Origin of the sequence: Micromonospora sp. NPDC047740, from assembly GCF_043204735.1 — a bacterium.
In the GTDB taxonomy this organism is placed as follows: Bacteria; Actinomycetota; Actinomycetes; order Mycobacteriales; family Micromonosporaceae; genus Micromonospora.
Window position 1 is genome coordinate 281,643 of record NZ_JBIDCT010000003.1, and the last position, 57,671, is coordinate 339,313.

General features: G+C 72.1%; 49 protein-coding genes, 1 tRNA gene and 1 pseudogene (2 of these 51 cut by a window edge). 38 read left to right on the forward strand and 13 right to left on the reverse strand.

From position 1 onward, the window contains the following. The 10 genes from ACGF4F_RS08350 to cysN all read left to right on the forward strand — a co-directional run. On the forward strand, window positions 1-783 hold the 3' portion of the coding sequence (locus tag ACGF4F_RS08350) for a helix-turn-helix domain-containing protein (RefSeq protein ID WP_357437473.1). It extends 69 nt beyond the left edge of the window; the window shows 783 of its 852 coding nt (coding positions 70-852); the start codon falls outside the window, past its left edge; it ends in the stop codon at window positions 781-783. Window positions 784-836: 53 nt separating this feature from the next. Then, window positions 837-1,706 (forward strand): helix-turn-helix domain-containing protein, encoded by an 870-nt coding sequence (locus ACGF4F_RS08355; RefSeq protein ID WP_357437475.1) that lies wholly within the window; start codon window positions 837-839, stop codon window positions 1,704-1,706. A 15-nt stretch (window positions 1,707-1,721) separates the two neighbouring features. Next, window positions 1,722-1,793, forward strand: a tRNA-Gln gene (locus tag ACGF4F_RS08360). Window positions 1,794-1,897: 104 nt separating this feature from the next. Further along, complete coding sequence (gene glmU, locus ACGF4F_RS08365) at window positions 1,898-3,424, forward strand: bifunctional UDP-N-acetylglucosamine diphosphorylase/glucosamine-1-phosphate N-acetyltransferase GlmU (protein WP_357437477.1); 1,527 nt, start codon at window positions 1,898-1,900, stop codon at window positions 3,422-3,424. Between the two features lie 53 nt (window positions 3,425-3,477). Then, entirely contained in the window at window positions 3,478-4,458 is a 981-nt protein-coding gene (locus ACGF4F_RS08370; protein ID WP_357437479.1) for a ribose-phosphate diphosphokinase, read from the forward strand. Between the two features lie 297 nt (window positions 4,459-4,755). Continuing rightward, entirely contained in the window at window positions 4,756-5,454 is a 699-nt protein-coding gene (locus ACGF4F_RS08375; RefSeq protein ID WP_357437481.1) for a 50S ribosomal protein L25/general stress protein Ctc, read from the forward strand. A 219-nt stretch (window positions 5,455-5,673) separates the two neighbouring features. Beyond that, on the forward strand, window positions 5,674-6,264 hold the full coding sequence (gene pth, locus ACGF4F_RS08380) for an aminoacyl-tRNA hydrolase (protein ID WP_393075889.1): 591 nt from the start codon (window positions 5,674-5,676) through the stop codon (window positions 6,262-6,264). Between the two features lie 92 nt (window positions 6,265-6,356). Beyond that, window positions 6,357-7,190, forward strand: coding sequence for a 3'(2'),5'-bisphosphate nucleotidase CysQ (locus ACGF4F_RS08385; protein ID WP_357437487.1), 834 nt, complete (start codon window positions 6,357-6,359; stop codon window positions 7,188-7,190). 75 nt (window positions 7,191-7,265) lie between these two features. Continuing rightward, on the forward strand, window positions 7,266-8,177 hold the full coding sequence (cysD, locus tag ACGF4F_RS08390; RefSeq protein ID WP_357437490.1) for a sulfate adenylyltransferase subunit CysD: 912 nt from the start codon (window positions 7,266-7,268) through the stop codon (window positions 8,175-8,177). Further along, window positions 8,177-9,487 carry a sulfate adenylyltransferase subunit CysN gene (cysN, locus tag ACGF4F_RS08395; RefSeq protein WP_357437493.1) on the forward strand — a complete coding sequence of 437 codons (1,311 nt, stop codon included), beginning with the start codon at window positions 8,177-8,179 and terminating at the stop codon, window positions 9,485-9,487. Before cysD ends, cysN begins: the two co-directional genes overlap by 1 nt. A 50-nt stretch (window positions 9,488-9,537) precedes the next feature. Here cysN and ACGF4F_RS08400 read toward each other — a convergent pair whose 3' ends face one another. From ACGF4F_RS08400 to galE, 3 genes are read right to left on the reverse strand one after another with little or no spacing between them, the layout of a single operon-like run. Beyond that, window positions 9,538-9,672, reverse strand: coding sequence for a hypothetical protein (locus ACGF4F_RS08400; protein ID WP_357437496.1), 135 nt, complete (start codon window positions 9,670-9,672; stop codon window positions 9,538-9,540). 19 nt (window positions 9,673-9,691) lie between these two features. Further along, window positions 9,692-10,885, reverse strand: a complete 1,194-nt coding sequence (gene galK, locus ACGF4F_RS08405) for a galactokinase (RefSeq protein WP_357437499.1) — start codon at window positions 10,883-10,885, stop codon at window positions 9,692-9,694. After that, window positions 10,882-11,811: a UDP-glucose 4-epimerase GalE gene (gene galE / locus ACGF4F_RS08410; protein ID WP_241825708.1), complete on the reverse strand. Its 930-nt coding sequence runs from the start codon at window positions 11,809-11,811 to the stop codon at window positions 10,882-10,884. Before galE ends, galK begins: the two co-directional genes overlap by 4 nt. A gap of 226 nt (window positions 11,812-12,037) precedes the next feature. Here galE and ACGF4F_RS08415 point away from each other — a divergent pair, with 226 nt between their 5' ends. The 6 genes from ACGF4F_RS08415 (at window position 12,038) to ACGF4F_RS08440 (ending at window position 16,657) form a co-directional block, all read left to right on the forward strand. After that, complete coding sequence (locus ACGF4F_RS08415; protein WP_357437502.1) at window positions 12,038-13,048, forward strand: hemolysin family protein; 1,011 nt, start codon at window positions 12,038-12,040, stop codon at window positions 13,046-13,048. Window positions 13,049-13,081: 33 nt separating this feature from the next. Continuing rightward, the gene (gene trpS / locus ACGF4F_RS08420; protein WP_357437504.1) at window positions 13,082-14,107 is read left to right on the forward strand and encodes a tryptophan--tRNA ligase; all 1,026 of its coding nucleotides are present in this window, start codon (window positions 13,082-13,084) and stop codon (window positions 14,105-14,107) included. A gap of 60 nt (window positions 14,108-14,167) precedes the next feature. Beyond that, the gene (locus ACGF4F_RS08425; RefSeq protein ID WP_357437507.1) at window positions 14,168-14,713 is read left to right on the forward strand and encodes a 2'-5' RNA ligase family protein; all 546 of its coding nucleotides are present in this window, start codon (window positions 14,168-14,170) and stop codon (window positions 14,711-14,713) included. 53 nt (window positions 14,714-14,766) lie between these two features. Beyond that, complete coding sequence (locus tag ACGF4F_RS08430; RefSeq protein ID WP_357437510.1) at window positions 14,767-15,702, forward strand: YhjD/YihY/BrkB family envelope integrity protein; 936 nt, start codon at window positions 14,767-14,769, stop codon at window positions 15,700-15,702. Between the two features lies 1 nt (window position 15,703). Next, window positions 15,704-16,072, forward strand: a complete 369-nt coding sequence (locus tag ACGF4F_RS08435; RefSeq protein ID WP_357437513.1) for a GntR family transcriptional regulator — start codon at window positions 15,704-15,706, stop codon at window positions 16,070-16,072. 141 nt (window positions 16,073-16,213) lie between these two features. After that, on the forward strand, window positions 16,214-16,657 hold the full coding sequence (locus ACGF4F_RS08440) for a hypothetical protein (protein WP_073839946.1): 444 nt from the start codon (window positions 16,214-16,216) through the stop codon (window positions 16,655-16,657). Window positions 16,658-16,828: 171 nt separating this feature from the next. On the opposite strand, the gene ACGF4F_RS08445 is transcribed toward ACGF4F_RS08440, so the two are convergent. Further along, window positions 16,829-18,463, reverse strand: a complete 1,635-nt coding sequence (locus ACGF4F_RS08445; RefSeq protein WP_357437516.1) for a glycoside hydrolase family 13 protein — start codon at window positions 18,461-18,463, stop codon at window positions 16,829-16,831. A gap of 347 nt (window positions 18,464-18,810) precedes the next feature. Then, complete coding sequence (locus ACGF4F_RS08450; protein WP_357437520.1) at window positions 18,811-19,896, reverse strand: LacI family DNA-binding transcriptional regulator; 1,086 nt, start codon at window positions 19,894-19,896, stop codon at window positions 18,811-18,813. 197 nt (window positions 19,897-20,093) lie between these two features. Here ACGF4F_RS08450 and ACGF4F_RS08455 point away from each other — a divergent pair, with 197 nt between their 5' ends. The 6 genes from ACGF4F_RS08455 (at window position 20,094) to ACGF4F_RS08480 (ending at window position 31,257) form a co-directional block, all read left to right on the forward strand. Next, window positions 20,094-21,344 carry an extracellular solute-binding protein gene (locus ACGF4F_RS08455; protein WP_393075898.1) on the forward strand — a complete coding sequence of 417 codons (1,251 nt, stop codon included), beginning with the start codon at window positions 20,094-20,096 and terminating at the stop codon, window positions 21,342-21,344. Continuing rightward, a complete protein-coding gene (locus tag ACGF4F_RS08460) occupies window positions 21,344-22,984 on the forward strand; it encodes an ABC transporter permease subunit (RefSeq protein ID WP_357437525.1) in 1,641 nt (546 codons plus the stop codon). The genes ACGF4F_RS08455 and ACGF4F_RS08460 overlap by 1 nt, the downstream gene beginning before the upstream one ends. Then, window positions 22,981-23,892 carry a sugar ABC transporter permease gene (locus ACGF4F_RS08465; protein ID WP_357437529.1) on the forward strand — a complete coding sequence of 304 codons (912 nt, stop codon included), beginning with the start codon at window positions 22,981-22,983 and terminating at the stop codon, window positions 23,890-23,892. The genes ACGF4F_RS08460 and ACGF4F_RS08465 overlap by 4 nt, the downstream gene beginning before the upstream one ends. A 141-nt stretch (window positions 23,893-24,033) precedes the next feature. After that, window positions 24,034-25,848, forward strand: coding sequence for a glycoside hydrolase family 13 protein (locus ACGF4F_RS08470; RefSeq protein WP_357437531.1), 1,815 nt, complete (start codon window positions 24,034-24,036; stop codon window positions 25,846-25,848). A 193-nt stretch (window positions 25,849-26,041) separates the two neighbouring features. Then, the gene (locus ACGF4F_RS08475) at window positions 26,042-30,673 is read left to right on the forward strand and encodes a hypothetical protein (RefSeq protein WP_393075903.1); all 4,632 of its coding nucleotides are present in this window, start codon (window positions 26,042-26,044) and stop codon (window positions 30,671-30,673) included. Continuing rightward, entirely contained in the window at window positions 30,670-31,257 is a 588-nt protein-coding gene (locus ACGF4F_RS08480) for a hypothetical protein (protein ID WP_357437538.1), read from the forward strand. Before ACGF4F_RS08475 ends, ACGF4F_RS08480 begins: the two co-directional genes overlap by 4 nt. A 37-nt stretch (window positions 31,258-31,294) precedes the next feature. On the opposite strand, the gene ACGF4F_RS08485 is transcribed toward ACGF4F_RS08480, so the two are convergent. Beyond that, a complete protein-coding gene (locus ACGF4F_RS08485; RefSeq protein WP_357437541.1) occupies window positions 31,295-31,927 on the reverse strand; it encodes a TetR/AcrR family transcriptional regulator in 633 nt (210 codons plus the stop codon). A 96-nt stretch (window positions 31,928-32,023) separates the two neighbouring features. Between ACGF4F_RS08485 and ACGF4F_RS08490 the strand changes: the two genes are divergently transcribed. From ACGF4F_RS08490 to ACGF4F_RS08530, 9 genes are all read left to right on the forward strand, one after another. Beyond that, window positions 32,024-33,031 carry a hypothetical protein gene (locus ACGF4F_RS08490; protein ID WP_357437543.1) on the forward strand — a complete coding sequence of 336 codons (1,008 nt, stop codon included), beginning with the start codon at window positions 32,024-32,026 and terminating at the stop codon, window positions 33,029-33,031. A 57-nt stretch (window positions 33,032-33,088) separates the two neighbouring features. Continuing rightward, window positions 33,089-33,430, forward strand: a complete 342-nt coding sequence (locus tag ACGF4F_RS08495) for a hypothetical protein (protein ID WP_073839938.1) — start codon at window positions 33,089-33,091, stop codon at window positions 33,428-33,430. Window positions 33,431-33,707: 277 nt separating this feature from the next. Continuing rightward, on the forward strand, window positions 33,708-34,778 hold the full coding sequence (locus ACGF4F_RS08500) for a BMP family ABC transporter substrate-binding protein (RefSeq protein ID WP_357437893.1): 1,071 nt from the start codon (window positions 33,708-33,710) through the stop codon (window positions 34,776-34,778). Between the two features lie 256 nt (window positions 34,779-35,034). After that, window positions 35,035-36,561, forward strand: coding sequence for an ABC transporter ATP-binding protein (locus ACGF4F_RS08505; protein WP_357437895.1), 1,527 nt, complete (start codon window positions 35,035-35,037; stop codon window positions 36,559-36,561). A gap of 76 nt (window positions 36,562-36,637) precedes the next feature. Then, on the forward strand, window positions 36,638-37,993 hold the full coding sequence (locus ACGF4F_RS08510; RefSeq protein WP_073839935.1) for an ABC transporter permease: 1,356 nt from the start codon (window positions 36,638-36,640) through the stop codon (window positions 37,991-37,993). A gap of 3 nt (window positions 37,994-37,996) precedes the next feature. Beyond that, entirely contained in the window at window positions 37,997-39,277 is a 1,281-nt protein-coding gene (locus ACGF4F_RS08515) for an ABC transporter permease (RefSeq protein WP_357437546.1), read from the forward strand. Window positions 39,278-39,289: 12 nt separating this feature from the next. Next, complete coding sequence (locus ACGF4F_RS08520; RefSeq protein WP_357437549.1) at window positions 39,290-39,997, forward strand: cytidine deaminase; 708 nt, start codon at window positions 39,290-39,292, stop codon at window positions 39,995-39,997. A 173-nt stretch (window positions 39,998-40,170) separates the two neighbouring features. Then, window positions 40,171-41,451, forward strand: coding sequence for a thymidine phosphorylase (locus tag ACGF4F_RS08525; protein WP_393075908.1), 1,281 nt, complete (start codon window positions 40,171-40,173; stop codon window positions 41,449-41,451). Window positions 41,452-41,564: 113 nt separating this feature from the next. Further along, window positions 41,565-42,245, forward strand: coding sequence for a DUF4272 domain-containing protein (locus ACGF4F_RS08530; RefSeq protein WP_357437555.1), 681 nt, complete (start codon window positions 41,565-41,567; stop codon window positions 42,243-42,245). Between the two features lie 7 nt (window positions 42,246-42,252). On the opposite strand, the gene ACGF4F_RS08535 is transcribed toward ACGF4F_RS08530, so the two are convergent. Continuing rightward, window positions 42,253-43,173 (reverse strand): putative RNA methyltransferase, encoded by a 921-nt coding sequence (locus tag ACGF4F_RS08535; protein WP_393075911.1) that lies wholly within the window; start codon window positions 43,171-43,173, stop codon window positions 42,253-42,255. Window position 43,174: 1 nt separating this feature from the next. Beyond that, complete coding sequence (locus ACGF4F_RS08540) at window positions 43,175-43,651, reverse strand: MarR family transcriptional regulator (RefSeq protein ID WP_357437560.1); 477 nt, start codon at window positions 43,649-43,651, stop codon at window positions 43,175-43,177. A 57-nt stretch (window positions 43,652-43,708) separates the two neighbouring features. On the opposite strand from ACGF4F_RS08540, the gene ACGF4F_RS08545 reads away from it, so the two are divergent. Together ACGF4F_RS08545 and ACGF4F_RS08550 are read left to right on the forward strand one after the other, a co-directional pair. Continuing rightward, window positions 43,709-44,122 (forward strand): PPOX class F420-dependent oxidoreductase, encoded by a 414-nt coding sequence (locus ACGF4F_RS08545; protein ID WP_357437562.1) that lies wholly within the window; start codon window positions 43,709-43,711, stop codon window positions 44,120-44,122. Between the two features lie 45 nt (window positions 44,123-44,167). After that, a complete protein-coding gene (locus ACGF4F_RS08550) occupies window positions 44,168-45,244 on the forward strand; it encodes an adenosine deaminase (protein WP_393075915.1) in 1,077 nt (358 codons plus the stop codon). Here ACGF4F_RS08550 and ACGF4F_RS08555 read toward each other — a convergent pair whose 3' ends face one another. Beyond that, window positions 45,245-45,661 carry a hypothetical protein gene (locus tag ACGF4F_RS08555; RefSeq protein WP_357437568.1) on the reverse strand — a complete coding sequence of 139 codons (417 nt, stop codon included), beginning with the start codon at window positions 45,659-45,661 and terminating at the stop codon, window positions 45,245-45,247. 385 nt (window positions 45,662-46,046) lie between these two features. Between ACGF4F_RS08555 and ACGF4F_RS08560 the strand changes: the two are divergent. From ACGF4F_RS08560 to ACGF4F_RS08575, 4 genes and pseudogenes are all read left to right on the forward strand, one after another. Continuing rightward, a pseudogene (locus ACGF4F_RS08560) lies at window positions 46,047-49,531 on the forward strand (nitrate- and nitrite sensing domain-containing protein). Then, window positions 49,528-49,932 carry a roadblock/LC7 domain-containing protein gene (locus ACGF4F_RS08565; RefSeq protein WP_013731521.1) on the forward strand — a complete coding sequence of 135 codons (405 nt, stop codon included), beginning with the start codon at window positions 49,528-49,530 and terminating at the stop codon, window positions 49,930-49,932. Before ACGF4F_RS08560 ends, ACGF4F_RS08565 begins: the two are co-directional and overlap by 4 nt. Window positions 49,933-50,032: 100 nt before the next feature. After that, a complete protein-coding gene (locus ACGF4F_RS08570; protein WP_357437898.1) occupies window positions 50,033-50,410 on the forward strand; it encodes a DUF742 domain-containing protein in 378 nt (125 codons plus the stop codon). A gap of 1 nt (window position 50,411) precedes the next feature. Continuing rightward, window positions 50,412-51,005, forward strand: coding sequence for an ATP/GTP-binding protein (locus ACGF4F_RS08575; RefSeq protein ID WP_357437570.1), 594 nt, complete (start codon window positions 50,412-50,414; stop codon window positions 51,003-51,005). A gap of 220 nt (window positions 51,006-51,225) precedes the next feature. On the opposite strand, the gene ACGF4F_RS08580 is transcribed toward ACGF4F_RS08575, so the two are convergent. Beyond that, entirely contained in the window at window positions 51,226-53,571 is a 2,346-nt protein-coding gene (locus ACGF4F_RS08580; protein ID WP_357437573.1) for a transposase, read from the reverse strand. A gap of 40 nt (window positions 53,572-53,611) precedes the next feature. After that, a complete protein-coding gene (locus ACGF4F_RS08585) occupies window positions 53,612-54,547 on the reverse strand; it encodes a DNA primase (protein ID WP_357437576.1) in 936 nt (311 codons plus the stop codon). 149 nt (window positions 54,548-54,696) lie between these two features. On the opposite strand from ACGF4F_RS08585, the gene ACGF4F_RS08590 reads away from it, so the two are divergent. Beyond that, the gene (locus ACGF4F_RS08590) at window positions 54,697-55,038 is read left to right on the forward strand and encodes a PadR family transcriptional regulator (protein ID WP_073839921.1); all 342 of its coding nucleotides are present in this window, start codon (window positions 54,697-54,699) and stop codon (window positions 55,036-55,038) included. 26 nt (window positions 55,039-55,064) lie between these two features. On the opposite strand, the gene ACGF4F_RS08595 is transcribed toward ACGF4F_RS08590, so the two are convergent. Continuing rightward, entirely contained in the window at window positions 55,065-55,736 is a 672-nt protein-coding gene (locus tag ACGF4F_RS08595; protein WP_357437579.1) for a permease prefix domain 1-containing protein, read from the reverse strand. Between the two features lie 59 nt (window positions 55,737-55,795). Further along, window positions 55,796-57,671, reverse strand: partial view of a thiol reductant ABC exporter subunit CydC gene (gene cydC / locus ACGF4F_RS08600; RefSeq protein WP_357437582.1) — the 3' portion only. 164 nt of this gene lie beyond the right edge of the window; 1,876 of the gene's 2,040 nt are visible here — the last part of the coding sequence; its start codon lies off the right edge, out of view; it ends in the stop codon at window positions 55,796-55,798.

Consider the following 57,671-nt stretch of genomic DNA (forward strand, 5'->3'; position numbering starts at 1 on the left):
TGCGCCCGCCTGGGTATCGGCCGCGACCGGGCGTCCGCGTTGCTGCGTGGCGTTTCGCCGCCTGAGTGGACCCGGCGCCCGAACGCCAAGGACGCGCTGCGGGCCGAGGCGGTGCGGCTGCGCGCCGACGGGCGATCGGTCAACGAGATCGCGCAGCAGCTCGGCGTGGCGAAATCGACCGCGTACCAGTGGGTGAAGCACCTGCCGTTGGATCCGGACGACGCGGCGGCGCAGCGGCGGCGGGCCCGGTCGAAGCTGATGACCGACGCCCGATGGTCGGCGCACCGCGAGGCGCGCGACGCCGCGCAGGCGGCCGAGCAGGCGCGCGGGGCGGCGGTGGTCCGCACACTTGATGAACGAGACCTTCTGCTCCTTGGGGCGGCGATCTACTGGTGTGAGGGCACCAAGTCGAAGCCCTGGCGGCGGGACGACCACCTCCAGTTCATCAACAGCGATCCCGGCATCGTCGCGCTCTTCCTGCGTTTTTTGGCAGCGTGCGGGATCGATCGGGGAGTGCCCACCTACCGGGTGAGCATCCATGAATCGGCCGACGCTGCGGCGGCGGTCCGATGGTGGATGGAGAGACTCGAGCTTCCCGCCGACCGCATCAAGCGTTCGACCATCAAACGACACCGGATCGCCACGTTACGGCGGAACACGGGTGACGACTACCACGGCTGTCTGGTGATCAATGTGCCGGGCAGTCGCGAGCTGTACTGGCGGATCGAAGGACTGGTTTCCGGAATCTTCGCCGCCACGCACAACGAGTCGACGAGCGATTGAGGATCCGCTGCCACGTGCCGGTTTCGTCGTACGGCTGTTCTAGCCTGCCGAACATGACCGAGTCACTGGCGGCAGAGGTCCGTCGTCTCCGTGCCGTGGAGCAGCTGTCGATCCGTCAGATCTGCTCACGTCTGGGCCTCGGTCGGGTCCGAGTGCAAGCGATGTTGCGGGATGTTCCGCCACCTGCATCTCTCCGACGTCGAAATGCCAAGGACGACCTACATGCGACGGCGCTGCGGCTGCGGGCCGACGGCCACACGGTCAACGAGATCGCGGAGCGGCTGACGGTCGCCAAGTCGACCGCCTACGAGTGGGTCAGACATCTTCCGCTCGACTCATCGTCCGAGGTTGCCGCCGAGCGGCAACAGGCCGCTGACGCGCGCCGAATGCTCAGCCGTGCGGGTCGGCGAGAGCGGCGCGAGGACGCGGAACGTGAAGCGCGCGGACTGGCGGCCAAGTGGGCCGGGGCGCCGGACCTGCGGGAAACACTCCTGATCGGCGCGGTGCTCTACTGGTGTGAGGGCACCAAAAGTAAGCCGGACAATCCTCGTTATGACCTCACCTTTACGAACAGTGACCCTTGTCTGGTCGAACTGTTCATCAGGTTCGTCGAGGCCATGGGCAGGTCCCGGGAGGACCTCCGGTATCGCGTGAGCATTCATGAGAACGCGGACTCCGAGGCTGCTGGCCGGTGGTGGGCTGCGACACTCGGGGTCGGACTCGACTGCTTCCAGCGTCCGACGTTGAAGCGGCACAATCCTACGACGGTGCGGACCAACGTCGGTGAGGACTACCGAGGTTGTCTGGTGGTGCGAGTGCCGAGGTCCCGAGAGCTGTATCTCTGGATAGCCGGCGTGGTGGAGGGCCTCGCGGCCGGTCCGCGGCCCGGTGTGGGCAACCTGGCACCGGACACCAGGCGCTAAGCTGTGAACGATCCTTCGGCCGTGGTGTAATTGGCAACACCCGGGTCTTTGGTACCCGTGTTTCAGGTTCGAACCCTGGCGGCCGAGCAGCTTTATGGTGCGGATGCCCCTTGTCGGGGTATTCGACAGCTTCGGACGCGGTCTGGTTAGCATGGCCGCGAGACTGTCGCCGTCCCGACGGGAGCCACGTCGTGTCCCAGCCCCGCCTCCGCACCGTTGTCGTGCTCGCCGCCGGTGAGGGCAAGCGGATGAAGTCGGCCCTGCCCAAGGTGCTGCACCCGCTGCTCGGTCGTACCCTCCTCGGACACGTGCTGGCGGCGGCCGAGCCGCTGCGCGCGGATCGCACGGTGGTGGTGGTCGGGCACGGTGCCGAGCAGGTCCGGGCGCACCTGGCCGAGATCGCCCCGGAGACCACCCCGGTGCTCCAGGAGCGGCAGCTCGGCACCGGCCACGCGGTACGCATCGCGCTGGACGCCGTCGCCGAGGCCACCGGCACGGTCGTGGTCATCAACGGCGACGTGCCGCTGCTGCGGCCGGAGACCGTGGCGGCCCTGGTCGAGGCGCACGAGAGCGCCGGCGCGGCGGCGACCGTGCTCGCCGCCGAGGTGCCCGACCCGACCGGCCTGGGCCGGATCGTGCGGGACGCCGAGGGGCGGCTGGCGCAGATCGTCGAGGAGCGCGACGCCACCGCGGAGCAGCGCGGGCTGCGGGAGATCAACGCCGGCATCTACGCGTTCGACGTGGCGCGGCTGCGGGAGGCGCTGGGCAAGCTCTCCACCGAAAACGACCAGGGCGAGGAGTACCTGACTGACGTCTTCGGGTTGCTGCGGGACGCCGGGGAGCCGGTGGCGGTGCACTGCGCCCCCGACCATGTGGAGACGCTGGGCTGCAACGACCGGGTCGAGCTGGCCGGGCTGCGCAGGCTGCTGCGGGACCGGGTGAACGAGGGCTGGATGCGCACCGGGGTGAGCATCCTCGACCCGCACACCACCTGGATCGACGTGACGGTGACCGTCGAGCGGGACGCGGTGATCGACCAGAACACCCAGCTCCAGGGTGCGACGGTGGTCGGGGCGGGCGCGCTGGTCGGCCCGGACACGACGCTGGTCGACACCACGGTCGGTGCGGGCGCGAGCGTGGTGCGCAGCCACGCGGTGGGTGCCGAGGTCGGCCCGCAGGCCAGCGTCGGGCCGTACGCGTACCTGCGGCCGCAGTCGCGGCTGGCCCGCAAGGCGAAGGTCGGCACGTTCGTGGAGACCAAGAAGGCCACGATCGGCGAGGGTTCCAAGGTGCCGCACCTGACGTACGTGGGGGACGCGACGATCGGCGAGCACAGCAACATCGGCGCGGCGTCGGTCTTCGTGAACTACGACGGGGTACGCAAGCACCACACTACGATCGGCAGTCACGCGCGTACCGGGGCGGACAACATGTTCGTCGCGCCGGTGCGGGTGGGTGACGGCGCGTACACGGCGGCGGGCTCGGTGATCGTCGCGGACGTGCCGCCGGGCGCGATGGCGGTGGCCCGGGGCCAGCAGCGCAACGTCGAGGGCTGGGTGCTGCGCAAGCGCGCCGGTACGGCGGCCGCGGAGGCGGCGCAGCGGGCCCGCGAGGATGCGTCGGGTTCGGCCTCGCCCGCAAGGGAAGGTGAGCCAATCCACGAGGGGCCGGAGACCGTGGGAGGACCGGTTAACGCGGGGGATACTGCAACCGAATAGTCCCCGGCTCCACCGCCGCCGGGAACCACCGACAAACGGGAGCAGACGGGCCCATGGGCAGCATCGTCGCCGAAAACCGCAAGAGCCTGATGCTCTTCTCCGGACGTGGCTTTCCGGAGCTGGCCAAGGAGATCGGTGAGGTGCTCGGCGTCGCGCCGACGCCCACCGACTCGTACGAGTTCGCCAACGGTGAGCTCTTCGTACGGTACAAGGACTCGGTGCGCGGTTCGGACGCCTTCGTGGTGCAGTCCGTGACGCACGGGGTCAACACCTGGGTCATGGAGACCCTGATCATGGTGGACGCGCTGAAGCGCGGTTCGGCGAAGCGGATCACGGTGGTACTGCCGTACTACCCGTACTCGCGTCAGGACAAGAAGCACCGGGGTCGGGAGCCGATCTCGGCGCGGCTGGTGGCCGACCTGCTGAAGACCGCGGGCGCGAACCGGATCCTGACGGTCGACCTGCACACCGCGCAGATCCAGGGCTTCTTCGACGGTCCGGTGGATCACCTGTTCGCGATGGACGTGCTGGCCGAGTACGTGGAGCACAAGTACGCGGGCCGCCCGATGACGGTGGTGGCGCCGGATTCGGGTCGGGTGCGGGTGGCCGAGCGGTGGACGGACCGGCTGGGTGGCTGCCCGCTGGCGTTCATCCACAAGACGCGGGATCCGCTGAAGCCGAACCAGGTGGTGGCGAACCGGGTGGTCGGTGAGGTCGAGGGTCGGGTCTGCCTGATCGTCGATGACATGATCGACACGGGTGGCACGATCACCAAGGCCGCCGACATCCTGAAGGCGTCCGGTGCGGCGGAGATCGTGGTCGCCTCGACCCACGCGTTGCTGTCGGACCCGGCGACGGAGCGGCTGAAGAACAGCCCGATCAGCGAGGTCGTGGTGACCAACACGCTGCCGCTGCCGCCGGAGAAGCAGCTCGACAAGATCACCGTACTGTCGATCGCGCCGCTGCTGGCCCGGGCGATCCGGGAGGTCTTCGACGACGGGTCGGTGACCACCCTGTTCGGTGGCCTGAGCTGACCTACCGCCGCCGCCCGGCGGTCGTCGCGGACGGTCGCCGGCGGTGTGGCGGTTGTCCTGCGGGCCCGTCTGAACGGTGATATGGGGACTGCCGGATTGCTGGGAAACGGCTCGGGTAGACTGGTGCGGTTGCCACGGCGAGGGTGCCCGGCGGGCCGCTGAAAAGCACCGTACGGAGGCGCCGTCATCGACGCGGTGCTCCGGGCAGTCGACTAGACGCATGAGCCCCAGCGAGCCCCTCGCCCCAGCACCGCAAGACGACAAGTCGCCGCAGCGAAAAGCATCAGGAGTTTCCCCGTGTCCGAGGTAAAGATCAGCGCCGAGCCCCGCACCGAGTTCGGCAAGGGTGGTGCCCGTCGTACCCGCCGGGCCGGCAAGGTGCCCGCCGTGCTGTACGGCCACGGCGAGAAGCCGAAGCACATCGCGCTTCCGGCGCGTGAGTTCGCCGCCGCGATCCGAAAGGGCGGTGCGAACCAGCTCTTCGCGATCGAGGTCAGCGACGGCACTCAGGTGCTGGCGCTGCCGAAGGCGATCCAGCGTGACCCGATCAAGGACACCTTCGAGCACGTCGACCTGCTGCTGGTCCGCCGTGGCGAGAAGGTCACCGTGGAGGTGCCGGTCGAGCTGACCGGTGAGGCCGCGCAGGACACCCTGATCGTGCACGACCACGACACCCTGTCGGTGACCGCCGACGCCACCCGGGTGCCGGACCACCTGGAGGCCTCGATCGAGGGCGCCCAGCCGGGCGTCCAGGTCACCGCCGCCGACGTCAAGCTGCCGGCCGGTGTCGAGCTGGCCGCGGACCCGGAGCTGCCGGTCGCCACGGTGACCGCCGCCCCGACCGCCGAGCAGCTCGAGGCCACCCTGCCCGAGGTCGAGGCGGCCGAGGAGGAGGCTGAGGCTGAGGTCGGCGAGGAGACCGCTGAGGCTCCCGAGGGCGCTCCGGCCGCCGAGGGCGCGGAGGCTCCGGCCGAGGAGCAGCGGACCGAGGCCTGATCGGTCTGCAGGCTGTGCGACAGGCGTCCCCGGTTTCGGGGGCGCCTGTCGCTGTATCGGAGCCGGCCGCCGGGTGGCGGCTTCGCGCGCGACGGCGCCGGGTCGTGGCGCGCTGGCAGACGCGCCGAGTTGGTGTTGTCGCTCGACGGCTCCGGGCGGTGGCGGGTCGGTGGACGCGCCGGGCTGGAGTCGTCGTGGTAGGAGCGGAAGGGACGTGGCGTGACGGACGAGGCGGGGCCGTGGCTGGTGGTCGGCCTGGGCAACCCCGGTCGGGAGTACGCGGGCAACCGGCACAACGTCGGCTTCATGGTGGCGGACCTGCTGGCCGGCCGGCTGGGCGCGAAGTTCGGCCGGCACAAGCGGGCGGTGGCGGAGGCCGCCGAGGGGCGCCTGGGGTTCGGCGGCCCGAAGCTGGTGCTGGTGAAGCCGCTGACGTACATGAATCTTTCCGGCGGGTCGGTGGTCGCGCTGGCGCAGTTCCACAAGATCCCGCCGGGGCGGGTGATCGCCGTGCACGACGAGCTGGACATCCCGTACGGGCAGCTGCGGGTGAAGTGCGGCGGCGGCGAGGGTGGCCACAACGGCCTGCGGTCGATGTCGAAGTCGCTGGGCACGAAGGACTACGTACGGGTGCGGTTCGGCATCGGCCGGCCGCCGGGGCGGCAGGACCCGGCAGACTACGTGTTGTCGGACTTCTCCTCGCTGGAACGCAAGGAGTTGGAGTTCCTGGTGGACCGGGCGGCGGACGTGGTGGAGTCGGTGGTCTCCCGCGGGGTGGAGCCGACGCAGAACCTCTATCACGGCGTCTGAGTGCCGGGCGGGGCGTGCCGGGTTCGGCTGGTCGGGGCCGGTAGTCTGCGCCTTTCTGACGTGGCGGATGCCTGCGACGGGAGCGGGAGAAGATGGCTAATCCTCCGATGATCGACGGTGCCTTCGCCCGGTGGTTGGCGGCGCGGGCCGGGCAGGCGCTGATGAACCTGCGCGCGGAGATGGGCTTCGCTGATCCCGGGGCGTTGAAGTCGGCCGGGGACAAGGTCTCGCACGACCTGATCCGTACCGAGCTGGCGAAGTGGCGCCCGGGCGACGCGGTGCTGTCGGAGGAGGACGAGGGTTCGCGGCTGGCCTGGACGGCGGAGGTGAGCTCCGAGGCGGTGTCCCGGCTGAACGCGGACCGGGTGTGGATCATCGACCCGCTGGACGGCACCCGCGAGTTCTCGGAGGACGGCCGGTCGGACTGGGCGGTGCACGTGGCGCTCTGGGCGCGGAACGCGCCGACGTCGCACGGCCTGGTGGCGGGCGCGGTGGGGCTGCCGGCGCAGCATCGGGTGCTGGCCACGGACTACCCGCCGGCGTACCCGCCGATGACGTTGGAGGCGGCCACGTCGGGCGGCGGGCGGACCATCCGGTTGGCGGCTAGTCGTAGTCGTCCGCCGGTTTTTCTGACCGATCTGGCAGAGGACGTCGGCGCTCATCTCGTTCCGATGGGCTCGGCGGGGGCGAAGATCGCCGCGGTGGTCACGGGGGAGGTCGACGCGTACATCCACGCCGGTGGTCAGTACGAGTGGGACTCTGCTGCTCCGGTGGCTGTGGCGACGGCCACCGGCCTGCACGCTTCCCGGATCGACGGTTCTGCGCTGAAATACAACGAGGCCGACCCGCGCCTGCCCGACCTGCTGGTTTGTCGCAAGGATCTCGCCAGCCGGTTGCTTGCAGCGCTGCAGAGGCATTCCGGGTAGCCTGAGTTCTTCACGAGTCCGACCGGAAAGGTCTGGAATCCCGATGTGCGGATCTGAGCGAATCGAGTTCGTGTCATGACGGCCCCGGCCGCGTACCGGGTCTCCCACCTGGACGCGCTGGAGGCGGAGAGCATCTTCGTGATGCGCGAGGTCGTCGCCGAGATGGAGCGGCCGGTGCTGCTCTTCTCCGGCGGCAAGGATTCGATCGTGATGCTCCGGTTGGCCCAGAAGGCGTTCGCCCCGGCCCACATCCCGTTCCCGGTGATGCACGTGGACACCGGGCACAACTTCCCCGAGGTCCTGGAATACCGGGACCAGCGGGTCGCCGAGCTCGGCCTGCAGCTCATCGTGGCCAGCGTGCCCGAGGCGCTGGCCAAGGGGCTGGTCCGTGAGTCGGCGGACGGGATGCGCAACCGGATCCAGACGCCGGTGCTGCTCGACGCGGTGGAGAAGCACCGCTTCGACGCGCTCTTCGGCGGTGCCCGCCGGGACGAGGAGAAGGCCCGGGCCAAGGAGCGCGTGTTCAGCTTCCGCGACGAATTCGGCCAGTGGGATCCGAAGAACCAGCGCCCGGAGTTGTGGGCGCTCTACAACGGTCGGCACCACCCGGGCGAGTCGATCCGGGTGTTCCCGCTGTCCAACTGGACCGAGCTGGACGTCTGGCACTACATCGCCCGGGAGCGGATCCCGCTGCCGTCGATCTACTACGCGCACGAGCGTGAGGTGATCGAGCGGGACGGCATGCTCTACGCGGTCAACGAGTTCTTCCGGGCACGCGCCGGTGAGGATTCGTTCAAGGCCCAGGTGCGCTACCGGACCGTGGGTGACGCCTCCTGCACCGCGGCGGTCCGCTCAGAGGCGGACACGGTGGAGAAGGTGATCGAGGAGGTGGCCGCCACCCGGATCACCGAGCGCGGTGCGACCCGCGGCGACGACCGGGTCAGCGAGGCCGCCATGGAGGACCGCAAGCGGGAGGGCTACTTCTGATGAGCGCGGAGACGCTGGCGCCGGACGCGACGGCCTCCGGGCCGGAGGTCCGGCAGATGGACCTGCTGCGGTTCGCCACCGCGGGCAGCGTCGACGACGGCAAGTCGACCCTGATCGGCCGCCTGCTGTACGACACGAAGTCGCTCTTCACCGACCAGCTCGCCGCGGTCGAGGCGGTCAGCGCGGCCCGGGGCGACGAATACACCAACCTGGCGCTGCTCACCGACGGCCTGCGGGCCGAGCGGGAGCAGGGCATCACCATCGACGTGGCGTACCGCTACTTCGCCACGCCGCGGCGGAAGTTCATCATCGCCGACACCCCGGGGCACATCCAGTACACCCGGAACATGGTCACCGGCGCCTCCACCGCCGACCTGGCGCTGATCCTGGTGGACGCGCGCAAGGGCCTGGTCGAGCAGTCCCGCCGGCACGCGTTCCTCTGCTCGCTGCTGCGGGTGCCGCACCTGGTTCTCTGCGTCAACAAGATGGACCTGGTCGACTGGTCGCAGGAGGTGTTCGAGCGGATCGCCGACGAGTTCACCGCGTTCGCCGCGAAGCTCGACGTGCCGGACCTGACAGTGGTGCCGATCTCCGCGCTGAAGGGCGACAACATCGTCGCCCGCTCGGAGAACATGCCCTGGTACGAGGGGTCGTCGCTGCTGCACCACCTGGAGCGGGTGCACATCGCCTCCGACCGCAACCTGGTCGATGTGCGCTTCCCGGTGCAGTACGTGATCCGGCCACAGTCCACCACCGTCACCGACTACCGCGGCTACGCGGGTCAGGTGGCCTCCGGGGTGCTCAAGCCCGGCGACGAGGTGATGGTGTTGCCGTCCGGCTTCACCAGCCGGATCGCTTCGGTGGAGACGGCCGACGGCCCGGTGAACGAGGCGTTCCCGCCGATGTCGGTGACGGTCCGGCTGACCGACGAGATCGACATCTCGCGCGGCGACATGATCTGCCGGCCGAACAACGCCCCGGCGGTCGCGCAGGACATCGAGGCGATGGTCTGCTGGATGGACGAGACCCGCCCGCTGCAGGTCGGCGGCAAGTACGCCATCAAGCACACCACCCGCTCGGCGCGGGCGATCGTGCGTGGGCTGCACTACCGGTTGGACATCAACTCGTTGCACCGCGACGAGGCGGCCGGCGAGCTGAAGCTCAACGAGATCGGCCGGGTGCGGCTGCGCACCACGGTGCCGCTGCTCGCCGACGAGTACCGCCGCAACCGCACCACCGGCGGCTTCGTCATCATCGACGAGACCACCAACCGGACCGTCGGCGCCGGCATGATCGTCGAAGCCACCTGACCCCACCCCACCCCCGCCCCCGCCCGGCCGGCCCCCATTCGCCAGGTTGATCAATTTGCGTCAAAGTCGATCTTCGCTTGAGGCGCAAACTTCTTGATCAACGCTGTGTCGGCGCGGCGGCGGAGCTGCCACCAGAGCCGGAACGCCAGCACCGCGCCCGCCGGGATCAGCAGCAGGGTGGCCACGCCGCCGGCCGGACTCTCCTCAATCGAGGCGGGTGGCGCCGCCGACCGGGAGGGCGGTCAGGGTGCCGGGGGCGGCGAAGCCGCGCTCGGCGTACGCGGCGGTGACGGCGTCGGCGACCGCCGGTGCGCGGTCGGCGTCGACCAGGGCGAGCACGCAGCCGCCGAAGCCGCCGCCGGTCATCCGGGCGCCGTACGCCCCGGCGGCGAGGGCCGCCTCGACCGCGGTGTCCACCTCCGGCACGGTGATCTCGAAATCGTCGCGCATCGAGGCGTGCGAGGCGGTCAGCAGGGGGCCGATGTCGCGTACCCGGCCGGCGCGCAGCAGCGCGACCGTGTCGAGCACCCGCTGGTCCTCGGTGACCACGTGCCGGACCCGGCGTCGGGTCTCCTCGTCGGGCAGCCTCGCCAGCGCCGCGTCGAGGTCGGCGACGGCCACGTCGCGCAGGGCCGGCACCCCGAGGATCCGCGCCGCCCGCTCGCACGACGCGCGGCGGGCGGCGTACTCGCCGTCGGCGTGCCGGTGCGGGGCCCGGCTGTCCACCACCAGCATGGCCAGCCCGGCCGCCGCCAGGTCGAAGGGGATCTGTTCGACGTCCTCGGTGCGACAGTCCAGGAAGAGGGTGTGCCCCGGGCGCCCGCGGATCACGGCGGACTGGTCCATGATCCCGGTGGGCGCCCCGACGTAGTCGTTCTCGGCCCGCTGGGCCAGCCGCGGCCACCGGTCGGCCGGCAGGTCCAGCCCGCCCAGCTCGACCAGGGCGGCCAGCACCGCCGCCTCGACGGCCGCCGACGAGGAGAGCCCGGAGCCGACCGGCACGTCGGAGGCGACGGCGAGCCGGGCCCCCGGCACCCGGTGCCCGGCGGCCCGCAGCGCCCAGACCACCCCGGCCACATAGGCGGCCCAGCCGGTGACCCGGCCGGGCTCGTCGGCCTCGGCCGGGCCGAACTCGACCGGCTCGTCGGCCAGCTCCGACCAGACCGTCCAGCGTTCGTCGTCCCGCGGGGCGGCGGCGACCACGGTACGCAGCGGCAGCGCGAACGGGAGCACGAAGCCCTCGTTGTAGTCGGTGTGCTCGCCGATCAGGTTGACCCGACCGGGTGCCGCCCAGCGGCCGGCCGGCTCCCCGTCGTACCGCTGCCGGAAGCCGGCGGTGGCGCGGGCGGCGACGTCGCCGGACGGCGCGGTGGCGGTGGTGGGGGCCGCGGTGGTCACCGCTGTCCCAGGACGTGCGCCTGGTAGAAGGCCCAGGCGTCGCCGACCATGTCGTGCAGGGTGGGCTTCTGCGGCACCCAGCCCAGTTCCTCGCGGGCCAGCGCGGAGGAGGCGACCAGCTCGGCCGGGTCACCCTCGCGGCGGGGGGCCACCTCGACCGGTACGGGTTGGCCGGTGACCTCACGGACCACCTCGATCACCTGGCGGTTGGTGAAGCCGTTGCCGTTGCCGAGGTTGTAGATCAGGTGCCGGCCGGGGACGGCGGCGGTCAGCGCCAGCAGGTGCGCCCGGGCCAGGTCCTCGACGTGGATGTAGTCCCGGATGCAGGTGCCGTCGACGGTGGGGTAGTCGTCGCCGAAGAGCTGGAGCTTCTCGCGCCGGCCGGCCGCCACGTCGAGGGCGAGCGGGATGAGGTGGGTCTCCGGGTCATGCCGTTCGCCGATGGCCTGCCCGTCGTGCAGGTACGCCCCGGCGACGTTGAAGTAGCGCAGCGAGACGGCGGCCAGGTTGTGCGCGATCGCCTCGGAGGTGAGCGCCATGTCGACGGCCAGCTTGGTCGCCCCGTACGTGTTGGTGGGGGCCTTCACGGCGGTCTCCGGGATGGGCACCTCGCTCGGGTTGCCGTAGACGGCGGCGGTGGAGGAGAAGACCAGCCGGGGCACCCGGGCGGCGCGGGCCGCGTCGATCAGGGCGAGCGAGCCGACGGTGTTGGTCGCCCAGTAGAGCTCCGGCTTGACCATCGACTCGCCGGCGGCGATCAGCGCGGCGAAGTGCAGCACGCCGTCGAAGCCGGCGTCCGGGGTGAGCACCCGGGCGACCTCGTGGACCGGCAGGTCGACGTGGGTGGCCTCGGGGGCGAGGGCTGCTCGGTGGCCGGTGCGCAGGTCGTCCAGGACGGTCACCTCGTGGCCGTGGTCCAGCAGCATCCGGGTCACCACGCTGCCGATGTAGCCGGCGCCGCCGGTGACGAGCAGTTTCACGTCGGGTCCTCCTGCCTGGCCGCGCCCCGTGGCGGCCGTCCGTGGTCACCCTAAGGCCGCCGGTTGGGCCGTGGCTGTGCATGGCTTCCTGCCATTCCACCATGACTCGCCATGATTGAACAGATCCGAACATTGCCCGCCGCCCGGTTGCCCGCTGTCTACCATCCTTGTCATGCGGGAGGCAGGCGGCCGCGGGCCCCGGCGACGACCTCCGGGGCGACCGCGACGCGAGCCCGGCCCCCTCGCGCGCACCGTGGCCCGGCTCGTGGTCCGCGCCGCCGACGGCGCCACCCGCCTGGTCACCGACCTGCTCGGGGCCAGTCCGACGGCCGGCCGCGAGCGGATCAGCGAGGCCGAACTGCGTGACCTGGTCGCCGCCAACACGGTGCTCGACCCGGACGAGCGGCGGATCATCGACGAGGTGCTGGTGGCCGGGGCGCGCCTGGTCCGCGAGGTGATGGTGCCGCGCACCGAGGTGGTGTTCCTGTCCGCCGGGCTCACCGTTGCCGAGGCGGAGCGGTTGGTCCGGGTCGCGACCCACACCCGCTACCCGGTGGTCGACGGCACCCACGACGACGTGGTCGGCTTCGTGCACCTGCGCGACGTGCTGCTCCGCCCCGAGCGCGAGCGCCACGGCACGGTCGGTGAGCTGATCCGCGAGGTGAAGCGGTTGCCGGGCAGCAAGCGGGTGCTGGCCGCGCTCACCGAGATGCGCCGGGAGGGGCACCACCTGGCCGTGGTGGTCGACGAGTACGGCGGCACCGCCGGCATCGTCACCTGCGAGGACCTGGTGGAGGAGCTGGTCGGGGAGATCCACGACGAGTACGACGGCCCACCCGACCCGGCTCACGCCGGCCTGCCCGCCGTGGTCGACGGCCGGCTCAACCTGGCCGACTTCGCCGAGCGCACCGGGGTGCCGCTGCCCGCCGGGCCGTACGAGACGGTCGGCGGGTTCGTGATGGCCGCCCTGGGCCGGCTGCCGGTGGCCGGGGACGAGGTGCCGGTGGCCCCGGGCGGGCCCGACCCGGACGACCCGCCGGGCGGCTGGCTGCTGCGGGTGCTCGCGCTGGACGGGCGGCGGGTGTCCCGGCTCGCGGTCGCCGCCGCGCGGCTGCCCGAGCAGCGGCGTGAGGTCCCGACCCCGGTCGCGCCCGCCGAGCGCCGACCCGCCGGCCCGTCATGACGTACGCCGGGCCTTGCTGACAGAATTGCCGGCATGCCCGACGTACCCGCCCGCCCCCGCGTCTTCTCCGGCATCCAGCCGACGGCCGACTCGTTCCACCTCGGCAACTATCTGGGTGCGGTGCGGCACTGGGTGGCCCTGCAGGACAGCCACGACGCCTTCTACTGCGTGGTCGACCTGCACGCGATCACCGCCGGGCACGACCCGAAGGTGCTCAAGCAGCGCTCCCGGATCGCCGCCGCGCAGCTCTTCGCCGTCGGGATCGACCCGGAGCGCAGCACCCTCTTCGTCCAGTCGCAGGTGCCCGAGCACCCGCAGCTGGCCTGGGTGCTCGGCTGCATCACCGGCTTCGGCGAGGCCAGCCGGATGACCCAGTTCAAGGACAAGTCGCAGAAGCAGGGCAACGAGCGGGCCAGCGTCGGCCTCTTCACGTATCCGATCCTCCAGGCCGCCGACATCCTGCTCTACCAGGCGCACGCGGTGCCGGTCGGCGAGGACCAGCGGCAGCACCTGGAACTCTCCCGCGACCTGGCGCAGCGGTTCAACACGCTGTTCGGCCCCACCTTCACGGTGCCCGCGCCGCACATCGTCAAGGACACCGCGAAGATCACCGACCTGCAGGACCCGACGGCCAAGATGTCGAAGTCTTCCTCCTCGCCGGCCGGCATCATCGACCTGCTGGAGGATCCGGCCCGCTCGGCCAAGAAGATCCGCTCCGCGGTCACCGACACCGGCCGCGAGATCGTCTTCGACGCCGAGGGCAAGCCGGGCATCGCCAACCTGCTCTCCATCTACTCGGCGCTCTCCGGTCGCAGCATCGACGATCTGGTCGCCGCCTACGACGGCAAGGGCTACGGCGACCTCAAGAAGGACCTGGCCGAGGTGGTCCGGGAGTTCGTCACTCCGATCCAGGAGCGCACCCGCGGCTACCTGGACGACCCGGCGCAGCTCGACAAGCTGCTCGCCCAGGGCGCCGAGAAGGCCCGGGCGGTCGCCGCCGCGACGCTGCGGACGGCGTACGAGCGGATCGGGTTCTTCCCCCCGGTCCGCTTCGAGTAGCGGCCCGGGCGCGACGGGAACGGGTGGACGCAGTCGGTGGCCGGAGGGGTGGCGCGGAGCGTGGATCGCAGGGACGGGGCGCCGGACGCCGACGACTCCATCCAGATCGGGATCGCGGTGGACATCCCCGAGCCGTGGGGTGGGATGCTCACCCGCCGCCGGGTCGAGGCCGGTGACCCGCAGGCCGTCCCGGCCCACGTCACCCTGCTCGGGCCGACCGAGATCCCGGTACGCGCGCTGCCCGCGGTCGAGGCGCACCTGGCCCGGGTGGCCACCACCCACCTGCCGTTCACCCTGCACCTGCGGGGCACCGGCACCTTCCGCCCGGTCACCCAGGTGGTCTTCGTGGCGGTGGCGGCCGGGATCAGCGAGTGCGAGCTGCTCGCCGCCGCCATCAACGCGGCCCCCGAGCTGCACCGGGAGGCCCGCTTCCCGTACCACCCGCACGTCACGGTGGCCCAGGACGTTTCGCCCGAGGTGCTCGACAAGGTGTACGAGGATCTGGCCGACTTCTCGGCGCTGTTCGAGGTGGAGGGGTTCACCCTCTTCTCGCACAGCGGGGCCACCCGGTGGCAGCCCCGCCGCGACTTCCGGTTGGGCGGTTGAGCTGAGCGCGTGGCCGGCCCGCGGTCGGGCGGGGAATCGGTGAGGATGACGTGGTGAACGTGCTCGGCCGGATCGAGGCCGCGGTGGGGCGCCGGATCGACGTGGCCCGGCACCGGTCGGCGGCCTTCGACCACCTGTGGCGGGCCGGGGCACTCTACGCCGAGGTGCTCGGCGGCCGGCTCGCGGCCGCGATCGCCTACTACGGCTTCTTCGCGGTCTTCGCGCTGGCCCTGGTCGGATACTGGGTCCTCGGCGCGATCATCGAGGACAACGACGAGGTCAGCAGGGCGGCGGCGGATTTCCTCCGGGAGAACCTGCCGTTCCTCAAGCCGGACCAGATCGAGCAAAGCAGCGGCACGGTCGGGGTGGTCGGCCTGGTCATCCTGGTCATCACCGGGATCGGCTGGGTGGAGGCGATCCGCTCCTCGCAGCGGCTGATGTACGGCTTCAACCAGCAGCCCGGCAATCTGGTGGTCCGCCGGCTGGTCGACCTGGGCGTGCTGGTGGTGGTCTTCCTGATGCTCGGCATCTCGGTCGCCGCCGTCGACGCGCTGGAGTCGCTGCTGCGCTTCCTGCTGCGCAGCACCGGGTCGGTCGGACTGACCACGGTGAGCGCCGTGCTCAGCGTCGTGATCAACGCGGTGCTGGCGGTGGCGCTGCTGGTGGCGGTGCCCCGGCTGCGGATGAGCCGTCGCCGGCTGCGGCCGGTGGTGCTGGTGGTCGCCGTCGGCATCACCCTGCTGAACACGGTCGGTCGCTACTACGTGATGCGCACCGAGCGGAATCCGGCGTACACGGTGGTGGCCACCGCGGTGGGGCTGCTGCTCTACCTCTACCTGCTCAACCAGTTGGTGCTCTTCGGCGCGGCGCTGGCCGCCACCAGCCGGTACGGCCGGGTGGTGGACCTGGCCGAGGGCGGCGCGGCCCGCGAGGTGGACGTGGAGGCCGACGAGGTGCCCGAGCCGGGTACGCCGGGAGGAGCGGGCTGAGATGCGGATCCGGATCGACCCGGGCTCGGCGGTGCCCCCGTACGAGCAGGTGCGCGGGCAGCTCGCCCAGATGATCGGTGACGGCCGGTTGCCGGTCGGCACCCGGCTGCCCGCGGTCAGGCAGCTCGCCGGCGACCTGGGCCTGGCGGTGAACACCGTCGCCCGGGCGTACCGGGAGCTGGAGGGGGCCGGGCTGGTGGAAACCCGGGGGCGGCACGGGACCGTGGTGGCACCGGGGCGCGACGACGCCGCCGACCGCCTGCACCGCGCCGCCACCGAGTACGCCGCCGAGGCGGTCCGACTGGGCGTCCCACCGGACCGCGCGCTCGCCCTGGTCCGCGCCGCCCTCGACGCCACCCGTCCGGCCTGACGTCGGCGGACCCCCGGGCAGGGCCGCCGCGGGCTCGACCGGGTCCGCTCGCTCCCGGGAAATGGGCCTCCCGACATGCGGAGACCACACTTTCCGTGAATCTGCGCGGATCTGCCGGGCGGGAGCGACCATGATGGGCCGGTGGGCGCACTCGTGACACTCGACCTGCCGGACGACTCGCCGATGCTCGGCCTGCCGTGGATCATCACCTTCGGCCCGCTCGGTGACGCCGACGAGTGGGAACCGGTGGTCTGCGGCCCGTACGAGCGGCCACACGCGCTGGCGCTGGCCGAGGCGGTGGTGGCCGAGGAGCAGCTGATGGCGGTGGTCGAACCGCTGCTGCCGGCGCTGACCGCCGAGGAGATCCGCGGCGAGATCGCGGCGTCCCAGCTCGCCGCCGAGGAAGAGACGGCCCAGGTCGACCAGGCGGACCTCTACGGCGACTTCGAGGACACCATCGACGAGGAGTTGGAGCTCGCCGCCGAGCAGGAGCCGGCGGCCGAGCCGGTGACCCCGCCCAGCCGGGACGAGGTGCGGGCCGGTTTCGCCCGGATCGCCGAGCTGCTCACCAGCAAGGGGGACTGACCTCGCTGGACCGGCGCTGAACGTGGCGTCCCAGATGGACACCGACGCCTCGGGGAGCGGACTCCCCGAGGCGCCGGCGCCACCTCACCCCCCACCACAAGGGGTCGGTAGCCCAGCCGCCCGTCGGCGCGGAGCACAACGGACGACCAGGTCAATGGCGGGTTACCCGGCTCAGCGCCGTTCGAACCACGCAGCCGCGTCCACCGGCAGGACGTGCCCGTCGCCCTGCTCGGTGAGGTCGGCGCTGGCGACGATCGGCCGGCCGTGGCCGGCGACCGTGACCTCGGCGCCGCTGATGTTGATCACACAGGTGAACTCGGCGTCCCCGGCGGTACGGCGAAACGCCAGCACCCCGGGCTCGGTCTCCAGCCAGGTGATGCCGTCGGTGCCGGCCAGCGCCGGGTGCTCGTGCCGGATCCGCAGGGCCGCCCGGTAGAGCTCCAGCGTCGAGCCGGGCACCCCGGTCTGGGCGGCCACCGACAGGGCCCGCCAGGTCGTCGGCGCCGGCAGCCAGCTCAGCTCGCTGCCGGCCGGCCCGAAGCCGTACGGGGCCAGCTCGCCGCTCCACGGGATCGGCACCCGGCAACCGTCCCGGCTCTCGCCGGTGCGCAGGAACGCCGGGTCCTGGCGCAGCTCGTCGGGGAGGTCCAGCACCTCGGGCAGGCCCAGTTCCTCGCCCTGGTAGACGTACGCGCAGCCGGGCAGGGAGAGCATCAGCAGGGCGGCGGCCCGAGCGCGGCGCAGGCCGACCTCGCCGTCGCCGTACCGGGTGACGTGCCGCTGCCGGTCGTGGTTGGAGAGGACCCAGGTGGTCGGCGCGCCGACGATGGTCGACTCGGCGAGCGCGGTGTCGATCACCTTGCGGAACGAGTCGGCCGACCAGGTGGCGTCGAGGAAGTCGAAGCTGAACGCCTGGTGCAGCTCGTCCGGGCCGATGTAGCGGGCGAGGCGCTGCGGGGTCTCCGCCCACGCCTCGGCCACCGCCATCCGGCCGCCCGGGTAGCTGTCCAGGATCGGCCGCCAGGCGCGGTAGATGTCGTGCACCTCGTCCTGGTCGAAGTACGGCAGCCGGCCCTTGCCCAGCAGCTCGGACTGGCGCTGGCCGGTGGTCATCGAGTTGAAGCCGACGTCCGGCAGCCCCTCGGCCTTGATCATCCCGTGCGCCACGTCGATCCGGAAGCCGTCCACACCCCGGTCGAGCCAGAACCGCAGGATGTCCTCGAACTCGGCGCGTACCTCGGGGTGGCGCCAGTTCAGGTCGGGCTGGGCCGGGTCGAACAGGTGCAGGTACCACTGGCCGTCGGCGACCCGGGTCCAGGCGGGACCGCCGAAGATGCTCTCCCAGTCGTTCGGCGGCAGCTCACCCGCCTTGCCCTGGCCCTCGGCGAACAGGTAGCGCTCGCGCTCGGTCGAACCGGGGCCGGCCGCGAGCGCCGCCTGGAACCACGGGTGCGCGCTGGACGTGTGGTTGGGTACCAGGTCCGCGATGATGCGCAGGCCCAGGGCGTGCGCGTCGGTGATCATCGCGTCGAAGTCGGTGAGGGTGCCGAAGAGCCGGTCCACGTCCCGGTAGTCGGCCACGTCGTAGCCGGCATCCACCTGCGGCGAGGTGTAGAACGGCGTCAGCCAGAGCGCGTCGACGCCGAGGTCGCGCAGGTACGGCAGGCGCTCCCGGATGCCCTGGAGGTCGCCCACGCCGTCGCCGTTGGCGTCTGCGAAGCTGCGGACGTAGACCTGATAGACGACCGCGGATCGCCACCAGTCGTCGTCGGAGGTCAGCGGCGTGGGGTTGGTGGCGGCGGTCATCGGTGACGATCCCCGTTCTCTGTCGCGGGAGGGCAACACCCCGCGCGGTGTGGGTGACGGCGCGGTGTCTGAGCAGGATGCCGCCCGAGCGCTGCAAGAGTCAAGCATTCCTTGCGCAAGAAATGACAGCAGGAGCGCGGATCGGACCCATCTCCCACCCCCACCCGTCCCACCAAACGGGACCCACCAACCCGCACGCCACCCGAGCCGTGGACCGCGACGGCAGGCCCGCGCGGGTCCGCCTGCCGTGATCCACTCCGGTTCGCCGAAGTGACGGTGTTCGCCGGCCGGGACCGCGCCCCCTCGCCGACCTGGTGGCGTCGAACCACCGCCGCTCGCTCGGCGGGTCAGGCCGGAACGGCGAGGGAGGAGGCCGCCGGACGCTGGCGCCCGGGTCCGCCGCCCGGGTCGGCGTCGGCCGGGCGGACCACGGCGGTGGAGCCGCGTACCACCAGCTCGGGGCGGAACAGGTATTCGGAGTGCGGGGCGGGATGCCCGTTGATCTCGTCGACCAGGGCCCGGACCGCGGCCACCGCCATGGCGGCGACCGGCTGGCGCATGGTCGTCAGTGGCGGGTCGGTGAAGGCCATCAGCGGGGAGTCGTCGTAACCGACCACGGAGACGTCGTCGGGGACGGCGAGCCCGCGCTGGCGGGCGGCCCGGATCGCGCCGAGCGCCATCAGGTCGGAGCCGCAGACGATGCCGGTCACCCCGCGCTCGATCAGCCGGCCGGCGGCGGCCTCCCCGCCCTCGACGCCGAAGAGGGAGAGTTCGGCCAGTTCCCCGACCTCCACCTCGGTCGCGCCGGCCAGCCGGGTCAGGGCCGTCCGGAAGCGGGCCACCCGGCGCTGCACCGGCACGAAGCGGTCCGGGCCGGTGATCAGGCCGATCCGCCGGTGGCCGAGCGCGACCAGGTGGGCGATGGCCAGCTCGGTGGCCTCCCCGTCGTCGCATGAGACGAAGGGTGCCGCGATGCCGGGCGCGTACCCGTTGATCATGACGATCGGCAGCGGTCGGGCGATCAGCGCGCGGTACCGATCGTGGTTGGCGGCGGTGTCGGCGTGCAGGCCGGAGACGAAGACGATCCCGGACACCTGCCGGTCCAGCAGCATCTCGACGTACTCGTCCTCGGTGACGCCGCCGGGGGTCTGGGTGCAGAGCACCGGGGTGAAGCCGCTCTGCGCCAGAGTGGACTCGATGATCTGGGCGAAGGCCGGGAAGATCGGGTTGTCCAGCTCCGGCACGACCAGGCCGACCAGGCCGGCGCTGCGCTTGCGCAGCCGGGCGGGGCGCTCGTACCCGAGCACGTCGAGGGCGGTGAGGACGGCCTGCCGGGTCTCCGGGGCCACTCCCGGGCGGTCGTTGAGCACCCGCGACACCGTGGCCTCGCTGACTTCGGCCTGTTGGGCGATGTCGGACAGTCGAGCGCGCATGGCGGCACTTTAGCTCACGGGAAAGTTCTTGCGTACACTCCTGCAATACCTTCCATTCTCTGCAACGCCTTGCTAACGTCCCCGCAACACGCGAGAGCAGCGGCGCGGCACCCAGCGCCGGTCAGCAAGAAATTTCAGAGGTTTCCACTGGCGGGCCGCCCTTCCCCCGGCGGGCCGCCATGACGACAGGAGTACCGATGCGCATCCGTACCGCGGGTGTGGTCGCTGTCCTCGGCCTGGCGCTCGCCGCCTCGGGCTGCGGTGGCAGCGACAGCGACAAGCCGGCCGCCAAGGAGTCCGCCAAGGCGGCGGGCGGCAAGCTGGTCATCTGGGCCGACGACAAGCGGACCGCGGCGCTCAAGCCGTTCGCCGAGGAGTTCGGCAAGGAGAATGGCGTCACCGTCGAGGTCAACGCCGTCTCCAAGGACCTGCAGACCAACTTCGTCACCGCCTCGCAGCAGGGCAGCGGCCCGGACGTCGTCGTCGGCGCGCACGACTGGATCGGCAACCTGGTCCAGAACGGTGCCATCGACCCGGTGCAGCTCGCGGCCGACCAGAAGGGCGGGTTCAGCGAGGTCGCCGTCAAGGCCGTCACCTTCAACGGCCAGCTCTACGGCGTGCCCTACGCGCAGGAGAACCTGGCGCTGATCCGTAACACCGAGCTGGCCCCCGAGGCCCCGAAGACGATCGAGGACCTGGTCGCCGCCGGCAAGAAGCTCAAGGCCGAGAAGAAGGTCAGCGAGATCCTCTGCCTTCAGGTCGGCCAGAACGGCGACGCGTACCACATCTACCCGCTGTACACCTCGGCCGGCGGCTACCTCTTCGGCACCGCGGCCAACGGCGACTACGACCCGAAGGACCTGGGCGTGGGCAAGCCGGAGTCGATCGCGGCCTTCCAGAAGATCGGGAAGCTCGGCGAGAAGGGCGAGGGCGTGCTGAAGCGCTCCATCGCCGACACCAACTCGATCGCCAACTTCACCGGCAAGAAGTGCGCCTACCTGGTCTCCGGTCCGTGGGCGACCGCCGACGTGAAGAAGGCCGGCGTCAAGTACGACATCTCCCCGGTCCCCGGCTTCGCCGGCGGCAAGGAGGCCCAGCCGTTCGTGGGCGTGCAGGCCTTCTACGTAGCCGCCAAGGGCAAGAACAAGGCCCTGGCCCAGGAGTTCGTGGCGAACTACGTCACCAAGTCCGATCTGGCCGTGGCCCTGTACCAGGCCGAGCCGCGCCCGCCGGCGCTGACCGCAGCGCTGGACCAGGTCAAGGGCACCGACCCGGACCTGGCCAAGTTCCAGGAGGCCGGTAAGAACGGCCAGGTGCTTCCGGCGATCCCGGCCATGGCCGCGATCTGGGACCCGTTCGCCAAGGCGGAGGCCGCCGTCATCGGCGGTGCCGACCCGGCCACCACGATCACCGCCGCCGGCAAGACCATCGCGGGTCAGATCAAGTAATGAGCACGTCGCTGTCCGGCCCGGGGTCTGCCAAGCAGGCCCCGGGCCGGGAGCCCGTTCGCCGCGGGCTCCCGCCCAAGTCCCGTACCACGCGGAACCACGCGCCGATCACCGCGACCGGCCTCCTCGTCAAGGTGATCCTGCTCGGCCTGGTGGCCGGGATCGCGATCTGGGCGGCGTTCCCGCTGATCGAGGCCGAGCACTGGATCGGGCTGGCGATCCTGGCGATCACCACCGCCGGTCTGTTCTACCTCTACCTCGGCCGCCGGCACGTCCCGGCCAAGTACCTGGTCCCCGGCACGCTCTTCCTGATCGCCTTCCAGGTCTTTCCGGTGCTCTACACCGCGAGCACCGCGTTCACGAACTTCGGCGACGGCCACCGCGGCAGCAAGGACGACGCGATCGTCGCCATCCAGAGCTCCTCCGTGCAGCAGGTCCCCGGCTCCACCGAATACTCCCTCTCCATCGCCACCACGGGCGATCCGGCCGCCGACCCGCTGGTCTTCCTGTTGACCGACCCGAAGACCAAGGAGGTCTCGGTCGGCGACGCGGGCGGGCTGCGCAAGCTCGACGCCGGCCAGGTCACCGTCAGCCCGACCGGCAAGGTCACCGCCGCCGACGGCTATACGGTGCTCAACTTCGGTCAGGCCAGCGTCCGGAGCAGGGAGATCACTGACCTGATCGTGCCGACCTCCGGCGGCGCCATCCGCTCCAACGGCCTGTCCCGCGCCTATGAGGGCAAGGCAATCCGGGCGTACGACACGGGCTGCGACTGCATCAAGGACGGCGAAACCGGTAAGACCTGGACCGCGGACGAGGCGACGGGCTCCTTCGTCGCTGCCGACGGCGAGCGCCTCGCCCAGGGCTGGAAGGTCAATGTCGGCCTGGCGAACTTCACCCGGGTGCTCACCGACGACAACATCTCCGGGCCGTTCCTCGGCACACTGATCTGGAACTTCGCCTTCGCGATCGCCTCCACCGGCGGGACGTTCGTCCTCGGCCTGCTCATCGCACTGGCGCTGCACTCGCCCCGGATGCGGGGCACCAACCTCTACCGGGTGCTGCTGATCCTGCCGTACGCCATGCCGTCGTTCGCGATGCTGATGGTCTGGCGGGACATGTTCAACACCGACTTCGGACTGCTCAACAACCTGTTCGGGCTGGGCGTCGACTGGTTCGGCGGAAGCTGGACCGCCCGCTTCGCGGTGATCCTCGTGCAGCTGTGGCTCGGCTACCCGTACATGTTCCTGGTCACCACGGGAGCGCTGCAGGCGATCCCGCGCGAGCTGACCGAGGCGACCTCGGTCGACGGCGCGTCCCCCTGGCAGTCGTTCCGCGCGGTCACCCTGCCGCTGCTGCTGGTCGCGCTCTCTCCGTTGCTGATCTCGTCGTTCGCGTACAACTTCAACAACTTCAACGCGATCTACCTGACCACAGAAGGGGCGCCGTTCCCGGCGGACAACCCGACGAACGGCGCGACCGACCTGCTGATCACGTACACGTACCGGCTCGCGTTCGGCGCGCAGGGCGCGGAGTTCGGGTTCGCGGCAGCGATCTCGCTGTTCATCTTCACCATCGTCGCGGTGGTGTCCGCGGTGAGCTTCCGGCGCACTCGCAAGCAGGAGGAGGTGTACTCGTGACCACGTCCACCGCCGTCCCGGCCACGCGGAACCCGGCCGGCACCGCCCGCCGGCGGGGCAACCGCTGGCTGACCCAGGTCGGCTGGCGGCACCTCGTCGGCGTGCTCGGGGTGCTGTTCAGCCTCTTTCCGATCGTGTTCGTGCTCTCCGCCGCGCTCAACCCGCTGGGCACGCTGTCGTCCACCGAGCTGGTGCCGACTGCGGGGGTGACGTTCGACAACTTCGGCGAGCTGTTCCAGCGCACCGCGTTCGCGCGCTGGTTCCTCAACTCGCTGCTGATCGCCGGGGTCGCGTCCTTCGCGTCGGTCTTCCTCTCGGCGCTGGCCGCGTACGCCTTCTCCCGGATGCGCTTCCGGGGCCGGCGGGTCGGGCTGCTCTCGCTGCTGCTGATTCAGATGTTCCCGCAGTTCCTGGCGATCGTGGCGATCTTCCTGATCTTCGGCACCATCACCGAGCTGTGGCCCGGGATCGGCTTCAACACCCCGTGGGGCCTGCTGCTGCTCTACATGGGTGGCGCGCTGGGCGTGAACACCTGGCTGACGAAGGGCTTCTTCGACACCCTTCCCCGGGAGTTGGACGAGTCGGCCACCATGGACGGCGCCAGCCACTCCCAGGTGTTCTTCCGGATCATGCTGCCGCTGGTGGCCCCGATCCTGGCAGTGACGGGCCTGCTGGCGTTCATCGGCACGATCAACGAGTTCCTGATGGCGAACGTGTTCCTCACCAGCACCAACTCGAAGACCCTCGCCGTCGGCATGTACGGCATGCTTCAGGGCAACGAGCGCAACGTCAACTTCGGGATCTTCGCGGCGGCGACCCTGCTCACCGCGATCCCCACGGTGCTGGTGTTCCAGTACCTCCAGCGCTACATCGTCTCCGGCCTCACCGCCGGAGCGGTCAAAGGCTGAGCCTCCTCGGCTCACGCTGCGGCAAGGGCGTCGGGTGGACGTACACCGGAGCGGTTCACGGGCTGACCGCCGCGGTTGGAGAGACCGGCCGCGGCGGGCGACCCTTCCCCTCCCCGTCCGGACGACGCGAAAGGTCTTGCCATGTCCCTCCAGCCGCACCACGACGGATCCGCCACCTACGTGCCGGAGCAGGAGCCCGCGCTCGGGCAGCGCGTCCCGGTATTCGTCCGGGTGCCGGCCGGCATCGACGTCCACCAGGTGCACGTGCGGACCACCGGCGACGGCGAGCCGCGGTTCGCCGAGGCCGTGGTCGACCGCACCGAGGGCGGTGACGTGTGGTGGCGGGCCGACGTCGAGGTCCGCAATCCGGTCAGCAACTACCGGTTCCTGCTCGACGGGCGGGCGGGCTACCGCTGGCTCAACGCCGCCGGCCTGGTCGACCACGACGTGCCGGACCACGGCGACTTCAAGCTGGTCAGCTACGCTCCGCCGCCGGCCTGGGCCCGGGACGCGGTGATCTACCAGATCTTCCCGGACCGGTTCGCCCGGTCCGCCGCCGCCGACGGCCGGACCCCACCGGAGTGGGCGATCCCCTGCGACTGGGACACCCCCGTCGTCGGGCGCGGGCCGGAGACGCCGCGCCAGTTCTACGGCGGTGACCTGGATGGCGTCACCGAGCACCTGGACCACCTGGACCGGCTCGGCGTCAACACCGTCTACCTCACCCCGATCTTCCCGGCCCGCTCCAACCACCGGTACGACGCGTCCAGCTTCGACACCGTCGACCCGCTGCTCGGCGGGGACGTCGCCCTCGCCCGGCTGGCCGACGCCGTGCGCGCCCGGGGCTGGCGGCTGCTCGGCGACATCACCAGCAACCACACCGGCGACGCCCACCACTGGTTCACCGCCGCCGCCTCCGACGTCACCGCGCCGGAGCGGGAGCTGTACTACTTCGACGAGGCCACCGGTGACTACGAGTCCTGGAACGGGGTCAAGTCGCTGCCGAAGCTCAACTGGGGCAGCGCCGAGCTGCGCCGCCGCTTCGCCACCGCCGAGGACTCGCTGCTGCGCCGCTGGCTGCGCCCGCCGTACGGGCTGGACGGCTGGCGGGTGGACGTGGCGAACATGACCGGCCGGCGAGGTGCCGACGCGTACACCCACGAGGTGGCGCGCCTGCTGCGCGAGGTGGTGGCCGAGACCCGGGCGGACGGGCTGCTGCTGGCCGAGCACGGCCACGACCACACCGGCGACCTGGACCGGGACGGCTGGCACGGCACGATGAACTACGTCGGCTTCACCGACCCGGTCTGGTCCTGGCTGCGCCACGGCGACGACCCGCTGCCGAACTTCCTCGGCACGCCGGGCGGGGTGCGGCGGCGGGACGCGGGCACCGTGCTCGCCACCATGAACAGCTACCGGTCGCTGATCTCCTGGCGGTCGTACGTGCACTCGTGGCAGCTGCTCGGCTCGCACGACTCGGCCCGGATCCGGACGGTGGTCGGTGACGCGGCCCGGCAGGAGGTGGCCGCCGGGCTGCTCGCCACCATGCCGGGCACCCCGGTGGTCTTCGCCGGCGACGAGCTGGGGCTGACCGGCACGAACGGGGAGGGGTCGCGTACCCCGATGCCGTGGCACCGGCCGGAGAGCTGGGACCGGCGCACGTTCGAGGCGTACCGGTCGTTGCTGGCGCTGCGCCGCGGCGAGCCGGCGCTGCGGCACGGCGGCCTGCGCTGGCTGCACGCGGACGCCGACACCCTGGTCTTCCTGCGCGAGGCGCCCACCGGCACGGTGCTGGTGCTGGCCCGCCGCGCGGCCGGCACCCCGGTGCGGCTGGCCGGCCTGCCGGCCGGGGAGAACGCGTACGGCGGCGCGCCCGCCCTGCGGCCCGCCACCGACGGCGTGGTGGCGCTGCCCGCCGACGGCCCCACCTTCCAGGTCTGGCGGCTGAACGGCTGACGGAATCCTCCATCACTCATGGTTGCCACGTCGTCGCTCATTGACACAATAGATCGACGGCTGCGAGTATCGACTTCTGTGATAGCTCTGGCTCGCGGGGGAGTCGAGATCTGTCGGCCGGACAGCGGGGCCGGCCCGTTCCCGGAACGGTCCGGCCCGACCATCCCCCGGGCCACAAGGGGATGGAGACCTTATGGCTGCACCCATCGCAGACCTGTCTCAACTCGCTATCGTCCTGGCCGTCCTCGCGTTGCTGATCGTCCGGGCGCGACGACGCGGCTCCCGATTCCGCCAGGCGTTGTTCGTCGTGGGGGCCGGCCTCTGGCTGGCCCTCGCAGCGGGGAGCATGTGGACAGTCAGCCAGGCCACCGCGGCACAGACGGTCGCCGTGGTCGACCCCGGGAATCCCTGCGCCAGCGGGCAGACCCCGAAGCGGTTCAACGTCTCGCTGATCAACATCCCGATCTTCCTGAACCGGTTCGGGGATGTGGTGCCAGAGGGGCGGATGTACGTACTGGACGGCGACATCTCCGCGGTCCGGTCGTCGTTCACGCAGGCCGCCAACCCCGCCAAGGCGGGGGAGACGGACCTGATCGAACCGCTGACCCTGCGGGTCAACCAGGGCGACTGTGTGGAGGTCCGGTTCACCAACCGGCTCAACGAGGCGGCACCCTCATACACCCGGAACAACTCGATCTTCACCTTGCCGGGCGAGGTGCTCAGCGCGCCCGGCACCGTGACGCCGAACCCCCGGGAGTTCGCGCCGGCCGCCACCACGCCGGACAACGACTTCGACCCGAGCGCCGCGCCGAACGCCTCGATGCACTTCGACGGGCTCGACTACGACGTCACCGGCTCCGATGGCACGGTCGTCGGCAACAACCCGGACTCCACGGCGGCGCCCGGGCAGACCGTGATGTACCGGCTCTTCGCACAGACCGAGGGGGAGTTCCAGTTCAAGGACGGGGCGGACTTCTCGTCCCAGCAGACCCGACCGGTGGACGCCAACGGCAAGGTGCGGTTCATCGGCTCGCACTCGTTCGGGGCGTTCGGCGCGATCGTCGTCGAACCGCCCGGCGCCACCTGGGTGGACGCCCGCACCGGGGAGCCGCTCGCATCCGGTACCCGGGCCGTGATCAAGCAGCCGGACGCACCGGATTTCCGCGAGCACGTCGTTTTCATGCACGACGAGGTGGAGGCCGAGCCCGGCATCCTAACCCGGTTCTGCCGTACCGAGTCTGGTGGCGAGCAGGGCGGCAACGAGTGCGTCGCGCCGAGCGCGGCGCAACTGGAGAAGCTGACCAAGGGCACCCTACCCGGCCTCGGCGGCGGCGACGCGGACGCTCTGGTGCAGGGCGAGATTCCGGTGAAGCTGGAGTGGTTCGCGTTCAACTACCGGGCCGAGCCGGGCTTCAACCGTGAGGAGGTCGGCTGCCCCGCTGCCACCCGGGCCGGCCAGGGCTACGACGCCGCGCACTGCATCGGCGAGGAGACGGCCCTGTCCTCCTGGGCGTACGGAGACCCGGGCGGCGGCGACCTGGTCTTCAGCAACTACCGGGGCGAGCCGATGCAGATCCGGCTGCTGCACCCGGCCGAGTTCGAGACCCACACCTTCCACTGGCATGTCAACCGGTGGCCGTTCGACCCGAAGGACGAGGGCGGGCTCGCGGCGGTCAGCAACCCGCACCACCGTACGGAGAAGACGAACATCCTCGACGTGCAGGCCGTGTCACCCGGGTCCCACTACAGCCTGATCGCCCAGGGTGGGGCGGGCTCCGCGCACCTGGACAAGAAGGCGACCTTCGGCGACATCATCTTCCACTGCCACCTCTACGGCCACTTCGCCACGGGCATGTGGGCGCTGAACCGCACGCTGGACAAGCGGGAGGACGGCAGCCGGCACAACCCGGACGGCACGCCGATCCCGGCGCTCTACCCGCTGCCGGACTTCGACTACCAGACCGAGACCTCCGGCGTGAACCCGCCGCCGAGCCCGACGGCCAGCACCCCCGGCTTCCCGCTGTTCGTTCCCGGGAAGTTCGGCTTCAAGGCGCCCAAGCCGCCGCTCGGCGTGCCGGAGCGCTCCACGACCGGGGTCTTCCCGCCGACCGACCTGGAAAAGGCGGCGGCCGACCCGGGCGCGCAGAAGGCCGGCGGGTTCTTCCAGGATCCGTGCCCGACGGGTCGACCCACCAAGACGTTCGACGTCTCCGCCATCCAGATTAACCAGCAGTACAACCCGGAGCTGAACTGGCGAAATCCGCAGAGCCGGGTGTACGTCCTGGAGTCCCAACGGGCGGCAATCGAAGGCGGCCAGAAACCGGAGCCGTTCGCCCCACTGCTCAACGTCGGTGACTGCGTGGTCTACAAGCTGACCAACCGACTACCCGTGCAGTTCGGCGGAAACGTCTTCGACCGGGCCCAGGAGACCAACGAGGTCGGCCTGCATCAGCACATGGTGCAGTTCGACGTGCTCTCCTCCGACGGCGCGGCGAACGGCTGGAACTACGACCAGGGCGCCGACTTCGGCCAGACGATCACCTACCGGGACTTCGTCCACGAGGACACCGCCACCAACAGCTTCCACGACCACTTCTTCGCCAACGTCCACCAGGACAACGGCCTGTTCGGCGGCGCGACCATCCACCCCGCCGGGTGCACGTTCCAGGACGCGCGGACCGCGGCGCCGGTGCAGGTCGGCACGTTCGTCAACGTGGTGTGCGAATCCACCATCGACTACCGGGGCAAGCAGACCGACGGCGAGGACTACCGCAACGTGTCCCTCTTCATCGAGGACCGCGTGCCGATGTTCCAACCGCCGAACCCGAACACCAGCAACGACGATCAGTTCGTCACGCCCGACGGGGTGCCGATCTTCCCGGCAAAGTTCCCGTCCAGCATCGACGACCAGGGTGTAATGGGCGTCAATTACCGGCTCGAACCGTTCGAGGGCAGACGCGGGGCCGACCCATCCGAACTGTTCGACTCCGGGACACACGGCCTGCCGTACACCCCGTACTTCATGGCGTACGACAACGACCGGGTCAAGATCAGACTTTTCCAGCTGTCGCAGGAGGAGTCGCACGGCTTCAACCTGGACGGCTTCTCGTGGAAGTTCGAGCCGAACGACCCGGAATCCGAGGTCGTCCAGGGCCAGCACATCGGCATGCTGGAGTACATCGACCTGCGGGTCCGGCCGGATATCGCCCACGGTGGCGGGGAGTACCAGGGGATGAGCCGGTACTACCAGTACCACTACGGCGGGGCGGACGACTGGTTCCTCGGCGCCTGGGGAATCTTCGAGGTCAGGTCCTGCAACGACATGGGCGCCGAGGCCCCGGATTACCTGACCTACCTGCCGGACAATCCCTGGCCCGGCCTCGGGCGGTGCGAGTTCCCGGAGGGAAACGATCCCGCCGACCCGGGAAACCCCTGTCTGCTGACGGACGACAACGGCAACCCGCTGCCGGACCCGCCGAAGAAGCAGTTCAGCATCGTCGCCATCAACAAGGACATCCCGTACAACACCAGCGGGGACCACGACCCCAACGGCCTGATGTACGCCCTCGAGCAGGACTGGGCCAACGGCACGGTGAAGAACGAACCACTGGTGATCCGGGCCAACGCGGGCGACTGCGTCGAGGTGACCCTGAAGAACCGGCTCGACCCGGCGAAGATGAAGCCGCACTGCCACGAGGCCATCGAGCCGGGCCAACTCGGCTTCAAGCCGGGAGAGCTGAGCTACCCGGCCTGTATCGACCAGCCGCCGAAGAACGAGGCCAATGTGCCGGGCTTCCAGCCGTTCCCGGTCAGCGCGCGGGTCTCCATGCGCCCGACGCTGGTCACCCACACGGCGAAATCACTGGGGGCGAACGTGATCGGCCGCGTCTCGACGTGGGGCACCACCGCTCGGGACGGCACCGTCGCCCCGGGCGGCCAGATCCTCTACCGGTGGTACATCCCGCCGACGGTGACCGGGCTGGCGCTGCTCCAGGACCGCGCCGACGTGCAGAACCACCTGCATCACGGCCTGTACGGCGCGCTCGCCATCGAGCCGGCGGGCTCGTCGTACCTCGACCCGGCCACCGGGGCGCCGCTGACCAGCGGCACCCAGGCGGTCATCACCCACCCGACCCAGCCGGACTTTCGGGAAAACATCGTCCTGCTCAACAGCGACCTGGCGCTGTTCAAGGCAGACGGCACCCCGGTGCCGGACAACTTCGACCTGACCCGGAACCCCGGCCGGGTCGCCGACGACCCCGAGGACCAGGGAGAGTTCTCGGTCAACTACCGCAACGAGCCGTGGGCCCCGCGGTACGCCAACAACCAGAACATCACCAACATCTTCAGCTCCACCGTCCACGGCGACCCGGCCACCCCGCTGTTCCACGCGTACGCGGGGGACAAGACGGTCTTCCGCGTGGCCCAGGCGGTGGGCGATCCGCGGTCGACCAGCTTCGCGCTGCACGGCCACACGTGGCGGCGCACGCCGGGCGACCCGCAGTCCCAGATCGCGGCGACGCAGGGGCAGTTCAACCCCGGGGTGGTCTACAACGTCCACCTCGACCCGGCGGTGACCGGCGGGGCCGGCGGCCGGCGGGCGGTGCCGGGTGACTACCTCTACCGCTCCAACAACCTGGCCCGCCACCTGACCGGCGGCCAGTGGGGGATCTTCCGGGTGCACGGCACGGTCCAGTCCGGGCTGATCCAACTGCCCGACCATCCGGTCGGCGCCGTCGGGCGGGCCGGGGCCGGAAGGGCCGACCAGGTGTGGTCGTTGCCGGGCCGCGGCAGCGGCAGGTCCGGGCGGAGGCGGGACGGGTGAAAGGCCCCCGGCTCCGGCTCCCGGACGAGATGCTCGGGCGACCGGCCCGCCGACGCGGAGCGGCCCGGCCAGGTCGGCGGGATAGTCCCTCGTCCTACCGGCAGGGCCTGCTGCTGGGGTTCTGCCTGGGGACCACGTTCGCGCTGGTGCTCGGGGTGACCGCGTTCGTGGTCACCCGGCCGGACCCCTCGGCCACCGGCCGGGCGGGCGGCGGGCGGCCGGTGGGCGGCCCCGCGCCGTCCGCCGCGACCGCCCAGCCCCGGGCGAACGTCGGCGTGAGCGCCCGCAACCTCGGCGATCTCCAGGTGCACATTGAGGCGACGGTGAGCGCGCCGGGGTCGTACAACCCGATCACGAAGGGGCAGGTGATGGCGTACCTCGACATGATCGCCATGCCGAGGTCCCACCGGAAGGGGCCGATCATCATGGCGGAGGTGGGCGGCCGACCGGGCGTCTACCAGGCGGTGGGGCAGGTCCCGATGGCCGGGGAGTACGACGTCCAGGTCGAGGTGCGGCAGCCGATGCCGGCCGAGGCGCACGCTCGGGTCGCGGTGGGCACGGTGGCGACGGCCGCGCCGGGCTGACCTGGGCAGACGGGTGAGAGGGGAGCCCCTTCCGGCGCTATGCGTCGCGACGGGGCTCTCCCCTCTCCCCATGCAGGGCGCTTTCTCCGAGCAGGGCCCGGAACCCGGCCAGGAACGCCGCCCGGTCCGGGGAGCCGGTCAGGATGCGCTGCATGAAGTAGCCGGGGACCAGGCCGAACAGGGCCGCCCCGGCCGCCTCCGGGTCGGCGTCCGCCGGCAGTTCGCCGGTCTCGCGCGCCCGCCGGGCGATCGCCACGAAGTGGTTCCGGAAACCGCGGTACGTCGCCCGGACGAAGTCGGCCAGCGCCGGGTCCCGCTGCGCCTCGCTCCAGACCTGGATGGCCAGCCGCAGCACACCGTCCGGGCCGGTCTGCGAGTCGACGTAGGTGAGGGCCCGGGCCAGCGCCTCGGTCAGCGGCAGCGGCGGCTCGTGGCGGGCCAGCTCGGCGAAGACCTGGTCCGCCCCGCCGATCACGGACTGGGCGATCGCGGTGACCAGGTCGTACTTGCTGGGGAAGTAGCGGTAGACCGCCCCGACCGACAGCCCGGCCTCACGGATCACGTCCTGCATCGAGGTGTTGTGGAAGCCGTCGCGCAGGAAGCACCTTCGGGCCGCGTCGAGGATCTGCTGGCGGCGGGCCGCGAGGTGTTCGTCCGATACGCGTGGCACGACCGACAGTGTAAAGCGAACGTTCGTTCTTGACCGGAGGTCGACCGAGGCGCATCCTCAACCTAAGAGAATGAACGTTCGTTTTAGGAGGCGGAGATGTCCGCTCACCCGTCCCGGGTCCGCTCGCCCTGGCTGTTCGCCGTCCTGCTGGCTGCCCTCGCGGTGGCGGCCCAGGCGCTGCTCGTACCACTCTTCGCCGCTCCGGCGGCGCATCTCGCCCCCCGTGACCTGCCGGTCGCCGTCGCCGGGCCGGCGCCCGCGACCAGCGCACTCGCCGCCCAGCTGGCCACCGCCCGGCCCGGCGCGTTCGAGGTGACCACCCTGCCGGACGCGGCAGCGGCCGACCGGGCGCTCCGCGACCGCGAGGTGTACGCCGCCTTCGTCGCCGGTCCGGACGGGATCGCGCTGCACACCGCCCCCGCGGCGAGCCCGACGGTGGCCGCGCTGCTCACCGAGGCCGCCGCGCAGCTCTCCGGCGGCCGGCCGGTGCCGGTGGAGCAGGTCGTCCCGGCCGACCCGGACGACCCGCGCGGCGCCGGGTTCGCCGCCGGGTTCCTGCCGTTCGCGTTGACCAGCATGCTGGCCGGCGCACTGCTGATCTTCCTGGTGACCCGCCGGGGCGCCCGGCTGCTGGGGCTGGTGTCCTACGCCGTCCTCGCCGGCCTGGCCGGGGCGGCGGTGCTGCACGGCTGGCTCGGCATTCTGGCCGGGGACCTGTGGCGCGAGGCGGGCGCGATCGGGCTGTTCGCGCTGGCCGCGGCCGGCACCGTGGCCGGACTCGGGGCGACGCTGGGCGGTCCCGGCATCGGGCTCGGCGCGCTGCTGGTCTTCCTGGTCGGGAACCCGCTCTCCGCGGTCAGCGCGGCGCCGGAGCTGCTACCCCAGCCGTGGGGAGCCGTCGGGCAGTACCTGCCGGTCGGAGCCGGCGGCACGCTGCTGCGGGCGGCGGCGTTCTTCGACGGCGCGGGCGGCACCCGGCCCCTTGCCGTGCTGGCCGGGTACGCGGTGGTCGGTATCGGTCTGGTCCTGGTCAGTCGCCGACGGGCCGGAGCCGACGGGCGCAGCGCGGCGCCGGGAGTGCGGCCGACCAAGGTCACGGTATGACGGCAGCTGCCGGGGCCGACTACTACAAGCCGTCGTTGCTGGGGCAGGATGGTCGGCGTGGAAGCTCTTCGGCTGGTACTTCTCTACGTCCATCTGATCGGGTTCGCGATGCTGCTCGGCGGCTCGATCGCCCAGTACGTCAGCGGCCGGCTGCGGATCAACGCGGCCATGCTCTGGGGCTCGGTGATCCAGGTGCTGACCGGAATCGGTCTGTCCGCACCGCTGCGTGACGGGCACGAGCCGGCGCCCGCCAAACTTGTTACCAAGTTGGTGCTCGCGCTGCTGATCTTCGTCATGGTCTTCTTCTCCCGCAAACGGGAGTCGGTCAACCGTGGCCACTTCCTCGCCATCATCGGGTTGACGCTGGTCAACGCGGCAGTGGCGGTCTTCTGGCGGTAGCCCGTCAACAGTGCGAACGCCACCGGAAAACGGACGTTCGTGACGCCTCTCCGGAGGCCCGTCGGCACGGGAAGTGATCTGCCCCACCCAACGGTTACACCGGGGTAACGGACGCCCAACAGTCGTGCACGATTGTCGGCCGGTGGGTGGGCGCGGGCGTACGCTCCCGTCCGTAACGTGGGACGCCGGCGGGCACACCGCAGGCCGGCGAAAGGGCTGCCACCGCGCACAACGCGGTGTGCAATGGGAAGGAGACGTCTTGCGCTCTGTGCGTGGGATGCGGATCGTCGCCTCCGCCTTCGTGGCGGGTGGCCTCGTGCTGGGCGCCGCCGCGTGTGGTGAGGCCCCCAAGGACAACAACGGCGCCGGTAGCGGTGCCAAGAAGTACAGCGCCTGCATGGTGACGGACGTCGGTGGCATCGACGACAAGTCGTTCAACACCTCCGCCTGGGCGGGTCTCCAGGAGGCCAAGAAGGCCAACGACAACATCGACATCAAGTACGTCGCGTCGAAGGCCGAGGCGGACTACGAGGTCAACCTGACCGGGTTCGTCAACCAGAAGTGCGACTTCATCCTGGCCGTCGGTGGCCTGATGGCGGACGCCACCAAGAAGGCCGCGACCGCGAACCCGAACCAGCAGTTCGGCATCGTCGACTCGAACCCGGGTGTGGCCAACGTCTACCCGATGCAGTTCGACACCGCGCAGGCCGCCTTCCAGGCCGGCTACCTCGCGGCCGGCATGAGCAAGACCGGCAAGGTCGGCACCTACGGCGGTCTGCCGATCCCGCCGGTGACCATCTTCATGGACGGCTTCGCCGACGGCGTCGCGTACTTCAACAAGACCAAGAGCAAGACCGTCCAGGTGCTCGGTTGGGACAAGGCGACCCAGAAGGGCTCCTTCACCAACGACTTCACCAAGCAGGACGAGGGCAAGAAGGTCTCCGACGCGCTGGTCGCCCAGGGCGCGGACATCATCATGCCGGTCGCCGGCGGCGCCGGCCTCGGCACCACCGCCGCGGCCCAGGCCTCCGGTGGCAAGTACTCGGTCATCTGGGTCGACACCGACGGCTGCAAGAGCACCCCGAACTGCCCGGCGCTGGTGACCACGGTCGTCAAGAACATCCAGGACGCCGTCAAGGACGCCGTGCTCAAGGCCGCCGGTGGCGAGAAGCTCCAGGCCACGCCGGGCTTCGTCGGCACCCTGGCCAACAACGGCGTGTCGATCGCCCCGTTCCACGACTTCGACAGCAAGGTCCCGGCGGACCTGAAGGCCGAGGTCGACAAGATCAAGGCGGACATCGCCGCCGGCACCATCACGGTCACCTCGAAGGCCCAGCCGACCAAGTGACCCGTTCGCCGGCCGCCGCGGATCATCGGCCGCGGAGGCCGGCGGGCACCACGCATGACGATCCGGCCGCCTCGGCGCACGTGGGGACATCTCCCGCGCCCGCCGGGGCGGCCGGTCCGCACCATCTCCGGCCCGGTCAGGCGGCCGGCGCGGCAGCGGCTACGCTGCACCATCGCTCGCACTCCAGGAGGTTGCGCTGAGACTCGAACTGCGCGGCATCACCAAACGGTTCGGTGATCTGGTCGCCAACGACCACATCGACCTGACGGTGGAGCCTGGAGAGATCCACGCCCTGCTCGGCGAGAACGGCGCCGGCAAGTCGACCCTGATGAACGTGCTCTACGGGCTCTACCAGCCCGACGAGGGCGAGATCCTGGTCGACGGCCAGCCGCTGAAGCTGAAGGGCCCGTCGGACGCCATCGCCGCCGGCATCGGCATGGTGCACCAGCACTTCATGCTGGTGCCGGTCTTCACCGTGGCGGAGAACGTCATGCTCGGCGCCGAGCAGGTCAAGGGCGGCTTCACCGGCTTCCTGGACCGGCGGCGGGCCCGGCGCGAGGTCGCCGAGGTCTCCGAGCGGTACAACCTGCGGGTCGACCCGGACGCGGTGATCGAGGACCTGCCGGTCGGCATCCAGCAGCGGGTGGAGATCGTCAAGGCCCTCACCCGCGAGGTCGACCTGCTGATCCTCGACGAGCCGACCGCGGTGCTCACCCCGCAGGAGACCGAGGAACTGCTCGCGGTCATGCGGTCGCTCAAGGCCGCCGGCAAGTCGATCGTCTTCATCACCCACAAGCTGGGCGAGGTCAAGGCGATCGCGGACCGGATCACGGTGATCCGCCGCGGGAAGACCGTGGGCACGGCCTCGCCGAGCGCCAGCCGGGACGAGTTGGCCGCGCTGATGGTGGGCCGCAGCGTCCGGCTGACCGTCGACAAGAAGCCGGCCACCCCGGGCAAGCCGATCCTCGAGGTCGCCGGCCTGGTGGTGGACGACGACCGGCAGGTACGCGCGGTCGACGGCGTGGACCTGACCGTGCACGCCGGTGAGGTGCTCGGCATCGCGGGCGTGCAGGGCAACGGCCAGACCGAGCTGATCGAGGCCGTCATGGGCCTGCGGCCGGTGCTCGCCGGCACGGTGACCCTGGACGGCGAGGCCGTGCACGGCTGGCCGACCAAGAAGGTGCTCCGCGCCGGCGTCGGGTACGTGCCGGAGGACCGCAGCGTCGACGGACTGGTCAAGGAGTTCTCCGTCGCGGAGAACCTGGTGCTGGACATCTACGACCGGCCGCCCTTCGGCAAGGGCCTGTCGCTCAAGCCGGACGCCATCGCGCAGTCGGCCAAGGAGCGGATCGAGCAGTTCGACGTCCGTACCTCCTCGGCGGACGCGCCGGTGGGCACGCTCTCCGGCGGCAACCAGCAGAAGGTGATCGTGGCCCGGGAGCTGTCCCGGCCGCTGAAGCTCTTCATCGCCGCGCAGCCGACCCGGGGCGTGGACGTCGGCTCGATCGAGTTCATCCACAGCCGGGTGATCCGCGAGCGGGACATCGGCACCGCCGTCATGGTGGTCTCCAGCGAGCTGGACGAGGTGATCGGGCTGGCCGACCGGATCGCGGTGATGTATCGCGGCCGGATCATCGGCGTCGTCAGCCCGGACACCCCGCGCGAGGAGATCGGCCTGCTGATGGCGGGCATCACCCCGGACACCGCCGCCACGACCGACGGCACCCCCGGCGAGCCCGGCGCCCCGGCCCCCGAGGGCCCTGGTAATGAGGACGAGGCATGAGCGAGCGCCAGCGAGCGAATCATCAGTACAGCGCGGTGGTGCCTCATGCCGGCGCCGAGCGCAGCGAGGTGGCGGCATGAGCAACCCGAACCCGGTGTCGGGCTCCCCGGACAAGGAGCCGGCGACCGAGGCGCAGGAGGCGCGGAGCGAGGCGCGGGCGAACCCGACCGCGCCGGCGGGCGACTCCGAGCGTGCGGTGGCCGCCACCGCCACCAAGGAGCCCCCGGCCGAGCCCCGCCCCTCGCTGGGCCGGCTGTTCCTGGACAACCTCTGGGCGGCGAACACGGTCACCGTGACGGTGCTCGCGGTGCTGCTGGCGATGCTGGTCGGCGCGGTGCTGATCATCGTCTCCGACCCGGCGGTGCTGGCCACCTACGGCTACATCACCGCCCGGCCCTCGGACGCGATCAACTCCAGCTGGACCGTGGTCAGCGAGGCGTACGCGAACCTGTTCAAGGGCGCGATCTTCGACCCGGAGGCGTCCGGCTTCACCGCCGCGCTGAGCCCGATCTCGGAGACGCTCACCTACACCGCGCCCCTGGTCTTCACCGGCCTGTCGGTGGCGCTCGCCTTCCGGGGCGGCCTGTTCAACATCGGCGCCCAGGGGCAGGCGACCATCGGCGTCATCCTGGCCGCGGCGGCCGGCTTCGCGCTGCCGCTGCCGCCGGGGGTGCACCTGCTCGTCGCGCTGATCGCCGGTGCGGCCGGCGGTGCGATCTGGGGCTTCATCCCGGGCATCCTCAAGGCGCGGACCGGGGCCCACGAGGTGATCAACACGATCATGCTCAACTACGTCGCGGTCTACTTCCTGTCCTGGATCATCATCCAGAACGGGGTGCAGAACCCGCGGCGGGCCGACGCGATCAGCAAGCCGGTCGAGGCCTCCGCCCAGCTGCCCCGGCTGCTCGGCGACAACCTGCGGGTGCACGCGGGCATCCTGCTCGCGGTGCTGGCCACCTGGTTCGTGGCCTGGCTGCTGAACCGCTCGACGCTCGGCTTCGAGCTGCGCGCGGTCGGCGCCAACCCGGACGCCGCCCGCACCGCAGGCATCAGCGTCACCAAGACGTTCGTCCTGGTCATGGTGATCGCCGGCGTGCTGGCCGGGCTCGGCGGCTCGAACATGGTGCTCGGTTCTACCGCGGACGCGCTCACCCCGCAGGTGGTCGCCCAGATCGGCTTCGACGGCATCCTGGTCGCGCTGCTGGGCCGGGTGAAGCCGTGGGGTGTGCTGATGGCCGCGCTGCTCTTCGGCGCGCTCCAGGCCGGCGGCAACCGGATGCAGTCGTACTCCGGGATCTCGCTGGAGCTGGTCACCGTGCTCCAGGCGCTCATCGTCATCTTCATCGCCGCGCCGGCCCTGGTGAAGGCGATCTTCCAGCTCCGGGCGGCCCGCGCGGCCCGGCTGCAGACGAGCCTCGCGAAGGGCTGGTGAGGCATGTCCACCATGGCTGTCCCCGAGGTCGCCGTCACCGCGGTCGACGAGGGTTTCTGGACGCGTACCCGCAAGACCGGTGCGGTGGTGCTGGTGCTGGGTCTGCTCGCGGCGGTGCTCTTCGGCGCGCTCGCCACCGATCAGCAGGCCCGGTTCACGCTCAGCGAGACCGAGGGCGGCGCGGCGCTGGAGATCAACGGTACGGTCGGCGCGATCCTGTTCGGGCTGATCGCCGCCGCGGCCGGCGCCGCGCTGCTGGCCGGAGTGCCGAAGCGCTGGTTCACCCTGCTGCTCGGCGTCGGGCTGGTCGGTTTCGTGCTCAGCTTTCTCTGCTGGCAGGTCTCTGCGGCGCCCGCGGGGAGCAACTTCATGCCGCTGGTCAACGTCGTCCGCAACACCTTCGTCCTGGCGCTGCCGCTGATCTTCGGCGCGCTGGCCGGCGTGCTCTGCGAGCGGTCCGGCGTGGTCAACGTGGCGATCGAGGGCCAGCTGCTGATGGGGGCCTTCTCCGGCGCGCTCTTCGGCAGCATCTCCGGCAGCGTCTGGGTCGGTCTGGTGGCCGCCGCGATCGGCGGCGCGTTCATCTCCCTGCTGCTCGCCGTGTTCGCCATCCGCTACCTGGTCGACCAGGTGGTCATGGGCATCGTGCTCAACCTGCTCGCGGTCGGCATCACCGGCTTCCTCTACGAGCGGCTGATGCAGACCGACGCGACCAAGTACAACAGCGCCCCCCGGTTCGGCACCTGGGAGATCCCGCTGCTCAGGGACATCCCGCTGATCGGTCCGGCGCTGTTCCGGAGCAACATCTTCCTCTACCTCGGGCTGCTGCTGGTGTTGGTCATCCACTTCGCGCTGTTCCGTACCCGGTGGGGGCTGCGGACCCGGTCAGTGGGCGAGCACCCCACCGCCGCCGATACCCTGGGCGTGAAGGTGCTGCGGCTGCGCTACCGCAACGTGATCATGGCGGGGCTGGTGGCCGGCGTGGGTGGCGCCTCGTACACCCTGGCGCTCTTCTCGTTCACCAAGAACATGATCGGTGGTAAGGGCTTCATCGCCCTGGCCGCGCTGATCTTCGGCCGGTGGAGCCCGACCGGCGCGCTGCTCGCGGCGCTCTTCTTCGGCTTCGCCGACCAGCTCGCCACCTACCTCGGCGCGATCGGCAGCAGCATCCCCAGCCAGTTCCTGGCGATGCTGCCGTACCTGGCGACGATCCTGGCCGTGGCCGGCCTGGTCGGCAGGGTCCGGGCGCCGGCGGCGGACGGCAAGCCGTACATCAAGGGCTGACGGAGGTAGCACGTGGAGATCGACTGGGAGCGGCTGCGGGCCGCCGCCACCGAGGTGATGCGGCACGCGTACGTGCCGTACTCGAAGTTCCCGGTCGGAGCGGCGGCCCTGGTCGACGACGGCCGGGTGGTGGTCGGCTGCAACGTGGAGAACGCCGCCTACGGCGTGGTTCTCTGCGCCGAGTGCGGCGTGGTCTCCTCGCTGCACGCCACCGGCGGCGGCCGGATCGTCGCCCTCTCCTGCGTCGACGCCACCGGCGAGCCGCTGATGCCGTGCGGCCGGTGCCGGCAGCTGCTCTGGGAGAACGGCGGCCCGGAGTGCCTGATCGAGGCGAAGGGCGGCCCGCTGCGGATGACCGAGCTGCTGCCGCACGCGTTCGGCGTCGAGGACCTGGAGGCGGTGACCGGCGAGACGCCGGTGCCGGTGGTGCCGGAGCGGCTGGCCGCCTGGCGGGGGCGGGGCACGGTCTTCGTGCACCCGGACCTCTCCGCCGGGCAGCAGGTCTGGACGGCGTACTGGGAGCGGTCGGCCGGGGACACCGAGGGCGCCGAGACCGGCGTGCTGGAGGAGGGCCCGACCTGGGACGAGCCGGCGGAGGCGATCACCTGGGGGCTGGCGCGGACGCCGCGCGTGGTGGTGGTGGACGCGTCGGGCACGATCTTCTGGGCCGGTGAGGGTGAGCCTCCTCTGGAGATCCCGGTCCGCTGGGAGTCGAGCTAGGGGGGATCGGGCCGACGGTGCCCGGCTCCGGGTTGGCTGAGCTTGTGGGATTGGGCCGACCGTGCCCGGCTCCGGGCGGTCAGGCTTGATCCCTCCGCCGGTCACGGTCGGCCCAATCCCTCGGCTGGTCGCGGTGCGCCGAATGCTTCCGCAACGACTGATTGGAACTTCTGGTGAGTGCTTTTACGGCGGTTGATGTCATCCGGACCAAGCGGGACGGGGGTGTGCTGAGCGACGGGCAGATCGACTGGGTCGTCGACGCGTACACCAAGGGGCTGGTCGCCGACGAGCAGATGTCGGCGCTGGCCATGGCGATCCTGCTGCGCGGCATGACCGGGCCGGAGATCGCGCGGTGGACCGCCGCGATGATCGCCAGCGGCGAGCGGCTGGACCTCTCCACCGTGGCCCGGCCGACCGTGGACAAGCACTCCACCGGCGGCGTCGGCGACAAGATCACCCTGCCGCTGACCCCGCTCGTCGCCGCCTGCGGGGCGGCGGTGCCGCAGCTGAGCGGCCGGGGTCTCGGCCACACCGGCGGCACGCTCGACAAGCTGGAGTCGATCCCCGGCTGGCGGGCCGCGCTGAGCAACGACGAGTTCATCGCCCAGCTCCGCGACGTCGGCGCGGTGATCTGCGCGGCCGGCGACGGGCTGGCCCCGGCCGACCGCAAGCTGTACGCGCTGCGCGACGTCACCGGCACCGTGGAGGCGATCCCTTTGATCGCCAGCTCGATCATGAGCAAGAAGATCGCCGAGGGGACCGGTGCGCTGGTGCTCGACGTGAAGGTCGGCTCGGGCGCGTTCATGAAGAACGTGGACGACGCCCGCGAACTGGCCCGGACCATGGTGCAGCTGGGCAAGGCGCACGGCGTGCGAACCGTGGCCCTGCTCACCGACATGTCCACCCCGCTCGGTCTGGCCGTGGGCAACGCGGTCGAGGTGACCGAGTCGATCGAGGTGCTCGCCGGCGGCGGCCCGGCCGACGTGGTCGAGCTGACCCTGGCGCTGGCCCGGGAGATGCTCGACGCGGCCGGCCTGCCGGACGCCGACCCGGCGGCGGCGCTGCGCGACGGCCGGGCGATGGACGCCTGGCGGACGATGATCCGGGCACAGGGCGGCGACCCGGACGCCCCGATGCCCACGGCCAACGAGGTCGAGGTGGTCCGCGCCGCCGAGGACGGCTACGTCGCCGAGGTGGACGCGTACGCGATCGGCGTGGCCGCCTGGCGGCTCGGGGCCGGCCGGGCCCGCAAGGAGGACCCGGTGAGCATCCCGGCCGGCGTGGTGCTGCACAGGCGCCCCGGCGACCGGGTACGCGTCGGCGAGCCCCTCTACGAGCTGCGCGCCGAGCACGCGGAGCGGATTCCGGCCGCGCTCGCCGAGGCGCAGCAGGCGGTCCGCGTCGCGCCGGCCGCGCCGGCCGTGGCGCCGCTGGTGATCGACCGGATCGGCTGAGGGTCCGGCCCGGCTCCGGCCGTGGTGCTGAGCCCGCCGAGCCGCTATCCTCCCTGGCCAAGGGGGGATAGCGACCGGCGATGAGCCGATGCGAGCAGACAGGGACCTGAGCCGTGCGCGTACCCGCCCCTGACCCGCGGGCCGTCCGTGAGGCGAGCCTCGATGAGCTGTCCCGGCTGGGCCTGCCGTTGCCGCCGCCGCAGTTCCCGCTGGTGTGGGAACCGGGCGACGAGATCGAGCTGCGCCCCACCGCCGAGGTCGAGGCTCGGATCGCGATCCTGCACGTGATCCTGGCCCGGTGCTTCGGGATGCCGGCGCAGGCCGCCATGAGCTGGCTGCTGGAGTCGCACCTGGTTGACCTGGTGACTCCGCCGGAGTGGCAGTTCGTGATGGGTGGCAAGGGCGACCACCGCTCGTTCGTGCTGCACCACGACGCGCTCTTCTCGCTGGCCTGGGTGCTCGGACTGGCCAAGGAGTTGGACCCCACGGTGCCGGTGGACGAGCGGTTGGTGGAGCGGATGCCCAATATCGTCGCCGGGGAGACCTTTCCGCAGTGGCGGGCCCGGATCCTGGCCGCCCCGCAGCACCCGGCCGACGCCGCCGCCCTGCTCGACCTGCACTACTGCCTGGACTGGGCGTATCTGGAGACGGAGCAGGCCGGGCGGGCGCTGCCCGGGCTGGTCGACGCGAACGCCATCGGGCAGCGCCGGTGGGCGCTGGAGTGGGCGGTGGTGCTGCGCGGGCCGTACCACGACGAGCCGCCGGGCTGGGAAGAGGTCGACCTCTCCACCTAGGAGACGGTCAGCGCGGCCGGTATCCGCCGAGGCGGACCGCGAGGGTGACCGGCACCGGCTCGGGCAGCGCGGCGATGCGCTCGGCGAGCCGGGACGGGTCGGTGTGCCAGGCGCTGGGGCCCATCCCGACCAGGGTGGCCACCTCGGGCCGGGTGAGCGCCAGTCGGGCCCGGTGCAGGGTCGCCGACTCCTCGACGAAGTGGCTGCCGAGGCTGCCCGCCACCCGGTCGGCCTTGACCGGGTCGACCCGGAGCAGGTCCAGCGCGGCCACCAGTTCGGCCAGGTGGTCCTCGGCGGGGGTGACCACCAGCAGCGCGCCGGCCGGGTCCAGCACCCGGTGGAACTCCGGGCCGTTGCGCGGCGCGAAGACGTTGAGCAGCACAGCGGCTGAGGCGTCGGCGAGCGGGAGCCGCTGCCAGGTGTCGGCGAGCGCCGCGGCGGCGCGCGGATGGGCGCGGGCCGCGCGGCGCAGCGCCGGCTTGGCGACGTCCAGGGCCAGGCCGACGGCGTCGGGCAGCGCCGCCAGCACCGCCGCGAGGTACCAGCCGGTCCCCGCGCCGGCGTCCACCACGAGCGGGCTCGGCGCCTCCGCCGCGCTGGTGCCGTCCGCGCGGCGGTCACCCCGCGTCGTCGCCGCGTCCGTGGTGCCGCGGACCCGGTCGACCACCTCGGCGGCGGCTGCGGCGAGCGCGGCGGCGACGGTGTCGTAGTGGCCGGCGGCGAGGAAGTCGGCCCGGGCGGCGACCATGTCGGCGCTGTCCCCGGAGTGCGGCGTGCGCCCGGCGAGCAGGTTGACGTACCCCTGGCGGGCGAGGTCGAAGCTGTGCCGGCGCGGGCAGCGCAGCGCCCGGGTGGTGCCGGCGGTGGTCTCCGCGAGCGGTTCGGCGCAGACCGGGCAGCGCAACCGATCGAGGATGCGATGGTCCACGTCAGGCCTCCGGGACGGCCGGACGCCCGGCGAGGCGGTCGACCACCCGCTGGGTGAGCGCGCCCAGCGCGGTGACCTCCTCCGGGGTGAGCAGGTCGATCAGGTGCCGGCGGACGGCGGCGACGTGGCCCGGCGCGGCGGCCGCGATGGCGGCCCGGCCGGCCGGGGTCAGCGCGACGATCGATCCGCGACCGTCGGAGGGGCACTCCTCGCGGGTGACCAGGCCGCGCTGCTGCATCCGGGACAGGTGGTGGGAGAGCCGGCTGCGGGACCAGAGCATGCGGTCGGCGAGCTCGCTGAGCCGTAGCCGCTGCTCGGGCGCCTCGGAGAGGTCGGAGAGGACGTCGTAGTCCGGCTCGGAGAGGCCCGCGTCCTGCATCAGCTCGCGGGCCAGCGCCAGGTCGAGCAGCCGGCGCATCCGGCGGTAGCCGCGCCAGGCGCGGTCCTCCCGCTCGTCCAGCCAGCGTGGTTCGTCCATACGGCGATCCTACCCGACTGGTTGACATGTCACCGAAGTCGTCCTACGGTCGATGACATGTCAACCAAACTCTGGGAGCTGTTCGGCGAGCGGGGGCGCGGGGTGCTGGTGACCCTGCGCCGGGACGGCCGGCCCCAGCTGTCGAACGTGGACTACCTGGCCGAGCCGGGGCTGATCCGCTGCTCCACCACCGCCGACCGGGCGAAGGTACGCAACCTGCGGCGCGATCCGAGGGCCAGCTTCCACGTCACCACCCCCGACGGTGGGGCGTACGCGGTCACGGAGGGAACCGTGACCGTCACCCCGCCGGCCGAGGCGACCGACGACGCCACGGTCGACGAGCTGGTGGAGGTCTACCGGCGGATCCGGGGCGAGCACCCGGACTGGGCGGACTACCGGGCCGCGATGGTCGCCGACGGCCGCCTCGTCCTCCGCCTCGCCGTCGAGCGGGTGTACGGCTGGCGGCCCTGAGCCGGCCCCGTCCCGCGCCGCGCGGTCGGTGACTAGGGTCTGTGCATGGTCGCAATCCGGTACGAGGACATCATCAAGGTCCCGAAGGCGCTGCTGCACGATCACCTGGACGGCGGTCTGCGGCCGGCGACGGTCGTCGAGCTGGCCGCCGAGGTCGGCCACGAGCTGCCCACCACCGACCCGGAGGCGCTGGGCCGCTGGTTCGTCGAGTCGGCCAACTCGGGCTCGCTGGAGCGATACCTGGAGACCTTCGCGCACACCGTGGGCGTCATGCAGACCGCGCCCGCACTGCGCCGGGTGGCCCGCGAGTGCGCGCTGGACCTGGCCTCCGACGGGGTGGTCTACGCGGAGGTCCGGTTCGCCCCCGAGCAGCACCTGGAGCGGAACCTGACCCTGGACGAGGTGGTCGAGGCCGTGGTGGCCGGCTTCGTCGAGGGCAGCGCCCTGGCCGCCGAGGCGGGCACCCCGATCCGGATCGGCACGCTGCTCACCGCGATGCGGCACGCCGCCCGCTCCCAGGAGATCGCCGAGCTGGCCGTCCGGCACCGGGACACCGGGGTGGTCGGCTTCGACATCGCCGGCGCGGAGGCGGGCTTCCCGCCCACCCGGCACCTGGACGCCTTCGAGTACCTCCAGCGGGAGAACTTCCACTTCACCATCCACGCCGGCGAGGCGTTCGGGCTGCCGTCGATCTGGCAGGCGATCCAGTGGTGCGGCGCCGACCGGCTCGGGCACGGCGTCCGGATCGTCGACGACATCACCCCCGGGTCGCCGCCGGTGCTGGGCCGGCTGGCCGCGTACGTCCGGGACAAGCGGATCCCGCTGGAGCTCTGCCCGTCGTCGAACGTGCAGACCGGGGCGGCGCCGTCGATCGCCGAGCACCCGATCGGGCTGCTGCGCGACCTGCGCTTCCGGGTGACCGTCAACACCGACAACCGGTTGATGAGCGGCACCTCGATGTCCCGGGAGATGGCGCTGCTGGTGGAGGCCTTCGGCTACGGCTGGAAGGAACTCCAGTGGTTCACCATCAACGCGATGAAGAGTGCCTTCATCCCGTTCGACGAGCGGCTGACGATCATCGACGAGGTGATCAAGCCGGCGTACGCCAAGCTGATCGGCTGATCACGGATGCTGGTGCGGGTGGCCGGCGAGCAGCGCGGCCACCCGGCGCAGCACCTCGCCGGCCCGGGCCGCCTCGGCGCCCAGCCCGGTCTGCCGGCGCAGCACCGCGGGCTCCGCGCGGAGCAGCGCAACCCCGCGCCGGATCAGCACCCGGGGCGCCTTGCGCTGCTCGGAGAGGTCGCGGGCGAGTCGGCGGACGAAGGTCGCCCCCCGCGGCCGGCGCAGCGCGTACGCCCCGGCGAGCAGGCCGCGACGCCGGCACTCGTCGACGATCTCGGCGGCGAAGATCCCTTCGGCCACGAAAAGTGGCGATCCGGCGAGATCAAATGGCCGGGTGGCCACCTTACGGTCTGCGCCGATCGCATAAACCGGCACTTCGGCCTTGCCGTCCCGGGCCAGTCGGGCAATCGTGTCCACCGCTGCATCCGCGTCCCAGGACAGGGGCGACTCCCAGTCGGCCTGCCCGTTCCGGCGCGGCAACGTAGGGTCATCGCCGTCCTTGTAAAAGTCGTCAAGGCAGAGCACAGGAAGTCCGGTTCGCTCGGCTATGTACGACTTTCCGGAGCCGGAGGGTCCAGCGAGGAGGACGACGCGGTGAGGGTGTTCCATTACTTTCAGTGACTCCGGCCAGACAGATTGCTGCCAAATTGCATCAACATCTCATCACACCAACGGCGACGGACAACCTGGGCTTTCCGTTTGCCGGGCGGCGTGATGGAATCTCGGAGGTCCGACCCGCCGGGTCGGTCGCTCGGCGTTGCCCAACGGCGACGTCCGGACGCGGTAATGCGAGGGCGGTGACGTGAGCAAACGGCCAACGACGGCGGGCTCCTTCCTGTCGCGGCTGCGCCGGCCGGCCAGCCGGCTCCGCGACATGCCGATCTGGTCCAAGCTCGGTCTGATCATGATCGTGCCGACCATCGCCACGGTCGTGGTCGGCACCAGTGGTCTGGTCGACCACCTGGGGACGCTCAACGATGCCAACCGGGCAGGCAACCTGGCCAATCTGATCGGCTACTCGGGTGATCTGGTCGACACGCTGCAGGACGAGCGGGTCAACGCGGTGCTGTGGCTCGGCTCGAGCCAGGTCCAGACCAGGGCCCAGTACGAGGAGGCCTACAACCGGGCCAACCAGCGGGTCGACCAGGTGAAGACGCCCTACCGGCAGGAGCGGAACGCGATCGACGGCCTGCCGGCGAACTTCGATCGCCTGCTCGGCAAGATCGACAAGAGCCTCTCCGACCTGCCGGGGACCCGGAGCCAGGTGCTCAACGGCAAGATGAGCATCAGCGACGCGCAGCAGGCGTACGAGGGACTGATCAACGACCTCATCTCGATCCGGGACTCGGCCACCCAGCTCGCCGGTGACAACGACCTGAGCGACCGGATGCGGGCCGGTGCCGCCGTCGCCCGGGAGAAGGAGTGGCTGTCCCAGCGCCGCCTGGTCGTCCACCAGGCCCTGCTGGGCAGGGCCCTCACCCCGGCGCTACGCGACAAATTCATCGCCACCGGGACCGGCGGGATCCAGGCGCAGGAGAACTTCAAGGCGATCGCCAACCAGGCCGACTCCGCGTTCTACGAGCAGACCGTCTCCGGCCCCGACCTGCGCGAGTCGCTGAACTACCAGCGTCAGATCAGCAGCGCCGCGAAACTGTCCGATGTCCAGGTCAACACGGACCAGTGGGACAAGGCCATGGTGGCCAACGCCAAGCTGCTCCGTACCGTGGAGAAGCGGCTCGACGGCAACGTGGTCCGGCAGGCCGGCAGCCTCCGCTCGGCCACCCAGACCCAGGTGTTCCTGGAGACCGGCCTGCTGCTCAGCATGCTGCTGCTGGCCATCCTCTTCGCGTACCTGGTCGCCCGCTCGATGGCCCGCTCGCTGCGCGAGCTGCGGCAGGGCGCCCTCTCGGTGGCCCAGTACGGCCTGCCGCAGGCGGTGGCCCGGCTGCGGGACCCGCAGGTCACCGGACAGCTCACCCCGGTGCAGCTGGCCAACCAGATCGCCGAGCCGCTGCCGGTCCGCAGCAAGGACGAGTTCGGCCAGGTGACCGAGGCGTTCAACGCCGTCCACCTGGAGGCCGTCCGGACCGCCGCCGAGCAGGCCGCCCTCCGGGCGTCCGTCGCGACGATGTTCGTCAACCTGGCCCGCCGGTCGCAGATCCTGGTCGACCGGCTGATCGGCCACCTCGACCGGCTGGAGCGCGGCGAGGAGGACCCGGACCGGCTGGCCGAGCTGTTCCAGCTCGACCACCTCGCCACCCGGATGCGCCGCAACGACGAGAACCTGCTGGTTCTCGCCGGTGCCGACTCCACCCGCGTGCAGCGCGAGCCCGCCGCCCTCATCGACGTGCTCCGCGCCGCCCAGTCCGAGGTCGAGCACTACACCCGGATCGAGTTCGGCGTGATCGACCGGGACATCGAGGTCGCCGCGCACGCGGTCAACGACCTGGTGCACCTGGTCGCCGAGCTCTTCGACAACGCCACCGCGTTCTCCCCGCCGGACTCCCACGTCATGGTGGAGGCCCGCCGGGTGGGCGACCGCGCGACGCTCTACGTGGAGGACCGGGGCATCGGCATCAGCGCCGAGCAGCTGCGCGAGCTGAACGAGCGGCTCGCCACTCCGCCGCAGGTGGACGTCGCGGTCTCCCGGATGATGGGCCTGGTCGTGGTTGCGCGGCTCGCTGCCCGGCACGGCGTCAAGGTCGAGCTGCGGCCCGGCGGCGACCGGGGCATGGTGGCCGACGTCGCGCTGCCGACCTCGGTCCTGGTGCCGCGCGCCCTCTCCGGCCGGGGCCACCCGACGCCCGCCCTCCCGGCCGGCGCGGCCGGCCCACCGCAGGGCGGTGGCCTGGCCGCCGCATTCGGCGCCGTGGCCGCGCTCAACAACGGCCCGCAGACCCCGCCGGCCCCGCGCCCGGGCTCGTCCGGCAACCAGGTGACATTTGGTGGGCGGGCCTTCGACGCGGCGCCGCGCAACGGCGCCGGCACCCCGGCCAGCCCGGGTGGCGCGCGCTCGATGCCGGCCTGGTCCGACCTGACCGGGGCCAGCGGCGCCGCCGGTGGTGACGGCTACACCCCCCGCACGTCGAACGGCCAGCCGGTCGACCCGCTGCCGCAGCGGCGCAGCCCGGCCGACGGCGACCCGGCCAGCACCGGCCAGCAGCCGCCCATCCCGCGGCAGCTGCCGAGCAGCCCGGAGGCGTGGCCGTACAACCCGCCGCCGGTCTCCGGCCCGCCGTTCCCGCCGGTCTCCGCGCCGCCGGTATCCGGCGTACCCGTTTCGGCCTCGCCGGTCTCGGGCCACCCCGTCTCGGCCGCGCCGGTCTCGGCGCAGCCGGTGTCGGCCTCGCCCGCCCCCGGCCAGCCGGTCTCCGTGCCGCCGGTGAGCCACCTGCCGCGTCCGGCCCCGCCGACCCCCGCGCCCAGCTTCGGCGCCCCGCCGGCCTGGCCGCCGGTTCCCGCGCCGGACCCGGCCGCCGCACCGCCGGTGCCGGAGCGCCTGGCTGCCGGCCTGGACATGACCACCGAGTTGCCCCGGGTCGCCCGGCCGGAGACGCCGCCGGCGCTCAGCCGGCCCGCGTCGGCCCCCGCGCCGCGGCCGACCACGCCGCAGCCGACGGCCAACCGCCAGCGGTACGCGGACGAGACGATGGAGCTGCCGATCTTCCGGGAGCTGGAGTCGGCCTGGTTCCGCACCCGCAAGCCGGGGCCGGAGGAGACCGCCGCAGCGCAAGGCCCGGCGGCGAACGGTGCGGCCACCCAGCAGTTCGCCAAGGTCGACGCCGCCGGTCAGGCCGTCCAGCAGACAACACCCGGGACGACAGGTAACACACCGATGGCACACACTCCGACGGCTGGCGGAGCACCGCGCGACAACGGATCGGCGAACGAAGGCGTCCGTCCCGATTACGCCGAAGCACTGCCGAGCCGGCGGCCGCAACAGCCATCTCCCGGCTGGCAGACCGTGGCCGACGACGGCTGGCGGGCCGCCTCGGCGGCCACCGAGGTCCCGGTCGCCGAGACCACCCAGAAGGGCCTCCCCAAGCGGGTGCCGATGGCGCAGCTCGTCCCGGGCGGTATCGAGAAGCCGTCCGCCTCGGTGCAGCGCCGGACGCCGGAAGGCGTCCGGGGTCTGCTGTCGGCCTACCACCGGGGCGTGCAGCGGGGGCGTAACCACCCGACCGACAGCAACTCGGCCGGCTCGGAGGCCACTCCGGGCGGTCAGCAGTCCTCGCAGTCTGGCTCAGGCCCGTGGCCGGGAGCGGACAGAAGGAGCAACAACGATGACTAGTACGCAGGATCTCGGATGGCTGCTCGCCAACTTCGCCGACCGGGTGCCCGGTGTGGCGCACGCGGTCGCGGTCTCCGCCGACGGCCTGCTTCTCGCTTCGTCCCGTGACCTTCCGCGGGACCGCGCGGACCAGCTCGCGGCGATCGCGTCCGGCCTGGTCAGCCTGACCCAGGGCGCGGCGCGCTGCTTCGAGGGTGGGGCGGTGCTGCAGACCGTCGTCGAGATGGACAACGGCTTCCTGTTCCTGATGTCCATCTCGGACGGCTCGTCGTTCGCGGTACTCGCCGCGCGCAGCTGCGACGTGGGGCAGGTCGGCTACGAGATGGCCCTGCTCGTCGACCGGGTGGGCGACGCCCTGACCCCGCAGCCGCGTACGGCTGTCGGGATGATGGGCTGACCGACGCGCTGACCGGTGGGTCAGAAGCGGGAACGACTACGACAACGACGAGTTCCACCGGGGCGAGCCGGTGCTGGGTACGAAGGAGGTGAGCGGCGACATGGCCGATCGTGACGAGCCGACCGGAGCGCTGGTCCGTCCATACGCCGTGACCCGCGGTCGTACCCGTCCCCGGCTCGAGATCGCCCTGGAGGCGCTCGTCGAGACGACGGTGCGCGGCCGGGCCGTTGCCAATGGCAATGGCGGCCAGGGTCGTGAGCACCAGTACATCGCCGCGCTGTGTGACGGACGCGTGCAGTCGCTCGCCGAGATCGCGGCGCGGATGCAGCTTCCGCTCGGCGTGGCCCGGGTGCTCATCGCCGACATGGCGACGGACGGCCTGGTCGCGGTCCACGAGCCGACCATCCTGGACGACTCCGACGACGCGGTGGGCACTGAACTGCTGGAGAGGGTGCTGAGTGGACTTCGCAGGCTCTGACATGTCGCACCGGCCGTCGGCCCCGAGTGGGCGCGTGACGTCGGCGAAGATCGTTATTGCCGGTGGGTTCGGCGTCGGCAAGACGACGCTGGTCGGTTCGGTCTCGGAGATCACGCCGCTGACCACCGAGGCGATCATGACCTCCGCCGGCGTGGGCGTCGACGACACCCGGCAGGTGCCGGGCAAGACGACGACCACGGTGGCGATGGACTTCGGTCGTATCTCGATCGATCGGGACCTGATCCTGTACCTGTTCGGTACGCCGGGTCAGACGCGGTTCTGGTTCATGTGGGACGAGCTGGTCCGGGGTGCCATCGGTGCCGTGGTGCTGGTCGACACCCGCCGGCTGGCCGACTGCTTCGCCGCGATCGACTTCTTCGAGCACCGGCGGCTGCCGTACCTGGTGGCCATCAACTGCTTCGACGGCATGCAGTACCACGACCCGCAGGACGTCCGGGACGCGCTGGCCATCTCCAGCGAGGTGCCGGTGGTGGCGTGCGACGCCCGCAACCGGGAGTCGACCAAGCATGTGCTGATCTCGCTGGTCGAGTACGTGCTGACCATGCGGCGTTCCCGGGCGGTCGCCCCCGCCTGACCGGCGTGACAGAAGCGCCCGGTGGCCATCGGCCACCGGGCGCTTCTCGCTGTCCATACCGTCGTGCCGCAGCGGTGCGAAGGCGAACGCCCCGCTGATGCCCTCGGCCACACCTGCCTCGGCAGGTACGCCCGCAGCCGTAGACGTACGTGCACCGGGCCAGCGCAGCATGACTCACCCTCGGGCAGGGACGCGCGGGTGGGAAGCCGTACGGCGCGGATCAGGACCGGTAGCCGGCGGAACGGTACTCGTACTCCCGCTCGTCGTCGCGGTCGCCGGTGTCCCGGCTGAAGTCCCAGCCACCGGCGGCCTCCCGGCCGGGGCGGCCGCCGACGGCGAAGCCGCCGATCTCCTGGCCACGCCGCCAACCTCGGAAGTAACCCGTGGTGTTTTCGGCGAGGCTGGCCGCGTTCCGGACGATCCGCAGTGGACGCTCCTCGCGCAGCGGCGAACCCGGCACCAGGTTGGCCTGCGGGACCCGCTTCGGCAGACCGGCCTTGGTCTCCGTACCCACCGACGGGCGGGCCGCCTGCTGGGCGGCCTGCCAGCCGGTGTCCGCGGTGCTCGACCAGTCCAGGTCGGCTTCGTCCCCGTGCCCGACGAACCAGGCGGACTTCGCCTGGGCGAAGATCAGCAGGTCACCGTCGCCCTCGTCGGACACCGGCGGTGGCCGGTGCTCCTTCGGCTCGGGCCGCCGCTCCGGCGGGGTGGGCAGCTCGGCGCGGGGCGCCGGGCGGCCCTGCCTGGTCGCCTCCTGCCGCTCGACGAGCCGCAGGGACGGCGCGTCCAGGCCCGGGTCGGTCGGCGCGTCCAGTTCGTCGCGTAGCGCCCGGTCGGCCAGCGGTGGCGGCTCCACCAGGCGGAGCATCGGCGGCTCCTGCGGCAGGTCGTCCGCGAGCCACGGCGGGGTGACCCGGCTGGTGCCCGGGTCGCTCGGCGCGTCCACGCCCCCGCCATAGGAGTAGGCGGGCGGCGCCTGGACGGCGCGGTCGTCCTGGTCGTCGCTGTTGTTGACGAGCGGCCAGTTGGCCCGGGAGCCCGGGGGAGCGGACTCCTGGTTGGGGCGCGGGGTCGGCACCGGGACGTTCAGGTCGGTGGCGCTGAAGCCGCCGGTCGGCGGCTCCTGGTTGGTCTTGGGCCGGGGCGGGATAACGGTCCGCTGCCGCTCGGCCCGGGCGCTGTTGATTGCCGCCGTGGTCAGCGTCGGGCGGAACGGCTCGCCGGCCTCGGCCGGCGGCACCTTGCCCCGCTGGGCAGGGGCGATCGGGGTGATCCCGGGCGGCGGCGGGGGCGGTGCGGAGATCGGCCGGTTGGCCGGGGCGTCCACCCGCTGCGGCAGCGGCGCGCCGGTCGGCTCGGTACGCGCCGGCGGCGCGGACGTCGGCCGGCCGCTGGCGGCGGCCGGGGTGACCGGGGCGGGGGCGACGGGCGGCGGCGCGACCGGTGCCGGGGCGACCGGCGGCGGGCCGAGCGGACGGGGCGACGCGGGCGCGGCCGGCCCGGAGACCGGCTCGGGGCGGGTGCGTCGGCCGACCGGCTCGGGCTCCGCCGGCCGGACCGTACGCAGGCCGGTGCCGGTGTTGCCGAGGGTGGGCCGATCGTCGACCGGCTCGCCTCGCCCGGTGACGGCCCGGCGGCCCGGTGCCGGGGCGGGCGTGGTCACCCGGGCGCTGAGCGCGTCGACCAGGGCCTCGCAGCCGGCGTCGCAGGCCCGGACGGCGGAGACCGCCTGCCGGACCGTCTCCGCGACGGCGGCGGTGAGCGCCCGGTTGACGGCGGCCCGTCGAGGCGTCTCGGCGATGGCGACCCGCAGCGCGGTGACCGCGTCGTTGATGGTGTCGGCGTCCGCGACGCCCTCGCTGGCGAGGTGCGCGGCGACCGCGTCTGCGGCGACTCCGACCTCGCGGCCCCGGGCCACCGTGCCGCTGAGCATGCCGGGCTCCGGCAGCGCGTCGAGGATGGCCAGGGAGACCGGCTCGGCCGGGTCCGGGTAGGCGCGGAGGGCGGCCGGGTAGAGCTCGCGGAGCACCTCGCGCAGCGCCACGGCGGCGGAGTGCCGCCCGCTGGCCAGCGCGGCGTGCGCGGCGAGGACCTGCTTGTAGCCAGCGAGATCCCGGGGGGCCGGCAGGGTGACCGCGGAGAGGGCGCCCGCCTGCAGCGCCCGGGCCAGCCCGACCGCCCGGCGCTCGGCCGGCGGGGACTGCATCTCCTCCAGCGAGTCGTCGTCGGCGAAGCGCTCGGCGAAGTCGTCGACCGAGTCGTCGTCCGCGATCGCCAGTGGCCGACCGGCCGCACTGAGCAGCGAGGTGACGGTGTGGTCGTCACTGTCGGCGGCGATGGCCGCACCGCTCGGCCCGCCCGACCGCTCCACGAGCAGCGCGACCAGCTGGGCGTAGCCAGCGGGGTCGTCGCCGATCTCGTAGACATGCAGCAGACGGCCTGCGTCGTCGACCACAGCGGACGTCAGCGTCGAACCGGCCGAAGCAGGCCGGTCGGCCGGATCCGCCGAGGCCAGACCGCAGTACACGCGCACGAGCGCCACGGCGTCGTCCTCCTCCCGGGACACAGGTCATGCTCTGCCAGAGACTGATGCTCCCCGGTCCGGGTCAGTCGCGCCAGTCCACAACGGCAGAGATCTTGCCGACAATGGTGCGCCAACCCAAACTTGCGGTTTGTGCCCCGATTTTCTTCAGCCGGCGCCGACCCAGGAAACCACCGAGTCCACCGTTGACGCTCGCCCGCAGCGACTCGTCCAGATCGTCGAGGCTCGAGCCTGCGGAGAGCATGTCCAGCACGGCTGGTAGCTGCAGCGCGTACGCCAGGTCACGGGCGATCTCGCCGGCCTCGATCAGGAGCGTGGGGTCCCACGCGTCGTGGCCGCCGCGGAGGTTCTCCACCACGAGGTCGAGCTCGTAGGTGTCCTCGTCCAGCGGGGCGATGTCGCCGGGTTCCACCCGTTCGGACAATTCATTCCAGCTGTCCAGTTGAGACAGGTCGTTGGGCGCGCCGGAACGGATGAAACTGACCAGCGACTCCGGGGACTTGAACAGCAGCAGCTTGCCGCGGTGGCTGAGGAAGACGGGCACCTCCTCGTCGCCCGCGTCCTCGTCCGCCTCGTCCTCGTCCTCGTCGGCGTCCTCAGCGTCCTCGTCCGCCGCCTCGGCCGTGCCGCGCCGGCGACCCTTGGGGCGCTCCTCGTCCTCTTCCTCCTCGGCGGTGAGGGCGGCGAACTCCTCGTCGAGGATCACCACCTCCTCGTCGTCCTCGGTCTCGACGACCTGGCGCCGGGCCAGGAAGGGGTCGTCCTGGTCGCGCTCGGCGACGTCGGTCGGGGTCAGCTCCCGTGCCGGCCGGTACGCCCGCAGGGTGAAGCCGGTGCCGGCGGGCAGGGCGATTTCCACCGGGTCGACCCGCAACTCGTCCCAGAGCGCGCGGTCCGCCGCCGGACGGTCGACCTCGACCTCGTCTTCGGCGGCCGACGGGGTGGTGTCGTCGAGCTCGGGCTCGTCGGCGTCGGGCCGGTGGGGCGACTGGCGGGCCACGCTGACCTCCGTGTGCTGTCGGGTTGCCCACCCGGCGACGCCTCCGGCCGCCGAGTGACTCTGCGCACATACCCTAAACGGCGACCCGGTACGGCCGGGAGCCGCACCCCGGTGGCGTCCCGACCGGCAGACAAGTAGTCTTGCTACACATGAAGGCCCAGGCGCTGCACGGACACCTCGACGCGCTGCTGCTTGCCGTGCTGGAGCAGGGCGCCCTGCACGGCTACGCGATCATCGAGGCGCTCCGGGCCCGCAGCGGCGGCACCCTGGACCTCCCCACCGGCACCATCTACCCGGCCCTGCGCCGCCTGGAGCGGGCCGGCTACGTGGCGAGCTCGTGGAGCACCGTCAACGGCCGGGAGCGGCGCACCTACCAGCTCACCGAGGCCGGGGGGCGGGCGCTCGCCGGCGAACGGGCCGGCTGGCGCGAGTTCAGCGCCACGGTCGGTCGTTTCCTCGGCCCGGGCGAGCCGCCGGGCGCACCGGCCTGACTGCCTCGACCGGCCGCCGGCCGGCGTCAGCGGGTGGCCAGCAGCCAGCAGCGCGCCGCCCGGGCGAGCGCGAACCAGCCGACGCTCACCAGCGCCGCGCCGATGATCATCGGGGGCCAGGTCAGGGCCGCGTTCCAGAGGCCGACCGACCAGCCGAACAGGGCGCTGACGGCGACCGCGCCGAGTGCCAGCCCGCCGGTCAGCCCGAAGCCCGCAGCCCGCGCCAGCCGGGGGAGCCGGGACGACCGGTATCGAGCGGCGAGGACCCCGAGCAGCAGGCCGGCCAGCGCCAGGCCGGCGATCAGCAGCCAGATCGCGGTCAGCGAGGCGGACAGGAGCAGGTAGCCCTCCGGTGGCCGGGGTCCGTCGCTCCAGCTCGACCCCCGCCAGGTCAGGTCGCCACCGGCCATCAGCAGGACCGCGACCGCCAGCGCCCGCAGCGCCAGCCGGCGCAGCGCCCCGGCCGCCAGCTCGGCCTGGTAGTCGGGCACGAGCTGGGCGGGGCTGCCGAACTCGGCCACCGCCCGCCGCTCGGCCTCCGCCGGCGGCAGGCCGTCCTCCCGGTATGCCTCGACGGCGTCCAGCAACGCGTGCCGCGCCTCGGTCAGCAGGTCGGCCTTGAGGCTGGCCGGCCCGTGCAACTGGCCGGCCAGCTCCCGCAGCCGTTCCTCCACGAGCACGTCCGCGTACCCCCGCATGGGACCCACCCTGCCACCCCGCGGCGCGGACCGCGTCCGGGAATTTCCCGGAAGGGTGCTCAGGGTGCCAGCGCCAGGTAGCCCCGCTCCGCCGCTTCCTGGAGCAGCCACTGGTCGCGGTACCAGCCGGGCTGCGCCACCAGCTCGGCGTGCCGGCCGCGCTGTACCACCCGGCCGGCGTCGAGCACGACGATCTCGTCGAGCTCCGCCAGGCCGCTCAGCCGGTGGCTGATCAGCAGCACCGAGTGGTGGGCCGGGGTGGCGGCCAGCGCCGAGGCGAGCACGGCGTCCGCGGCGGCCGGGTCGAGACCCTCGGTCGGCTCGTCCAGCACCAGCACCGCCGGGGCGGCCAGCAGGGCACGGGCCAGCGCGAGCCGCTGCCGCTGGCCGCCGGAGAGCTGCCCGCCCTGCTCGCCGACGACGGTGTCCCAGCCGTCGGGCTGGGCGCGTACCCAGTCCAGCAGGCCGGCCGCGCGGGTGGCGGCGGCCAGCTCCTCCTCGGTCGCCCGCGGCCGGCCAAGCAGCAGGTTCTCCCGGACCGAGGCGTGGAAGACGTACGCCTCGGCGAGCAGCCCGCCGATCGCCCGGGGCAGCTCCTCGGCCGGGTATGCGGACACCTCCACCCCGTCCAGGGTGACCCGGCCGGCGGCGGGGCGTACCGCGCCGGTGAGCACCGCCGCCAGCGTGCTCTTGCCGGCCCCGCTCGGCCCGACCACGGCCACCCGACGGCCGGCCGGCAGGTCCAACTCGACCCCGTCCAGGGCGGGCGCCGCCCCCGCCCGGTACCGCACGGTCACCCCGGCGAACCGGACGTCGTGCCGGTCGCCGGTGCGGGCCGCCGGACCGGCGGCGGGGGGCGGTGCCGGGGCGGTGAGCAGGGCGGCCACCCGGGCCAGTCCGGTGCGGAGCTGGGTCCGCTGCCGGGCGGCCCCGACCAGGGCGAGGGCGATCTCGACCGCGGCGAGGGTGCCGACGGCGAGGACGCCGACCAGCACCCCGCCGACGCCGGCGCGCAACGCCACGACGACCACACCGGCAGCGGTGAGCCCGCTGACCAGCACCCCGGTCGCGTCGACCGCGAAGCCGGTCGCGGCGAGCCGGCGCTCCAGCCGGGCGAGGCGCCGGGCGCGCCCCTCGGCGGCGGCCAGCGCCCGGTCGGTCGCGCCGAACGCGGCCAGGTCGGCGGCCCCGTGGGTCAGGTCGACCGCGTCCACGGCGAGCGCCCCGCGCAGCGGGGCCACCTCGTCGGCGGCCCGGCGGGTGAGCGCGGTGGCCAGCGTGGGCAGTGCCACCCCGGCCACCAGCAGCCCGACGGCGAGCACGCCGGCCGCCGGGAGCGAGATCAGCGCGGCGCCCCCGACGGCGAGCAGGCTCACCAGCGCGGCGGCGGACCCCGGTACGAGCACGCGCAGCAGCAGGTCCTGCACCGCTTCCACGTCGGAGACGAGCCGGCTCAACGCGTCCCCGGTCCGCTGGGCGGCGGCGTCCCGCCCGGCGGCGAGGGTGGCGAAGACCCGGGCCCGGACGTCGGTGATCATGCGCAGCACCGCGTCGTGCCCGGCGAGCCGTTCGGTGTAGCGGAACACGCCCCGGCTGACGGCGAGGGCCCGGACCGCGACGATGGCCACGGTCAACCGGTCCAGCGTCGGCCGCCCGGCGGCGCTCATCAGCAGCCAGGTGGCGGTGGCCATCAGGGCCAACCCGGCGAACTCCGTGGCCGCGGCGAGCAGCCCGGCCCCCACCAGCCGGCCCAGCCAGGGCCGGGCCAGCCGCAGCACGGCCCACTCGGCGCGCGTCGCGCCCCCGGCATCCGTCGGGCCGGCACCCGGTCCGGCGACGGTCGGGGCGGGCCCGTCCGGCGTCAGCTCCGGCGGGTTCGCCTCGGCGGCGGTCGGCGCGCCCGGGTCGCGGGCGGCCGGGGTCGCCCCGTCCCGC

Excerpts from the sequence above, each read along its gene's own strand:
- ACGF4F_RS08355 (WP_357437475.1), top strand. The coding sequence starts at position 837 with ATGACCGAGTCACTGGCGGCAGAGGTCCGTCGTCTCCGTGCCGTGGAG.
- ACGF4F_RS08370 (WP_357437479.1), top strand. The coding sequence starts at position 3,478 with ATGGGCAGCATCGTCGCCGAAAACCGCAAGAGCCTGATGCTCTTCTCC.
- ACGF4F_RS08385 (WP_357437487.1), top strand. The coding sequence starts at position 6,357 with ATGGCTAATCCTCCGATGATCGACGGTGCCTTCGCCCGGTGGTTGGCG.
- cysD (WP_357437490.1), top strand. The coding sequence starts at position 7,266 with ATGACGGCCCCGGCCGCGTACCGGGTCTCCCACCTGGACGCGCTGGAG.
- cysN (WP_357437493.1), top strand. The coding sequence starts at position 8,177 with ATGAGCGCGGAGACGCTGGCGCCGGACGCGACGGCCTCCGGGCCGGAG.
- galE (WP_241825708.1), bottom strand. The coding sequence starts at position 11,811 with ATGCTGCTGGACCACGGCCACGAGGTGACCGTCCTGGACGACCTGCGC.
- ACGF4F_RS08415 (WP_357437502.1), top strand. The coding sequence starts at position 12,038 with ATGCGGGAGGCAGGCGGCCGCGGGCCCCGGCGACGACCTCCGGGGCGA.
- trpS (WP_357437504.1), top strand. The coding sequence starts at position 13,082 with ATGCCCGACGTACCCGCCCGCCCCCGCGTCTTCTCCGGCATCCAGCCG.
- ACGF4F_RS08435 (WP_357437513.1), top strand. The coding sequence starts at position 15,704 with ATGCGGATCCGGATCGACCCGGGCTCGGCGGTGCCCCCGTACGAGCAG.
- ACGF4F_RS08445 (WP_357437516.1), bottom strand. The coding sequence starts at position 18,463 with ATGACCGCCGCCACCAACCCCACGCCGCTGACCTCCGACGACGACTGG.
- ACGF4F_RS08450 (WP_357437520.1), bottom strand. The coding sequence starts at position 19,896 with ATGCGCGCTCGACTGTCCGACATCGCCCAACAGGCCGAAGTCAGCGAG.
- ACGF4F_RS08455 (WP_393075898.1), top strand. The coding sequence starts at position 20,094 with ATGCGCATCCGTACCGCGGGTGTGGTCGCTGTCCTCGGCCTGGCGCTC.
- ACGF4F_RS08460 (WP_357437525.1), top strand. The coding sequence starts at position 21,344 with ATGAGCACGTCGCTGTCCGGCCCGGGGTCTGCCAAGCAGGCCCCGGGC.
- ACGF4F_RS08470 (WP_357437531.1), top strand. The coding sequence starts at position 24,034 with ATGTCCCTCCAGCCGCACCACGACGGATCCGCCACCTACGTGCCGGAG.
- ACGF4F_RS08475 (WP_393075903.1), top strand. The coding sequence starts at position 26,042 with ATGGCTGCACCCATCGCAGACCTGTCTCAACTCGCTATCGTCCTGGCC.
- ACGF4F_RS08490 (WP_357437543.1), top strand. The coding sequence starts at position 32,024 with ATGTCCGCTCACCCGTCCCGGGTCCGCTCGCCCTGGCTGTTCGCCGTC.
- ACGF4F_RS08500 (WP_357437893.1), top strand. The coding sequence starts at position 33,708 with ATGCGGATCGTCGCCTCCGCCTTCGTGGCGGGTGGCCTCGTGCTGGGC.
- ACGF4F_RS08510 (WP_073839935.1), top strand. The coding sequence starts at position 36,638 with ATGAGCAACCCGAACCCGGTGTCGGGCTCCCCGGACAAGGAGCCGGCG.
- ACGF4F_RS08515 (WP_357437546.1), top strand. The coding sequence starts at position 37,997 with ATGTCCACCATGGCTGTCCCCGAGGTCGCCGTCACCGCGGTCGACGAG.
- ACGF4F_RS08540 (WP_357437560.1), bottom strand. The coding sequence starts at position 43,651 with ATGGACGAACCACGCTGGCTGGACGAGCGGGAGGACCGCGCCTGGCGC.
- ACGF4F_RS08545 (WP_357437562.1), top strand. The coding sequence starts at position 43,709 with ATGTCAACCAAACTCTGGGAGCTGTTCGGCGAGCGGGGGCGCGGGGTG.
- ACGF4F_RS08550 (WP_393075915.1), top strand. The coding sequence starts at position 44,168 with ATGGTCGCAATCCGGTACGAGGACATCATCAAGGTCCCGAAGGCGCTG.
- ACGF4F_RS08565 (WP_013731521.1), top strand. The coding sequence starts at position 49,528 with ATGACTAGTACGCAGGATCTCGGATGGCTGCTCGCCAACTTCGCCGAC.
- ACGF4F_RS08570 (WP_357437898.1), top strand. The coding sequence starts at position 50,033 with ATGGCCGATCGTGACGAGCCGACCGGAGCGCTGGTCCGTCCATACGCC.
- ACGF4F_RS08575 (WP_357437570.1), top strand. The coding sequence starts at position 50,412 with ATGTCGCACCGGCCGTCGGCCCCGAGTGGGCGCGTGACGTCGGCGAAG.
- ACGF4F_RS08590 (WP_073839921.1), top strand. The coding sequence starts at position 54,697 with ATGAAGGCCCAGGCGCTGCACGGACACCTCGACGCGCTGCTGCTTGCC.
- ACGF4F_RS08595 (WP_357437579.1), bottom strand. The coding sequence starts at position 55,736 with ATGCGGGGGTACGCGGACGTGCTCGTGGAGGAACGGCTGCGGGAGCTG.